Below are 57671 nucleotides of genomic sequence, written 5' to 3'. Positions count from 1 at the left end.
CTAAGTTAGCTGGGGTTTGTTGTTTGGGTTCAGGTTGAGAAAAAACACACAACTAGGGCACTTCCCCGTTGTTTTAAGGAGGTGAGATTGGAATGGGTAGAACACTAGAAAATAAAAAAGAAATAGTAGCTGACCTCAAAGAAACTTTGAGTGCGTCAACTCTGGCACTGGTAATTGACTATCAGGGGCTAACAGTTTCGGAAATCACAGACTTACGGCGGCGGTTACGTCCCAGTGGCACTGTTTGTAAGGTGACGAAGAACACCTTAATGGGCATTGCCATCAAAGACGATGAAAAATGGCAGCCTTTGTCGGAATTGCTCAATGGTTCTTCCGCCTTTTTGCTGGTAAAAGAAGATTTTTCATCGGCAATTAAGGCATACCAAGAATTCCAAAAAGTTACCAAGAAGACAGAACTTCGCGGTGGTGTACTGGAAGGTCGCCTACTCAAAGAACCTGATGTCAAGGTACTAGGAGACTTGCCATCTAAGGAACAACTCATTGCACAAATTGCTGGGGCTATCAACGCTTTGGCTACCAAGATTGCTGTGGGTATCAACGAAGTTCCTGGTTCGCTGGCTCGCGCTTTGCAGGCTGTGGCCGACCAAGAGCAAAGTGGTGGTAGCACCGAAACCGCTGCTGTCCAAGATAGCGGCACCGAAAGCACTGCTGAAGGTGATAGTAGCACTGAAACTGCTGCTGAATAGACTTCGTGGTTCATCAGTCAAAAGTCAAAAGTCTATAGTTAAAGACTAATGACCCATGACAAATAAATAATCAAAATTACAGGAGTTATATCAATGTCTGCTGCAACCGATCAAATTTTAGAACAACTAAAAACTCTTTCTTTGCTGGAAGCTTCTGAGTTAGTCAAGCAAATTGAAGAAGCTTTTGGTGTAAGTGCTGCTGCACCTGTTGGTGGCATGATGATGATGCCTGGTGCTGGTGGTGCTGCTCCTGCTGAAGAAGCTGTTGAGCAAACCGAGTTTGAAGTGATTCTCGAATCAGTTCCAGCTGATAAAAAGATTGCCGTACTGAAGATTGTCCGGGAATTGACGGGTTTGGGTCTGAAAGAAGCTAAAGACTTGGTGGAAGCTGCGCCCAAGGCAGTTAAAGAAGGTATTGCTAAGGATGCCGCTGAAGATGCTAAGAAGCGCATCGAAGAAGCTGGCGGTAAGGTGACTGTTAAGTAATCACAATTCTATTACCAGTTTTTTATTAAGGAGCCTAACTTAGGCTCCTTTTTTTATCGTTCACACATTGAAACAGTTGACAAAATGACGGATCATCAAATTGCGGCAAAGATTCGACAGCAATTTGCCGAGTCGCGTTAGGCAGCCAAAAGATTTACCGCAAATCAAACCAATGAATCCCCAACTGTCCACGTTTTGGAGCTTATCCACGGATCGGGTGCTTCAGCAGATGCACTCTACAACCGCAGGGTTAAGCCGTCAAGATGCCAAACAACGCCTGAGTGAGTTCGGCGCAAACAGCCTCAAACAAAAACACAAATCAAGCGCATGGATGCTGTTACTCAATCAGTTCAAGAGTCCGATTATCTTGATTCTGATTTTTGCGGCGGTGCTATCGATTATTCTGAAAGATGCGGCAGATGCCATAATCATTTTGACGATCGTTTTCATTAGTGGGCTATTAGGATTTTGGCAAGAGCGAGGAGCCTCAAACGCCGTCGAAAAATTATTGGCATTGGTGAAAGTTAAAGCAACTGTTTTGAGAGATGGTCAATTTCAAGAAATCCCCAACGAGGAAGTGGTGAGGGGTGACATTGTATTGCTGAGTGCAGGTAAAAATATTCCGGGCGACTGTCTAGTTTTAGAGTCAAAAGACCTATCGGTGAATGAAGCAGCACTCACAGGAGAAACCTATCCAGTTGACAAGTTAAGTGGCATATTACCAGCTGAAACTGGACTAGGCCAACGTACCAATTCCCTGTATCTGGGAACTAATGTTATTAGTGGAACGGCAAAAGCTGTAGTCGTTCATACTGGAAAAGAAACTGAATTCGGCAAAGTATCGGAACGCCTGAAACTCAGACCTCTCGAAACCGAATTTGAAAGGGGACTGAGCAAGTTTGGCTACTTTCTGATGGAAGTAACGCTAATTTTGGTAGTGCTAATTTTTGTCGCTAATGTCTACCTCCATCGCCCAGTACTGGAATCCTTTCTATTTTCTCTGGCGCTGGCGGTAGGTTTGACTCCCCAACTGCTACCTGCGATCGTTAGCGTGAACCTGGCTCGTGGTGCCAAGAAAATGGCAAAAAAACAGGTGATCGTGAAGCGCTTACCTGCGATCGAAAACTTTGGCAGCATGAATGTGTTTTGCACCGATAAGACGGGGACGCTGACGGAAGGAGAGGTAAAAATTCACTCTGCGGTTAATGTCGACGGAAAAGAAAGCGATCGCGTAGACTCCCCGCAGGCCAATCGCGTTCTACTTTACGCTTATTTGAATGCCGCATCTGAGTCAGGTTATGTCAATCCCATTGATGCAGCGATTCGTGAATACAAAACATTCGATATTTCTGACTATCAAAAGCTAGATGAAGTGCCTTATGACTTTAACCGCAAACGTCTAAGCATCCTGTTTAAGACAGAAAGTACGCATCTGATTATCACTAAAGGCGCACTGAAAAATATTCTAGATGTTTGCTCAACCGTTGAGACTGCTGAGGGAAAAACAATTCCCATTGCAGATCAGCGACAAAAACTCCACCAACAGGCTGAAGATTTGGGCAGTAAGGGATTTAGAGCCTTGGGTGTGGCTTATCGTGATTTTAATCAAGATTCCTTCACCAAAGACGATGAAACGAACATGACATTTCTCGGCTACCTCGCTCTCTTCGATCCGCCAAAAGCTGGCATCGCTGACACTCTCAAAGAGTTGCAACTGCTAGGAATCACCCCGAAGATGATTACCGGAGACAGCAAGGCGGTTGCGATGAGTATCATTCAGCAGGTAGGACTGCCCGAACCCAAGGCGTTGACAGGCTCCGAACTAGAAAAGCTCAGTGATGAAGCCTTGATGCATCGAGTACAAAATACAAATGTCTTTGCTGAGGTAGAGCCAAACCAAAAAGAGCGCATCATCATCGCCCTTAAAAAAGCGGGGAATGTAGTTGGATATCTGGGAGACGGTATTAACGATGCCTCTGCGCTTCATGCTGCCGATGTTGGCATCTCGGTTGAGAGCGCAGTTGATGTCGCTAAGGAAGCTGCTGATATTGTGTTGATGGCAAAGGATTTGAATGTCCTCATTGAAGGCGTAAAGGAAGGACGGGTGACATTTGCCAACACTTTAAAGTATGTATTTATGGCAACTAGCGCCAATTTTGGCAATATGTTTAGTATGGCGGGAATTTCTCTGTTTCTGCCCTTTTTGCCGCTGCTACCCAGTCAGATTTTGCTGACGAACCTACTCACCGATTTCCCGGAATTGACGATCGCAACAGATCGGGTAGATAAGGAGTTAGTCAACAAACCTCGCCAAATGGATATCAAATTTATCCGCAACTTCATGATTGTGTTTGGTTTGTTGAGCTCAGTATTTGATTATCTCACCTTTGGGGCGCTGCTATTACTGCTACACGCTCAACCAGAACAGTTTAGAACAGGCTGGTTTCTGGAGTCTGCGATCTCTGCATCGCTGGTTGTGCTAGTCGTTCGTACCCGCCAATCCATTCTCAGCAGTAAGCCAGGAAAATACTTGTTAATGGCAACCCTGGCGACTATTGGAGTGACAATTATCATTCCCTGGACACCGTTGGCAACCCTGCTCGGATTTCAACCGTTGCCGTTGAGTTTTGTGCTGGTTCTGGGAGCAATCGTGCTGTTCTACGTGACTGCCGCTGAGAATGTCAAACGAGTGTTTTACAGCCACGTAAAATTTTAATCTCTCAGTTGATGGGGAAGCATAGCGGAAATAAGCCACCCATTTGAAAGCTTTTTAGTATGCCGCAAACGCGATCGCAACGCCGAACAAGCTTGGTGGGATGACGTGCGAATTGACGACTGGAACTATTCCCCTACTATCGATTATAGTATTTACATTGGAATAGTCTTATCAGCTTTACCTTACCGTTCTAAATGAAAGGTATCGCCTAGACTAAAACTAATATTGAATTAAGTAAAAATGCTTGATTACTTATGCAAAAGCTGCTTTTACTTTCTCAAAAGCAGCTTTTACTTTCGCATTTTAGTGTTTTCCACAAGCAAAAGCAGTTTTTACTTCTTCAAAAGCAGCTTTTAATCTTGCATTTTAGTGTTTTCCACAAACAAAAGCAGCTTTTAATCTCGCATTTTAGTGTTTTCCGCAAGCAAAAGCAGCTTTTAATCTTGCATTTTAGTGTTTTCCGCAAGCAAAAGCAGCTTTTACTTTCTTAAACCCCAGTTTGCTTACTCATTAGAGTAATTTACGCATTCATTTTGGTATATCATTGAGCCGAAAGCTGGCGTAGGCGTAGCCCGCACTTCTCTGCGTTCGCGCAGCGTGTCGCAGGCAAGTGGTACGACATGGTTCGACTGCGCTCACCAGCCGCTCAGTGACCATCGGAGACATTGCTCTAGAAAATAAGTGTAAATCGACAAGCATCGCTTAGTTTAAAAATGAGCATTACTCAAATAAATCAAATCCCTTTTCGTTTCTCAGCTTTCTGTCAAAAGTTGCTGTCCTCCTGCCTCATCCCAACTACAAATATTTACGCCGTTTTACTTAAAACACGCTTTATATCTCAATACAGTTCAGAATCAGCAACAAAACCCTCATGTAGAGACGCGATTTATCGCGTCTTAAAAGTGTAATGCCGGTCACGATTCTTCAAATAAACGATCGCCCTGATGTAAACGTTCCGCAATTTGATAAGTTTGTCCTTGAGATCGCATTGTCGGAGAATGAGCGGCTAAATACCGAGATGCGGCCACTAGTATATGAATTCCAGCCGAAGTTTGACCGAGGAAAGAATACTGACGAAAAGCGGCTTCCATTTCTTGAATGACATGAAAATCACGGTTTTCTCGCAGCATCAATTTCCCTAGTTTTGCCATCAGTCTTTCTGCGCTACCACCACTGTATAAATAATTAGCAACTAATTGCCCTGTCTGGTTTACTTGCTGCTGACGGTTTAATAAATCTGGTAGCTGCTGGAGTAATTGTTCGGGATTTTCCTTGATGTCTTTGGGTTCTGGCAGCCGTGCTGGTGGAACATTCAAAAAACGATTTAAATATACACTCATCGCCGCATCAAACACACCTCTTAATAGTTCGACTGTTGGTACTCTTCGTAAAGCTTGATGTACGGCATTTGCAAACGTAAATGGATGGTGGGCTGAATTCCAATCTCCAAAGTCATTATTAGTGTGGAAACGAGCTACTCGTAATGCTGCTGTATAAGTAACTACGCCAGCTAATTGTTCTTCAGTACAACCTGCTTTCAGTGCATTCAATAGCGAGTCTGCGATCGCTTGTGGGTCTTCACCTAATAAAATTGGTATTAGTTCATCTGCTTGTAACCAACTTCCTTGTCGAGATTTTCCCACACTTAATACAGTTGGTAATTGCTCAAAAGCCGACTCTAATATTGCCACCAAATCTACAGGGTAACGCCAAGAGTTGGATTCTTCCATCCGAGAGGCATTGGCTAAACCCGAAACTAGGCTAGCTAGAATTGATTCTGCTCCTTGCCAAGCTATAGTATCAAGTGCTTCTAATGCTTTATTGATAAAATCAACTGTATGCCCAATATCAAGATAGCGACGATCCGTGGCAGCACAGAAAAGGATATCTGCTATTTGCTTTGAATTAGCTCCGGAACGAACAGCAGATACTAAACATCTTTGTGCCGCTTCAGCATCCCGCACCTGAATAAATTGGCGAAACCAGCTTTTAAGAGTCGCCAAATCTACTTTCGAGTTGGGTAATGGGTGAACGACAAACTCCGGTGGCGCTCCCGCACTATCATTAGCTACTGCCGACAGTCCATGAAATAAAGCACGAGGTTTGTCTTCTACATCGAGATAAGGTAGTAGATTCATCATACAGGTGTGGATAGTCAAACCTGTACTCCAACCTGCTTTGTTATAACGAGTGCCAAATTCTAGCCCCATGAGAAATGGTTCTGTCGGGTTCACTCCTATATCTAAAAGTGCCAGCGTTGATTTTGCAATCACTAAAGAAATATTCTGCTCTAAACCATCTTGCAGACGTTGGCGGTGGTGAGTATGAGGGTTAACTGGTGGTGCTAAATTTACCCAAACTTCACCATCACGGATTTCTACCGGGAAACAAGGAACATCATCTGCCCACGAGTCAAAGGTTCCACCACTAGCAAGGTCAAAGCGGGCATAATGCCAAGGACAGGTAACAATACCATCTTTGCAAGTGCTTCCTTGTAAAGGAAAGCCCATGTGAGGACAACGGTTATCAATTGCGTAAACTGTATTATTTGAGTAAAACAAAGCAATCGTATGTTTTTCCTTATGGACTAACAAACTGCCTGCTGCCTGAACTTCTGCAAGTTGAGCAACACGGATATAATCGTCTGTTTTCTTCGCACCTTCAAATATTTGAGTCATTTAATTGCACGTAGGTAAATGTCAAAACCCTTATTTCTACTCTGGCAAAGTTTTTCAAATTTGAGCATTTATGCATTCTAATTTTTGTTAACTTATACCAATTCAAAAAATGTTTATTTTTTGCATTGGTATAAGTTGCTATTCCTCAGAGAATATCTGAGAAGTATCAAATATTTCTTGATCCCCCCTAACCCCCCTTAAAAAAGGGGGGAATAAGAGTCTTAAAGTCCCCCTTTTTAAGGGGGATTTAGGGGTATCTCCAAGGGTTAGATGTATACAAAAAAACTTTTCAGACATCCTCTCAAAGGTTTTCGGCACATTTCTTATAATAAAATGCCTTCAGTCGGTGAATACCCTAAAATTTGGTGTGTTACTCATGCTCAGACGCTTACGCAGCCGAAAAATTTCCTCAGTAGCTATGCTTGTGCTTGTTATATGCTTTACTCTGGTAGGTGTGCGTTCCTTTGGGCAAACAATTATGACATCAGCACCCCAACTACTCACCGACCCCTTTTTGCAATTGCCAACTGCAACTTCAGTACGAGTAGTCTGGTTTACTGAATTTGCTGGTGTTAATCACACAGTAACCTATGGGGAAAATCTCAAACAAACTGCTAGGGCAAGTACTACCAAACTCAGTCGCACGCGTGAAGACCAACAATCAAGAGTTGCAAACCAAACCCAAGACGGACAAGTTTATCAAAAACCCGTCCAACGCGACATTTGGCGACATGAGGCTGAGGTAACTGGGTTAACTCCTGGTATGCGGGTTAACTATCGTGTCACGAGCGTACAAGAAGACGGCAAAAGTGTTGACAGTGATGTTTTCAGCCTTGCAGCTACTCCCAAATCAGATACACCACTAAAAATTCTACTGACCTCAGATCATCAATTAAAGCCGATGACAGCGGCAAATCTGCAAAAGGTGGTAGAAACAGTGGGGCGAGTTGATGGCGTGTGGTTTGCCGGCGATTTGGTCAATGTTAGCGATCGCGCCTCAGAATGGTTTGATGATAATATCGGTGGTGCATTGTTTCCCGGTTTGCAAGGTCGTGCTAAATATGAAATGACCCACGACGGTGTTAAAACAACCTACACTGGTGGACAAATAATTCAACACGCACCCATGTTTACTTGCATTGGCAATCATGAGGTAATGGGGCGCTTTGCCAGAATGGGAAGTTTAAATGATGAATTTGATGATACAATTCCCCGTGTCGTTGCTCAAAAAATCTACCCAGATAAATCTTTAATCGATAATTCTTTTAATACTAATACCTACGAAGAGATTTTCTCTTTACCAAAAAGTAAAGAGGGTGGAAAAAGATATTATGCAGTTAGTTTTGGTGATACGCGTTTGGTGGTACTGTACGCTACGAATATGTGGCGGACTCCCAAGTTAAATGGAAAGCATAAGGGTAGATATCGAGAAGCTGAAAAGGATTTAAATAATCCTGAAAATTGGGGTTATGGACAAGTGATTTATGAGCCAATTGCTAAAGGCAGCAAGCAATATAATTGGCTAGAGTCGGAACTTAACAGCCCTGAGTTTCAACAAGCAAAATACAAAGTTGTGATGTTCCATCACCCACCCCATACTTTGGGTGATAATATAGTTCCTGCTTATACAGAACCAGTACAGATAATTGAACGGGATAGCGGCAATATCAAAGCAGTGCGTTACGAGTATCCCAAAGACGCAGATTATATTATCCGCGATGTTGTCCCAATACTTGAAGCAGCTAATGTGCAATTGGTATTTTATGGGCATTCCCATTTGTGGAACCGCTTTATTAGTCCCAGTGGAATGCACTTTCTAGAAACATCTAATGTAGGTAATACTTACGGTGCTGCTTGGGGTGATAGAAAGCGAGAAGTACCAATTGGATATCAAGAGGATTATGTTAAGCTTGGCGATCCCAATGGGTTAGAACCGATAGTGCCAACAATTGCCCCCTTGCTGGGTGAAGATGGAAAGCCGATGCCTTATATTGCGAGTAATGATATTACAGTTTTCAGTATCTTCGATACGGGGACGGGTACGATCAGTAGTTATCGTTTTGATACTCGCAAACCTGATTCGGAAGTTTTGAAGTTTGACGAATTTAAGTTGAAATAATGGGGTAAGACATCTGTCATTGGTGTCAACTTAACGTAAAAGTCATCATAGAAACAGCTTTTAGATTGTCTCGTTCTCAGTCTCCGACTGGGAATGCCGTCCTAGAGGCTTCGCCTCTCTTGCTGGCGGCAGAGCCGCAATTGAAGTGCATTTCCAGCCCAGAGGCTGGAAACGAGGTTTTAAAGGGATTTGGGCTTAAGTTGATACCAATGTACATCTGTGCGTCCCTACCGCGTTTTATATCCAAAAAAGATGGATAAGGAGAGTAAATCATAGACTAGCGATCGCTTCGGCAACTCGCCCTGAAACAAAAGGCAAAATATCCCGACTCTTAGCTTGGGCTTTTCCTTCAGTAAATACCACTAAAAGATAAGGGCGTTGTTCTGGTAACTCAATATATGCTGCATCATGGCGAACTTGACTTGTCCAACCTGCCTTTGACCAAATTTGGGCATTTTCAGGGAGTCCACCGCCTAAAAAACCTGCTACCTGATCTTCCTCTCTGTCAGTGGGCAAATCGTTGAGAGGACGTTTCAGTAAACCCATCATGGCTTGCGATCGCGCACTTGAAACCGCCACCCCACCTACAATACTATGCAGTAACCTAGCGATCGCATTTGTGGTCAACATATTGCGATTTTCTAGTAACTCCCCGACAAACGCCCGCTCCCGTCCATAAGGGCCCTCACTCCAAGTTTTTTGACAGACGTTAATTGTCTCCATTTCTTCCCAACCCAAAGATTGGTAATAACGGTTAACAATATTACGCTGATATTTCCAGGTTTCAAAAGGGCCGATTGGTAATTCTGGCCCTGATGTGGTACCACTCAAAATATCCACAACCAAGCTGGTAGCATCGTTACTAGAATCGACAATCATATCTTGCAAAGCTCGCTCCAACTCCTTGGAGGTTTGACTCATGCCTTTTTCTAGCCATTCGTTTACCGCCACCAAGTAAAATAGCTTGACTATACTAGCAGGATAAATCCGCTCAACACCGCGATAAGTGAAACCACGAACTGGGTGATCCCAAAAAGCGTTGGGAGTCAGCGCCCCACCAGTATTTACTCGCACTGGTGGATCGTAAACAACCCAAGTCAAGGCAATTTGGTTACGTGCTAAGGTCGGAAATGCTGCCCAAGTTGCATCTAAAATGCCATTACCAAGATTTTCGAGTTGTTCGTCTTTATTAAAAAAAATCATTCTCTGATAATGTCCTTTAATCTAAAATCCAAAATCCAAAATCCACAATCAGGGGAGTATCAGTGTTTAGCTAACCTGAATTTATATGATTCTCCTGAATGTACGCGTTTAGCAACTCAAGCTGCATCTGGGAGACATTTGTCGGTAACATCAAATCATCAAAATTCGGCGGTTGAGGTGTATTTATGTGAAGATGACTATCCGGGATGGCTATCTGTTTCAGATTTTGATTCATTACAATCTGCTACTGTACCTTATCAGGCTGCAACATTTTCTGAATCGGAGATTAAAAAACTCTTAGCAGAGATTATCGCCTTTACCCAAAAAGCGATGCAACAATCAAATTATTACCTTTGGGGTGGTACGGTTGGGCCAAATTATGACTGTTCTGGGTTAATGCAGGCGGCGTTTGCTGCGGTGGGTATTTGGCTACCTAGAGATGCCTATCAACAGGAAGGATTCACTCAACCAATTACAATTGCAGAATTAGCAGCTGGGGATCTGGTATTTTTTGGAACTAGCCAAAAAGCCACCCATGTCGGGCTTTATTTGGCGGATGGTTATTATATCCATAGTTCTGGGAAAGAACAGGGGCGAAATGGGATTGGAATTGATATTCTCTCGGAACAGGGAGATGCGGTTAGTCAGTCGTACTATCAGCAGCTGCGAGGTGCTGGTAGAGTTTTTAAGAGTTACGAACCACAGAGACGCTGAGGGCGCTGAGACTTATGAGGAGTGGGTTGATTTCCGAAAGGAGTAGTGAGGAAAATGGGGCGATTTCAGCAATTGTTCCAGATGTTTCGGTGGTAGTACCAATACATGACGAGGTGGAGAGTTTGCCACTTTTACTAGAAGCGATCGCCTCTACTTTATCTTCTAGTCAGGTAAATTATGAAATCATTTGTGTGGATGATGGTTCTACAGATGGTTCTGGGGATTTTCTCAAAGAACAGGCGCAAATCCGCACTGATTTAAAGGCGGTGATTTTGCGTCGCAATTACGGACAAACTGCGGCGATGGCTGCTGGATTTTATTATGCAGTCGGTAAAGCGATCGTTACTTTAGATGCCGATCTCCAGAACGATCCGGCTGATATCCCCATGTTATTGGCAAAGCTGGATGATGGTTACGATTTGGTGAGTGGTTGGCGGCAAAAACGCCAAGATGGGGCTGTAAACCGATTACTTCCTTCCAAAATTGCCAATTGGCTAATTCGCCGCACCACTAGCGTGAATATTCATGACTATGGCTGTTCGCTGAAAGCCTATCGTGCAGAACTTTTGGCAGATATGAATCTCTACGGAGAATTACACCGATTTTTACCCGCTTTGGCGTACATCGAAGGAGCTAGAATTACCGAAATACCTGTACGTCATCACGCCCGTCGCTTTGGTCGTAGTAAATATGGAATTTGGCGGACATTCCGGGTATTGATGGATTTGTTAACCATTCTGTTTATGAAAAAATTCCTCACCCGCCCCATGCACGTTTTTGGGCTGTTGGGCTTGATTTCAATGTTTTCGGGCACTGCGATCGGAATTTACTTGACTTTCGTCAAATTGGCTTTAGGTGAGATGATTGGCAATCGCCCCCTGCTGATTTTAGCAGTTCTGCTGCTACTAACGGGAGTCCAGCTGTTTTGCTTCGGACTTTTAGCAGAATTGCTCATGCGTACATACCATGAATCCCAAGGACGGCCTATCTATCGCGTGCGAGAAATAGTAGCAAAAAATGTTAAGTAACGTAACAATAGTAGTCATTGGTCATTAGTCATTGGTCATTGGTCAAGAGTAAATATTAGTTAACTCTAGACAAAGGACAAATGACAAATGACAAAAAACTAGTTAAATTGCATCTACCTTGAAAGCATTTAATACCTTTGACGCCCAACTGCGGCGCAACCTGCTGATTTTATTTACAGCAGGTTTATTATTCTGGTCGAGCCTGTCTTCGCTCTTGCCAACTCTACCGCTTTACATCGATCGTGTGGGCGCAAGCAAGCAAGAAATTGGCCTTGTGATGGGCAGTTTCGCCATTGGGTTATTGCTATCTCGCCCAATGCTGGGACGATTAGCCGATGAACGCGGTCGCAAAATTGTTTTATTGATTGGTACGATCGTAGCTGCGATCGCACCCTTTGGTTACTTGGCAACCCAATCTCTTGGGCTATTAATCTTGGTGCGGATTTTTCACGGCATTAGTGTTGCCGCTTTTACCACTGGCTACAGTGCCTTAGTCGCAGATTTAGCGCCCGCCCAAACTCGTGGCGAAATCATTGGGTACATGACCCTAGCAACTCCTATTGGTTTAGCAATTGGCCCTGCCTTGGGTGGGTATTTAGAAGCTACAAGTGGTTACGGCATATTATTTCTGTTATCTGCCGAATTAGGTTTTGTTGCCTTCTTAGGGATTTTACAAGTCATGAATCCGCCAGTGCAAACGCAGGAGCAGACAGAGGGAGAAGCTCGCAAATTTTGGCAAATTTTGGGCAGTCCACGGGTGAGAGTTCCAACTATAGTTATGTTGCTGGTTGGTTTGTCTCTTGGTGCTGTACATACCTTTGTGTCGTTGTTCCTCAAATCCACTGAAGTAGACTTCAATGGCGGACTGTTTTTTACGGCTGCGGCAATTTCTAGTTTTAGTATCAGGATATTTGCTGGCAAGGCAAGCGATCGCTTCGGGCGGGGTTTGTTTATTACCTTTGGGATTTTTTGCTACGTTTTGGCATTAATACTGCTGTGGCAGGCTTACAGCCCGATGGTTTTCTTACTGGCTGCGATCGCTGAAGGTGCTGGTGGTGGTACACTGATCTCGATGATGATTACCATGATGGCAGACCGTTCGCTGCCGCAAGAACGGGGGAAAATTTTTGCTATCTGCATAGCTGGACTCGATCTGGGAATTGCGATCGCTGCTCCTCTTTTGGGTATTATCGCAGAACTTGTAGGCTACCGCGATATGTTTGGCTACGGTGCTGCGATGACTTCTCTAGCACTTATCCTCTTCCTCACCCATTCGAGCAAAAACTTATCCAACTCACTGCGCTTTGCACTAGGTCTAGCTCCAGATGCCTACGCCTTGAAAAACTTAAAAGTTAGGAGTGATGAAATTTAACTCATCACTCCTAACTTTCAACTCTTAACTTTTTAAAACGGGCGAGGAGGGATTCGAACCCCCGACACCGTGGTCCGTAGCCACGTGCTCTAGTCCACTGAGCTACACGCCCTCACCGACAATCTATATTAACACGTTCTAACCAAATGGCGCAAGATAATTTTCCAGCTAATTTTGCCAACTTAACCCATCTAGATCCTCAAGGACAGGCACAGATGGTTGATGTGTCTGATAAAGCACCCACCATTCGTCAAGCAGTAGCAGCTGCCAATGTGCGAATGCTGCCAGCCACCTTCGCTGCCATTCAAGCCGGAAATGTCCCAAAAGGCGATGTCTTGGCAACTGCAAGATTGGCTGGAATTATGGCAGCCAAGCAAACAGCCAGTTTAATTCCTCTGTGTCACCCGTTGCCTTTGCAAAAAATCGCAGTCGAAATCACACCAGATCCCCAACTACCGGGTTATCAAATTCAAGCCACAGTCAAAACTAAAGCTGAAACGGGTGTAGAGATGGAAGCCTTAACTGCCGTTTCTGTCGCTGCTTTGACTTTATACGATATGGCAAAAGCTTTAGAAAAGTCGATTCAAATTGAATCAATTCGTTTAATAAGTAAGAGTGGCGGGAAATCAGGAGATTATTTACCAGTAGAGCAATAAGCTAGCTATTGGGCATATTAGGTGACAGGTGATAGGGAATAATCTGTACCCTGTAACCTGTACCCTATTTCCTTCTTCATCTCCCCAATTACGGAAGATTATCAGGATCGATGCCGAGATTACGCAAATATGCTGCTAACTGTTCAGCGCGTTGACGTTCTTGTTCGGCGCGTTGGCGTTCTTGTTCAGCGCGTTGGCGTTCTTGTTCTACCAATAACTCAGCCTGTTCTGCCCGTTGATTGAGTTCTAGAGAATTCAAAAATCTCTGTCCATCTGGACGGTAAATTACTAATTCTCCCTGCCCAGTTTGAAATCTAATTCCCAAACGGGGACTGATCCAACTATCTATTTGCCATAGCTTATTCAAATGGTTGTTTTGCCGCAACCAGCCATCTAGTTGAAAACTTTCAGGGTCGTATAAATAGTATTCTTCAACACCATAGGTATCGTAAAACTCCAGCTTGCGCTCCATCTCCTTGGTATCATTACTGTAAGAAAGAATCTCAAAGACTACTTGCGGTGGAATATTATCTTCTTGCCACTGACGATAAGAACGACGTTTTCCCTTTGATCTACCGAAGACAACCATCACATCAGGTGCAGTCGGTGTAATCAGCCGAGAACGGACAGGATACCACAGCAAATCTCCTGCAATCAAAACATTGTCATTATTAGCAAATAGAATCTCTAAATTCTCCTTAATCAGGACAATCCAACGATATTGCTCTGTATTGTCTGCCATTGGTTTGCCGTCACTATCTGGATAGAGGAGATCGGGGTCTATTTGCTCAAAGATCGTCATAGAATTTAACCCAGCGGCTCTTGACTTCCAATTCAATTATGACTGGTTCTAGAAGTCTAATCGCAACGACTGCACTAAAAACCTTAGAATGAATAAGGTGTATTTAAATCTGTAACAAATATTTATGCCTCCTCGTTGGCCTCGCAAACCCGATCGCAAAGACCCTGATTACCGCAAGATAGATGACCGGATGAATTTTGCCATCCATGTGGCGATCGCTGCTTGTATTAATTCCGGGTTGTGGTTTTTCCACATTTTGAAAGACACTACCTGGGAGTGGCTGCCTTTGGTAACGTTAAGTTGGACGGGAATAGTGTTAGCACATCTGATTTATATTAGTGCGATCGCTAATTACAGCGAAACTCCACCTAAATCCACCTGAAGACGGACTGCTGATGCTGGGGCGATTGTAACCTGTGGTAGTAGAATTAGCCTATTAATTGAGCGATAATGTAAAAAAGCCGAGATTTCGCACTCTTTCTTAACGTAGGGTTATTTTTATGGCAAAGACTAACACCACAGAACTACTGGAAGCCCTAGCAGCTGAAATTGGCGAAAATGTCTACATAGACATTGCTAAATGGCATCTTTATTTATCTAATGCCAAACTGCACACCCTTGTTGCTGAACAGTTGTATCCCTTAATTACTTCCAACAATGTAAGTGAAGATCGAGTTTTAAAAGTCTTGAAATCAATTACAGTCAAAATTGGCGGCGGTAGAAGCGAACTCCCTTTAAGTGATTTATTGCCACTGCAATGCCAAGTAACATTAGTTGATATTTTAGAAAAATATCAACGCGAAATCTAATCTCTACAACCAAGATTATTTGAATCAGACAATTTTCTCGGTCAGTATTTCTTGATTTAAAATGCTGAATTGAGGATTAATTTGTCGTGTCAATTTTATAAAAATAAAAACCATAGAGACACATAGATAAATTTTGTGTAATTTATTTATGCGTATCTGGTAAAAATTTCCTTTAACAATTAAGGAATCTCGACCTTCTAAATTGGTTGAGACGAGAATGAGTTTATCTTAAACTTGCTCTTAACTTTCATGCAAATCTATTGAGGCAATTTCTATGCTTTTACAAGTCAAAGATAGTGGCGAATTGGTAAAAATTGTTGAAATTCAGGAATTAATTGACCCGAATACTGATGTTGTTCAGGCAAAAGATCAAGAAGGTCAAGAAGAACAACAACCTGAAACTTTTAAAAAACAAAATCTTGTTTTTCCTTCAGGTGAAGTTCTACCACGCTGCTGGATAGATGCTGACTATAGACACGGCAACGGTTAATAATTTTAAAATGAGATAATTGGTAATGGCAGTAAACTATTAGCAATTATCATTAGTAGGGGCGCACAAATGTGTGCCCCTATTGCTATGTGCCAGTTGATGGTACTTCTTGTTCTGCTAATGTCGCCTTTTCATTCTGCTGAAACTTTGGGAAAAATCTCTTAGTAATCCAGTCAGTTAAAATGTGAGACAGTAATCCCAACGGGCCAGCGAACAAAGATAAAGCCAGAGAGTGAATTGTCCAAACACCTGTTTTCTGCCCTTCCCAATAAATCCAGCGACCGACAAATAAATCCATCACTAAAAAATGAATCCAACCTGTTGCCGCAGCTGTTTCGTCTGTAAAAAATCGCGCAATATCAGCTAATTGAGGATTCGATAAAGCTTGGGCGTTTTCTGGAGTAATGCTGCTAATAAACAAATATAAATATGTTCCTGCTAACAGCACAAAGGGTAAATATGATGACATTATCCACCGTGTGACTTTCCAGTTCGGCAATAAAATCATCAACGCCCAAAATGGCAAGACAAAAAGGTTGGCAACATTAAATAGTTGAGAAATCGTCATATATTTGTAAAGTGAAGAATTTTTGTTTTGAATTAACTAATTATTCATAACTAGTAACTCTCAGGACAAAGATCCCCGACTTCTTTAAGAATTCGGGGATCTGGGTATAATTATAAAGCTACAAGTTGTGATTCGATTTCTGAAGAATTCAAATCACGACCGATGAAAACTAAGCGTGTTTGCCTAGCTTCTTCTGGTTTCCAGGGGCGATCGTAAAATTTATCAAATCGAGTTCCCACACCTTGCATCACTAAGCGCATGGATTTATTAGGCACTGCCACAAAGCCTTTAATCCGGTAAATTTCTTGTTGTTGTACTAATGTTTGCAACTGCTGTTGCAGCTTTTCGGGGTCAAAGGTACGATCCAAAATTAAATTAGCTGAAGTAATTTCTTCGTCGTGATTGTGGTCTTCTTCTGTATCGTGATGACTAGGACGAGAATCTAAATTGTCTTCAACTGCGGCTTGGAATCCTAACAATATAGATGCGTCTAGTTGAGAACGATCGCTCTCGACAATTTTCACGACTCTAGGCAACTCTTGCTTAATCAATTCCTCAACTCTGGCTTTTGTCTCGGCATCTACCAAGTCAATTTTATTTAACACCACCAAGTCTGCACAAGCAAGTTGGTCTTCAAACAGTTCTTGCAAAGGTGTTTCGTGTTCTAGATTATCATCTGCTTGGCGCTGGGCTGCGATCGCTTCTGGATCGCTAGCAAATGTCCCGGCTGCAACCGCCGCACAATCTACCACGGTAATCACCGCGTCAACAGTGGCGGCGTTGCGAATTTCTTGCCAGCGAAAAGCTTTTACCAGTGGTTTTGGTAAAGCTAAACCAGAGGTTTCAATCAAAATGCAGTCGATGCTATCTCGCCGCTTAATTAACTCTTGCATCGTCGGGTAAAACTCTTCCTGCACGGTGCAGCATAAGCAGCCGTTGGTTAATTCAAAGATATTAGTGTCACCCTCACCATCTTCGGGGCAAATTTGACAGGATTTCAATAATTCGCCATCAATACCGAGTTCGCCAAATTCATTGACTAAAACAGCAATGCGCCGTCCTTCGTTATTTTGTAGCAGGTGGCGAATTAGGCTGGTTTTTCCACTACCCAAGAAGCCTGTGATTACTGTGACAGGAATTTTCGTAGCCATATTTTTGCCTGATTTACCCAGTATGGTAAGTTTTACGGGTTACAAACTTAAATACTGAGATTAAGCTTGGTTTGAAGATTGACTTAGTTATTTTAAGCTGAAAGTCTATGGTAAACCTGAAAATATTGCCGTTATTGTTGAGTTTAGGTTTGGCTTTAATTCCTCAAATCAGTGCGGCACAAACGGTAGAGGAGTTGGAACAAAAAGCAACATCTGCCGAAGAAGTGAAAAATTATGAAGAAGCCGCTAATATTTGGCGGAGTTTGATTGAGCGCGATGTCTACGACGGGCTACGCCTACGCAAAAACAGCTCTGCTCACGCCAAGCTGGCAGATATCCTATCTAACCAAGGCAAGATTGCAGAGACGATCGCTGCTTATCGCCAAGCGTTGCAATTAAATCCCAGTGCTGATATTTATGTCAATTTAGGTAATTTTCTCGCAAAAAAGGGACGACCCACAGAAGCGATCGCCGCTTTTCGTCAAGCTATCAAACTTGAGCCTGACAATAGCACGTATTACTATTACACTTTAGCTTCACAGCTGATGGAAATTGGTAATACACAGGAAGCACTCTTAGCTTACCGTCAAGCGCTGAAACTTCAGCCTGATGCAGATAATTACAACAACTTAGGTAATATCTTGCGTAAGTTAGGCAAACGAGAAGAAGCGATCGCTGCTCACCGCGAGGCCTTGAAAATTGATCCCAAGAGTTATCTGGCTTACTACTATCTGGGTGACATGCTGGAATATAAAGAAGCCGTTGATATCTATCGTCAAGCAAATAAAAATGACTCCACAAATGAAGTCTATTATGAGCGTTTGGCATCACTTTCATTAGAGCGTGGCTTCGTCAATGAAGCGATCGCTGCTTACCGCCAAGTAATTAAAATCAAACCTGAGCCTTCAACATATATAGAACTGGCCGATGTCTTGATGAAACAAGAAAAACCAGAAGAAGCGATCGCTCTTTACCGCCAAGCTGCTGCCAAAGAACCTACGGATTATTATTACAGTAAATTGAGTGAAGCACTCGCTCAACAGGAAAATCTAGATGAAGCTCTGGGAATTTGCCAAAAGGTGGTAAAAACTGGTGAAGGCAGTTATGACACTTGCTCCAATATAAATTTGCCACTTTACAAGCAAAAAGGCTTTACTGCTGTCATGGCTTTTTATCAGCCGCTAGCGAATATGATTCCGCGTCGCAAAATGGCTGAACTTTATATCAAACTTGGCCAAGAGATTTCCTATGATGAAGGTGATAGCTCAAAACAAGAGGCCACAGCAGTTTTTCAGCAAGCATTAAAAATAGATCCAGAAAACGCTGATGCTCAAGAAGCTCTCAAGAACTTAATTGCTTCTTAAGCATACATAATTGAGGGGCAATCTCCCCATGCTTGCTTTCACATCTCAAAAGCAGTCACAAGGCTATTGCCCCTAAATATTTTGAGCGTCGATCGCTCTTTCGCCAGAAACACCTATGAATTACCTTTCATCAGGCTATCTGGACTTATGACTCCACACACCATACTCCGCAATCTCAACAGAGTTACTTACTCAGCTGTGACGAGTTCAGTACTACCACGTGTACGACGCCGTGTGAGACTATTATACAGCATCACACCGATCGCCTTGATCAAATTACCTTCCAATTCCTGGAACAGCTTCATGTTCGTGCCAAAGGCGGCGTTAGCTTCATCAACGATGCGATCGGTTGCCGCCTCGTCAAGGGGTAATTCATCCAAAGTTTGCCGATATTTGGCTTTGAATGCCTTCTCATCGGGAATTTCTGGAAACTCATAAAAGGCTGTTCCTTGTCCATCAGACAAATTCATCGCTGTTACAGCAATATTTTTGAGAATTTGTCCCCCGGATAAGTCACCTATGTAACGAGTGTATGAATGGGCGATTAACAATTCCGGTTCTGTAGCAGATATTTCTCGGATGCGCTGTACATAAGCTTCACCTGCGGGAGATAATTTGATTTGCTCTCTCCAGTTTGCACCAAAGTAATAACTTAGGTCTTCTTCTAAGCTATGCTTGCGGTTTAGCTGAGAAAAGTTAATTTTAGAAACTATTGGGTGCTGGCGGTGCTTTTCTATTTCCTCTTCCATCGCTGAGTAGACGAAGTAGAAGTTAGCAACTAGTTTCCGGTAAGAGTTTTTTTCCACTACTCCTTTTAAAAAGCACTTGACAAAACCTACATTTTCTGCCATTGTGTGGGCTTTCTTAGTGCCTACACGTAATTTGGTTGCTAAATTGCTGCTCATGCTAAATTTCTCAACTTTAAAAAGTTAACTGCCGGAGTTTTGATTCACTAACGGCTAAAAAAGCCATTAAAACGTTACCTTAAAACTATTTGATGAGAATTTATATTAAAATTTTTTAAGCTGCAATGATTCTGTCGTTTTTTACACAGCAACAAGGCTAAGAGAACAGAATTTTAGATTTCAGGATTTTGATTTTTTGTTGTTATTAGCTGAATCTTGCTTTCATTCTCAACTTGGGTGAAAATCTTTGTGATGCGCTGAAAGTAATATTTATTACATTATTACTTAGTTATAGCATTGTCAAGTGTGAACTAATACAGATAAAAATCAAAACGAAAGTTGTCGGCATAAAAGGAATAATTAGCTAAGATGTGGAGACTTTACTAATAACGTAAAAACCAATACTGACTTTATCAAAGATTTACAATCCCAGAAAGAAAAATTCAGTATTATTACGTAAAATAGCTCGATCTAGAATGAATTTCTAAAGAGAAAAAGCATGTCAAAATTGCTGAATAAAGTCTTAAGTGCTATTTATTTTTCAGTGTGATTGTGTGGAGTGTTTAAAAATATGGTTTCATCTATAACTCGGACATCGGGCATTTCTGGGGGTTCTAATTCTGAAGTTGAGGGATTGGGCAAAGGGATTGAGAGCAGTTTTGGACTGAATTTAATCCCACTACCAGCAAATCCCTTATTTGGCACAGATGGGATTCGCGGACGAGTGGGAGAATTACTGAGTGCGCCCCTAGCATTGCAAGTTGGTTTTTGGACGGGGATTGTTTTACGTAACCATGCTACTCAAGTAGGGCCAGTCATTCTCGGACAGGATTCTAGAAACTCCAGCGATATGCTGGCAATGGCTTTGAGTGCAGGGTTAACAGCAGCGGGGTTAGAGGTTTGGTATTTGGGATTATGTCCCACTCCTTGCGTTGCCTATCTCACTAGTATCAGTGATGCCATTGGCGGAGTGATGATTTCTGCCAGCCACAATCCTCCAGAAGACAATGGGATTAAGGTTTTTGGTGCTAATGGTGGGAAGTTGCCGCAAATATTGCAGACAGAAATTGAAGCGGGACTGCGTGGCAAGATATCACCGATCGCTAGAGTCAGTCATTGCGGACGGCATTACTCACGTTTCGAGTTAGTGGAAGATTATAGCTCGGCGTTGAAAAAACCCTTAAACGGTGCTTTGAATCTTCAGGGAATGAAGATTGTTTTAGACTTGGCGTGGGGAGCCGCAGTTGGGTTAGCACCATCAGTATTTACACAAATGGGGGCGGAGGTAATCTGCTTGCATAACGAAGCAGATGGCGATCGCATTAATGTTAACTGCGGTTCCACCCACCTAGATATTCTGGCAGCAACGGTACAAGAACACAACGCCGATATCGGCTTTGGCTTCGATGGCGATGCCGATCGCGTCTTAGCAGTAGACAATACAGGCAGGCAAGTTAACGGCGATTACATTCTCTACCTGTGGGGACGGCACTTACAACAAAACCAACAATTGCCAGACAACCTGATTGTATCTACAGTCATGGCTAACTTAGGCTTTGAGAAAGCTTGGCAGCAAATTGGTGGTAACTTAATTCGTACCGCAGTTGGCGATCAATACGTGCAAGCCGAAATGCAGCGCACTGGGGGAATGTTAGGTGGCGAACAATCAGGGCATATTCTTTGCCGTCACTATGCCGTAACTGGAGATGGCTTGTTAACAGCATTACACATCGCATCTTTGGTGAGAGAGGCGGGTGTTCCCTTGAGCGAATTAGTAGATCGAAGCTTCCAAACCTATCCACAATTGTTGCGGAATGTGCGCGTTGTCGATCGCGATCGCCGTTTGGGATGGCAAGATTGTCAACCTATACAAAAAGCGATCGCTCTTGCTGAAGCTGCAATGGGCGATTCCGGTAGAATTTTGGTTCGCGCCTCTGGCACAGAACCAGTCATTAGAGTAATGGTGGAAGCAGCCAATGCCGAACTCACCAACTACTGGACAAATGAACTAGTTTCACAAGTACAGCAGCATCTAATGGACTAAATTAGCTAATATCTCATCTGAATTATAGTATCGCTAAAGATCCGATAAATCATCACAAAGACGCGATAAATCGCCGTCTCTACAAAAGACTAATTATTGTAGAGACGGCGTTTTTATCGCGTCTCTTGCCTTAACAAAGATTTAGCTAGTACAACACGGCGACTTCTTTTTTAGAGTAATAGGTATCTATGAAAAGTCAAAATTATGACTGGTAAATGCGGACTCACACTAGGTAAATACGCGCCTCTCCATAAAGGGCATCAATTGGTAATTGAAACAGCCTTAGCAGAGATGGATGAGGTACTTGTGATGATTTATGAGTGTCCAGAAGTGACTGCTATTCCTTTAACAGTTCGAGCGAATTGGCTGCGTCAAATTTATCCACAAATTCAGGTGATTGAAGCGTGGGATGGCCCAACTGAGATTGGTGATACTCCTGAGATTAAGCAAAAGCACGAAGATTACATCCTGAAACAATTAAAATCCAAAAAAATTACCCACTTTTACTGTAGTGAATTTTACGGTGAACACGTCAGTCAGGCGCTGGGGGCAGTTAATCGGCTCGTAGATTGCGATCGCCAAACTTTTCCAATTTCTGGAACGCAAGTAAGGAGCGATGCTTACAAATTTCGGGAGTATTTACATCCTGATGTGTACCGCGATCTGATCGCCAATATTGTTTTTCTGGGCGCTCCTTCGACTGGTAAAACCACTATTGCATCACAATTAGCTAAAGAGTTTAACACAGTATGGATGCCAGAGTATGGGCGCGAGTATTGGGAAAAATATCAAATTAATAGGCAACTTTCGCTCTCTCAACTTGTGGAGATTGCCAAAGGACATTTAGAACGTGAAGAAGCCTTATTATTGCAAGCAAACCAGTATTTATTTACAGATACTAATGCATTGACAACCTATCAATTCTCTTTGTATTACCATAAAATTGTTGCCCCAGAGTTAGCAAAACTTGCCCATCAAGCCATGTCGCGCTACGATTTAGTATTTATTTGTGATTCAGATATCCCTTACGATGATACCTGGGATCGTTCTGGAGAGGCAAATCGTAATATATTTCAAAAACAGATTCAGAGCGACTTAATTATTAGAAAAATTCCATTTTTTTCCTTGAGTGGCGACCTCAATACACGCATTAGTACTGTTAAAAGAGTATTGTCTATTTACTACAAGTATGGCAACCTGGGAGAGTTATTTTTCCATAAACTTGTTTTATAAAGTGCATTGAAATGATTAATTTTTGGAGTATCAATACTATCGCCTTCAATCTTATGGGATATCCCATGAGTTATGTAGAATTCTTGGGAACGATTTTTTCTCTATGGTCGGTGTGGCTAATTTCTCAGAGGAAGATTCTGACTTGGCCTGTTGGGATAGTCAGCGTCTTGCTATACATGGTACTTTTTTATCAAATCCGTTTGTATGCGGATATGTTAGAACAAGTCTATTACTTAGTTATTAGTGTGTATGGTTGGTGGAGATGGATTACACCTGAATCTGATACTGGTAAAGTTTTACAGGTTAGATATAGTCCACCGCGTAAAATTGTTTTGATTGCAGCAATTACAATAGCAGTTTCATTCGCAACGGGAGCTTTGATGAGTCAAATTCATCTGTTACTCCCGGCAATATTTCTAGAGAAAGCTTCTTTTCCTTATTTAGATGCACTTACAACAATCATGAGTTTTACTGCTATGTGGCTCATGGTACAAAAAAGGATTGAAAGTTGGTATTACTGGATTATTGTTGATGTTATTGGTATTTGGTTGTATTACGTTAAAGAAGTTAAATTTGTTGCTTTTCTTTATGTAATTTTTTTGTTCATCGCAATTAACGGTTCAATATCTTGGCTCAAGACAGCTAAAATAGTGCATTAGATTTAGGTTGCGTTGAGCAACAGGAAACCCCAACATCGATCGGATCGGGTTAAGAGGTTGTTTGAAAAGTGCTTAGGTGTGATTTTAGGCACTTATTGATCCCCCCTAGCCCCCCTTCAAAAGGCTACGGTGTACACACATCTTTGTATAAAACCAAAATCGTTGAAGATCCCCCTAAATCCCCCTTCAAAAGGGGGACTTTGACTCTGGTTCCCCCTTTTTTAAGGCTACCGTGTATACACAAGTCCTAAAAACCTAGCTTGATAGGACTTTCCTCGTTCCCAGGCTCCGCCTGGGAACGCATTCATTGAGTCAAAGACTCAATGTCTGACAGGAAGCAGCAGCCCCTAAATCAGGCATTCCCATGCAGAGCTTGTGTTCGAGATAAACGAAAAAACAATGGAAAATCAAGCTTTTTTCGACTTGTGTATACACGGTAGCTTTTTTAAGGGGGGTTAGGGGGGATCTAAACGCTGGGAGGCAACTCTCAAAGACTTGTGTATACACCGTAGCTTCAAAAGGGGGGAAAACTTCTTAAAGTCCCCCTTTTGAAGGGGGATTTAGGGGTATCTAAAACTTTTTGCTACCAACAACAAGACTTTTCAAACATCCTCTAAGCTCGACTTTATCCAAAATTCAGAGCTTGGTTCTCTTGATACGGCAAAAATCCTAGCTTTTTAGCAAAAGCTTTTTCGATGTCACTTATTCTCGGTGAAATCAAAAAAGTAAAACTACCGCCCCACAAAGATTTCAGCGTCAGCTTGAGTGTTGCCAAAAAATGGATAAAGTCGAGCTAAGGCAAGAGACGCGATGAATCGCCATCTCTACAAAAGACTGATTATTGTAGAGACGGCGATTTATCGCGTCTTTGTGATGATTTATCCCATTTTTATGATTTAGAATTTTCATCAAAAAACCTCAACCCAACCTACAAATTTGTTTGCAACAATTTAGCCTCGCCACGCCACAAAAGTGTTCTTAAACAGCGTTTATTCTTTGTAAACCAGTGTAAATATTGAACCGTTCTCCGCGCAGGAATCCAATTAAGGTAATCCCAAATTCCTTGGCGACGGATACCGCCAAACTACTAGGAGCAGAAACAGAACAGACAATAGGAACCCCAGCAGTTGTAGACTTTTGCAAAATCTCAAAACTAGAGCGCCCGCTAACCAGAATAATACAATTATTTAAAGGCAACTCGTTACTGAGCAAAGCTGTACCAATCAATTTATCCAAAGCATTGTGTCGCCCAACATCCTCCCACAGATTTAACAATTGTCCTTGAGCATCGAAGATAGCCGCAGCGTGCAAACCCCCTGTAGCAGTGAAAATACCTTGAGCAGCCCGGAGTTTATCTGGTAGGCTGTATACGATCGCAGGTGTTACCGTTGGCCCAGAAGGAATCACTGGACATCCCCGTAGACGTAAAGCTTCAAGGCTAGCTTTACCACACACCCCACAGGCGCTACTAGTGTAGAAATGGCGCTCCAAAGGCTGTAAATCTGGAATCAACCCATCCCGCAGTTCTACATTTACAATATTATGGCGCTGCTCACCATCGACTAATTCATCTACGCAGTAACTAATACGTCGAATATCTTCCCTGCGGCTAACGACTCCTTCACTGTAGAGGAAACCAGCAGCTAGTTCAAAATCTGCCCCTGGTGTTCGCATAGTAACAGCTACCGTCTTCTGGAAAGGGAGAAGACGAATTTCTAAAGGTTCTTCGGTGGTGAGTTGGTCTAAACGCGATCGCATTTTACCATTTTCCACAACCCAGACAGTGGCTTTGGTTTTGCTTTTAGTTGGCATTTTCATATTTATGAGAGTTGATGACTTTAAATTTTGATCCTAATCTGGGAACAAAGTAATGCTATTTGTATATCAGATGTCAGGTTGATGCTCACCAACTACTTTGTGCAGTTGAGCTAGATTGCCTCGGTTTCTGTTTAGTAAGTAAAATGAACCTAAAACTTTTGGCTTTCAGCAAAATTTTATTTGCAATAGTCTTTGTGATTTCCCTTGGTTTTACAGGATATTTAGTAGCTAATAACATTAGTCAGAGAGTAATTGAAAAATCTCTTGCTAAACAAGTGATTTCTACCTCCACCGTAGGAAAAAGCTCTCAATTACAAAAACTTTTAAATGAGATAGTTGTAGAAGAGAAAATCCCTGGTGCGGTAATGTATATTACTACACTTAAAGGTTCTTGGCTGGGAGCATCTGGTGTCAATAACTTGTCAACTAAAACCAGGATGAAACCCACAGATGGCTTTTCTATTGCCAGTATGAGTAAAACTTTTATGGCGGTGGTTGTGCTGAAGTTAGTGGAGCAAGGGAAGATAGAATTAGATCGGGCGATCGCAACCTACTTACCAAGAGACATCAGTCCTCATATTGTCAACAGCGACAAAATTACAGTTCGTCAACTCCTCAACCACACCAGTGGTGTTGCTGAATACCTAGATACAAAAGAGTTTATTCAAGCTACAGCGAAAAGAAGTCGCTCAGAGCCTTGGACAGCCAGAGAAGCTATTCAGTATATGTATCAAGAGGAACCGAAGGCAAATCCCGGAGAAAAATTTATTTATACTGATTGCAACTACATTCTTTTGGAACTGATTGTTGAAAATATCACTAGGGGAACTCTCGCCCAAGCAATCCGCAGTCAAATTTTAAAACCATTGGGATTAAAACATACCTTCACAGAATTGCGCGAACCGACAATTGGCGAAGTCGCTACAGGTTATGGCGATCGCAATAAAGATGGTAAGCTAGATAGCTACGCCCAAGTCAATGATGGTAATGGTTTGGGTGATGGTGGATTGGTTTCAACAGCAGAGGATTTGGCCAAGTTCGCCAAAGCGTTATTTGTCAAAAAAACTTTACTTTCATCAAAGATGATGAAAGAAATGCTGAAATTTAAAGATAATGGCGCAAGCTATAGCTATGCTTTGGGTGTAGAACGATTTTCATCTCCTTTAGCAAAAGCAATTGGGCATAGTGGTATAGCTTATGGCTTCGCAACATTGCTTGCATATTTACCCAGTGAAAATACCACTATAGTAGTGTTGCTAAACAATCAGAATGTCGATCTTAAATCAGTAGCTAGGACGGGTCTAGAAGTTGTTGAGAATAAATGATATTAATTTGTAATTATACTTGTAGGGCTGACATCCTCATGTTCACCCTACTGCTCTGATAAAATTCAGAGCTTATGGAATACATAAAAAAAGAGCTAAAAGTTTATGAATAAGGCTTTCAGTTTACCTTAACTGTTACTGCTAAATGCAACCCTAATGCATCCAGCAAAGCATTCAGGCAATAAAATTCTATTTCTTCTTTCTCGGATAATATCTGTTCGAGTTGGTCATAAACTTGCTTAAATTGCACAGAAAATTGCTCAATTCCACCTTTTGCCTCAATTACATTTCTCAGCGCCTTACTTAACATTTTCGGGTCGCCTTCTTCTAAGACAACTTCGATATAAGCCGCTGCTTCTAATGGGTTAGGACTTACGCACGGGTAACGGAAAACGAACCACAGAGGGCGCAGAGTTCACGGAGGAATGAGAGTTTGAGAGGGTTTTTGCGTAAGTCCTATGGGTTTTTGAGGTCTTCAATCAGTTTTTCGTGATAGCTTGCACTTTTAGGCATTATCTCTACTCCTATAATCTTCCCAATATTCTTTTGCTTTATCAATATCTTTTTCTTGAGTACTTTTATCACCACCGCACAAAAGAATAATAATTGCTGACCCTTCTTGCCCAAAGTAAACGCGATAACCATAACTGTAGTCTATTCTCAGTTCAAAAACCCCATCTCCTACTGATTTACAATCAACGAAATTACCTGCTTCTACTCGGTCAAACCTTGCTCTGGTTTTAGCCTTTGCTTTTCTATCTCGCAAAGAGTCAAACCACTCAAAAAAAGGATTTATGCCGTTATGTGTTAAATAATTCCTAATCTCCTTTGGTTGAGCTTTCATGATTTTTAGAGCAAGTCTACATACTTTAAATCGTATCTGGGTCAACACCCAATTCTCGCAGTTTTGCTGCTAGGCGTTCAGCACGTTGTATTTCTTGTTCCGCACGTTGCTTTTCTTGTTCAGCACGTTGTCTTTCTTGTTCGGCGTGTTCTGCTTCCCACTGGGCAATTTCTTCAGGTGTAGGAATTACCTGTCCTTCGGCATTGAAATAGCGTAATTGATTTTCATGAACGCCCAAGTACAAACTTAGCTGCTGACTCCACAACAATCCTTGTGGGTTGGGTTCTATAGGTTGATATGTACCTCCCAGCAAAATAAACCCAGCAAATTCTAGACTTTTGGGGTCAAACCAGAAATATTCAGGAGTGCGAAAGATATCTTGATAAATTTGTTTTTTTAAGCCCTTGTCAATCGCTGCGGTTGATTTTGAAAGCAGTTCTATAATCAAATTCGGATATTTGCCGTCTTCTTCCCAAACAACCCAACTATCACGGGGTTTGCGTTCAGTATTTAAAACGACAAAGAAATCTGGCCCCCGAAAGTCTTCGGATTTACGCTGGCGTGGACTGTAATGAATGCTAATATTCCCCGCAGCAAAGTAGTCATTAAAGCGATTGTGGTCTCGCCACCACCAATCAATACATTTTATTAATAGCAGCATTTGCTGCAAATGTAGGTATGTTTCCAATGGTGGTTCGTTACTTTCTAAATCCCCTGGTGGAAATATAACATCTTCTGGGGTTTCAAAATCTTTGGCGACAGACATGGCTGCAAGTTTGGAGTGATGTTAAGTTGAGCGTAGCATTCGGAAAGCATTAATATTAGGTTTGCTTTTCTAAGCGTACTACTGCATTATAATCAGGTACACCTTCGAGCGATCGCTTACTTTTATCTAGTAGCACATTCCCTTCTGGCCAATGTACTTGCAAGTTTCCTGACTGAATTGGCGCAATATAGATTTGACATAACAACTCGCCTAAATCATTCTTGAGAATAACTTTATCCCCATCTTTTAAACCCAACTGTACAGCATCAGCAGCATTCATTAGCACCGCCTCTCGCATCGCCCCAGTAATTGCATCCTTGCGTTCCTGCACCATACTATTAAATTGTTTGCCTCGACGGGTTGCTAATAAAAAATAACCTTCTGGTAATTCTCTTTGGCGTGGCAATAATACCCCAAAGTGTGCCTTACCATCGGCTGTCGGGAAATTCCAACCAAAGCACAAATGTGAGCCACCATATTGAAATTGATCGCCAGCTTGCTGTAAGTGTTGAATACCGGCATATTGCGGGACAACTTGAGCAATTTCTTGACGGATAGCAGATGTGTCAGCAAAAGCCAGCTTATCTGCCAAATCTGGTTTTACCCGCCTTGCCAATTCTAAAAACACTTCCCACTCTGGACGCGCTTCTCCAATGCGCGGCCCCGGAATCTCTGGACTGAAAATTACTCGGCGTTCGGTATTAGTTTCTGTGACTCCTCCTGGGATTTCGTAGCGAGTCGTCGCAGGTAACAGCACTACAGTATCAGCAGGTTCTACCAACATTTGGCTGGAGAGAACAATATCTATATGTACCCGCAGCGGTATTTTCTTCAACGCTGCTTCTACATAATCTGGTTCTGGCAGCACTTCTAAAAAATTCCCGCCCACAGAAACCAACACATCTATTTCTCCTTGATGTGCGGCGTTAATCATTTCTGGAGCAATTAAACCTTTACTTGCCGGCACTTCAAAGCCCCAATGCTGACTCAATTGGGCAGCATTTTCTGGGATAATAGGTTTACCACCAGGAAAAACTGTCGCGTAACATCCCATCTCTGCACCACCCTGCACCCCAGAGTGACCGCGAATTGGCATTAAACCGCAGCCTTCCCGACCGACAAAACCTTTGGTAAGAGCTAAGTTGATGATACTTCGCACGTTATCTTCACCGCATTCATGCTGAGTAATGCCCATACTCCAAACAAATACGGCTTTATTCGCTTCTTTGACCATTTTGGCAAAACCGTACATTGACTCGCGGGATGTTCCAGAAAGCCGCTCTAATTCTTCCCAAGATTGGCTTTCTAACGATGCTTTGAGTTCGGCAAAGCCATCTGTGTATAAATCTATAAATGACTGGTCTACCCAGTTGTTAGCAATTATATGTTTAATAGTGCCATTTAAAAATGCGATATCCCCGCCCATGTTGATTAAGAAGAAGTCTTCGGCAAACTTTGTACCAAAAACGGCACTTTCTACAATTGAGGGAACCCAGTAGCGCTCCATTCCTGGTTCGCGGTAAGTATTAATAACTACAATCTTTGTGCCAGCTTTTTTAGCATAATGGAGATACTTAACGGTAACAGGCTGATTATTGGCAACATTTGAGCCAATGAAGACTAATAAATCAGTCCCAATCCAGTCTTTATAAGAACAAGTGGTAGCCCCAGCACCCAAAGCAGCTTTCAGTCCTGCTGTACTGGGAGAATGGCAAATGCGGGCAGCGTTATCAATATTATTGCTTCCCATTGCCCGCACAGCTTTTTGAGTAGTATAATAAGTTTCGTTGACAGTACCGCGACTGGTAACATAGAAACTGAGGCGGTCTGGTGTAGTGGAGCGGATGCGATCGCTAATTACCCCTAAAGCTTCATCCCAACTAACACGGCGAAAGCCTTTCTCCCCTCGTTGACGAATCATCGGGTACGGAAGTCTTCCCAAGTCTCGTAATTGGGCACTTTTTTGCTTTTGCAACTGCGAGACATCTGCCAATAGTACAGGGTCAAAAGCTGGCATAGTATTCATCTGCAACAACCGCAACCGAACATTGCAAAGATGAATCCCATCTAATGTCCAATCCTTCATCCCGGTTGTTCCGAGAGCGCAACCATCGCAAACACCTTTATTTAGGATATTCCACGTGTATGGTAGTTTGTCACGAGACAGCCAGATTGCCCGAAATACCTCCCAAAAATTGTTAGGGTACTGTTCGCCAATGCCGAAAGGCTTCCAACTTGCCCAGTGCTGGGGTGTCCAGTGTTTTTTGGGTTTGGGTAACATGAGGTAATATGTGTAAGTTCCTGGATTCTCTTAGGCTATCGTTTTGATTACGAAATGAGTAGCAGACAGTTAAAAATCGTTCGGCTTTCCTGAATATGCCAAAAGGAGAAAGTCAAAGCTGTTTTTGAGAAATAAAAAGCTGTTTTTGCTTGCTGAATATACTGAAATGAGAAATAAAAAGCTGCTTTTGAGACAGTAAAAGCAGCTTTTGAGAAAGCAATTGCAGATTTTGCTTATTGAATTTAGTCAAAAGATGAAGTTCAGGTAAGTTATTGAAAGCATTCCTTGAAAAAAAGAAAGGCGATCGCTCTTTGCTAAGAACCTGCGTAAGCGCAGTCCGGCGCAGACATCGCCCTTCAGTCCACCTTCAATCAATCTTCTGAAAATTTATGCCTTAACAAGTGTTGGTGTTACTTTTGATACGCCCAATAAACTGAAAATTCTTGCAATCACGTCTGGGTGTCGTAGAATTGCGTTATGGCTTAAATCAATCCCTTTTTCTACTAATCCTGGAGCTTCAGTCCCTTGAGGTTTAGCAAATGGATGTGGGGTTATTGTTTGGCCTGGTACATCTGGGTTTGGCTGCCATGTCCTAAAGTATGCCAAGCTTCCGTATGCAACTACTCCATCTCCTGAATTAGTGAGTCCATCATCTGATATCAGTTGTTGTGTTCTATCCGCTTTTTCTAATCTTACTCCGTTTATGACAATGAAGTTTCCGTCCTCCACAGGCTCTTCGGGTGTACCCAAGTAACTCGCTACTTTGAGTTCTCTTTTTTCTTGATAGTAGTATGCTCCTACTGGTGACTCAAAACCAGTTGAATAAATGACATCTACGTTCTTGACGGGTGGGCTTGTTACCGCTTTACTCCCGAATTCTCCATCACTGAAATTCGGATCTTGTTCATAATAATCCTTGATATATTTCAGCGTCGTACTTTCGGCTCCTCCAAGTTGTAATATCTTTTCGGTTGTTTCCGCTCTAAAGTCACCGGAAGCGATTGTCTGTGATTCAGCAACACCTTCATTTCTGATAAACGAAAAATCTGTTGTGTTGAAATACTCGTACTGCGCTTTTGTGACTGGCAGTAGCGAAGGAATGCTAGAAAAGGATTGTAATGCCTTTTTAATGCCCGATAAACTTGCTCCTCCTAAATTAAATCCATCATCTGTTGACAGCAGACGAATTGCTAGTGGCGCACCTATCCACGGTGGGCTAACTGCTACGTATCGTTCTATATGTTTATCTATCCAGGCTTGTCCTGCGGAGGGATCGTTTTTGATCCACTCTAAGAAATATTGCGTCACCCTATTTCCCATACTGTGGGCTATTATGACCACAGGTGTAGCTGGCTTAAGTATGAGTGGTTTGGCTTTGTATAATTCCTCTATGGTACTCTTGAGTTTAGAGAAATATTGATATCGCTGTTCCAAACCTGCTGGGCTTATTCGCCAATCATAAGGAAGGGCTACCAAATTTGCGGGCAACGCAGCTGCTTCGCCTCGGTACTCATCAGTGTCTAATAACGCAGTTACTAGTTCTGAAAAGTAATTCACTTTTTGCAAACCTGCGTACAATTCCTCCAATTTTTTACGATTCTCTCCAAAAGAGATCGCTATTAATGCTTTTATATCGTTTAGCTCCTTTTGAGAAACAGCTAAATTTTTAATCCCCTGTATTCCATCTACAAATCGATTAAATTGAATGTCTGGGTCATCTTCTGTTAGCGGCGGATTTTGGTCTGTTTCTACTTCTGGGGTTATGCCATTACTATCCTTTAATTTCAGGTTCTTTTTCCAATTTGTTACAACAGGATTTTCGGGAGGTTGATCTGTTTTGACAGGATATACTGGTGCATTAAGTCCGACTATATTTGATGGCGGATATTCCACGTCTGTCTGTTCATCTACTTTCTGAATTGTTTGACCTGGTGGTGGTGGTGCCATATCTTGACCGACCCAAAGTTTACCGCCTGTCACGCCTTCTTCTGACTGATTTTTATTATGTGTTTTTAGCCTCGATCCTGCTAGTCCTGGAATCAATATTACGGGATTAACCATTTGTCTTTTCCTTTCTTACCTGAATTTACACAGATTCAAACTTGAAAACTGATATGTTTCTTTTTGCTATTGGACAGGAATACTATTTGATATTTGATGTATAGGGCTTTGAATTTTGTTCTTGACCCACTATGCCGACTAACTAATATCATGTACGGTGGAAAACTTCTTATTAGAATTGACGCATAGATACAAAGACGCATAAATGCTCAGGTATTTTAATAACCAGTAATTACCGTACTTGATATGACAAGAGCCACATTAAACTTCACTATCTATTAGATAGCTATCAAGCTAACCAATTCCTATAAATTGGTCGTTAACTTGATAAAAGCATGCTTTTCTATAACTTGCAAGCAGATAAAAGACGAAAGAAGATTCCTAAAACTTTAAGAAACTAAATAACAGTAACTTTAGCAGTTAGCTATAAATTTTACTTTGAAACTACGTAATAATTCTTTTTTCATATTCCCAAGCTGCACAGCTGATTTTAGCCTGTAGACCATACCTAAAGGGCATAAATAGTGTCTAAAGTGATTACTATATATTGTTGCTTTTTTTGCTAGTCTATAAATTTAAGTATTTTTTTATACTAATTTTTTCGAGATATAAAAAAGTTCAGCAGACAGTTAAATAACTACATTAAGAGACAGTTAAGACAGTTAAGACAGTTAAGAGAATTAAAATAGTTAAAAAAATTAATAAAAGAAGAGATTAATTGTTTATTTTTTTACTTTCAACAGATAATATTTTATAAATCTTTAAAGCAGTAGTTTAAATAAAAATCCCTGCCACAGATAGTTGACAGGGATAGCAGTTTTTAGCTATGGCTTGTCTCTTAGCTAACAAAATCTTTGTGAGCAGCGACAAGCATTTGAGCCTGCCTTAAAACGTTTCCAAATAAATAAAAAGGAATCTGCCAAGCTGCAACGGTAACTTCTTTGACTATATCCTGTACGCTAATTGCGATTAATTCATGCTCTGGCGGCTCTCCCTCAACAGTACCAGACCAAGTAAAAGCTAATAAAAAATCATCGTCTCCAGGCAAGGATGCAATCAAACATTCTTCTGGTGTTGGTTCGCAAATAATTCCATAATCATTTGCAAGTTCTACTAACCTTTGAAATTTGTTTCCGTTTGTCATTTGTTCTTAGGATGTAATTGAATCTCAGTTTTAGAAGAAATCATATTTTTAACTCCAGAACTCAAGTGAGTTGCTACATAGCAGAAATTACGAATTATTAATTATTCGTTGAAACTTATGAGTTATTGGAGTTATATCTGGCTTAAGTCCAAAATCTTACCGCGATCGCTTGGTTCTATCAGCAACAATTGTTACTGTTTTAGAAAAAGCTAAACTACCTACTTTTTCGGTTTACCCTATTTACATACACCTCCATTTGTTACCATTTCAAGATTGATGCCTGAATCTCACCCAGCCTGACGCAGTGCATTGAGAATTGCGTCAGCTTTTGGAGGAACTGCTGTAAACCGAAGCAGAAAAAGATGCTCGTCAACATTAGACTGTTCGATCACCTTGGCATAGATATCTTCTTCTGTAGCCATTTCTGCTTCAATCAATAACTTGAGTTTGAGATTACTTAAGAGTTCTAAAGAATGTAGCGAAAGCAGCTGCGCTCCTTTTTCTGAGAGGCTAATCAATTCCCCCATAAATACTGTTCCTACTGCATGTTTCCCCTGCAAAATGGAGTATTCTACAGGCACTTTTTGAGTGAGAACGATCCTTTCTTCATCATATTTAGGCAAGAATAAATTATATTTACCGCCAATGCCACGAATTTCACAAATTGTCACAGGGTATTTTATTCCCTTTGGTTCTATTTGTAGTTGCCCAGCAATTTGAAGGTCAATATTGGCATCCTTACAGGTATTTTCGGAAATTAAAATTTGTCCTCCCACGGTATAAGACTCAATTCGAGCAGCCAAATTAACATGACTGCCAATGACTGTATATTGAGCGCGTTTTTGAGAACCAACATTCCCCGCCACAGCGTCGCCTGTATTAATTCCGATTCCCATTTCGAGGATTGGGAAATTCATTTGCTGATTTTGTTTGTTCACTTGCTCCATTGCCAATTGCATGGCAATAGCACAAGCGATTGCTCGTTCAGAATCATCTTTGCGACTAATTGGCGCACCAAAAATCACAAAAATACCATCACCCATAAACTCATTAATCGTGCCTTTATACTGGTTAATTACATCTGTCATTTTTCCTAAATAAAGATTCAAAATCTTTACTACTTCTTCCGGGGGCAATTGTTCGGAAATAGCCGAAAATCCTCTTAAATCAGACACGAGAACCGTAACTTTTCGGCGTTCTCCTCCTAGCTTTAACCCGGAAGGAGTTTCGAGGATATTGGCGACGATTTCATCAGTTAGATAGCGGCCGAGGGTTTTTCGCATCTCGGTAGCACTTTGAGCAATATACTGAGTAAGTGCGATCGCAGAACCGACAAAAGCCAGCATTGAAGGGATAACGGGAATCCACCAACCAGCTAAAAACGCCAAAAAGCTGCCACCAATTAAACCGCCACCTGCCAACAAAACACTAATAGCCATGAGGATTTTCTGGTTGCTACTGTGGCGTTGCAGCCAACACAAGCTAGCACCAATAATTGACCAAATCAAAATTGATAGCCATTCTAACGGCTCAGGTAAACACTTAATCGGTGGACGACCTTCCATTGCCGCACTTAAAATTTGACTAATCAAATTAGCATGAATTGTTACACCCGCCATTCGTTCCGGGTCAGTCAAGACATTACTGCTATAAGGCGTATAGAATAAATCTTTCAAACTCTCAGCGGTAGCACCAATTAATACCACCTTATCTCGCATTAAATCTCGTGGGATGCGGTTCTCTTGCACTTCGGTAAGAGAGACTTTAGTAAACTGCTGTATCCGTCCTCGGTAATTCAACAGCACTTGATAACTCCCCGCATCGGCTCGAACATAACCTCCATCATTAGCTTCAAAAATTGGGAAAACACCCCGATTTAACTGCAAGTAATTAGAGTTAGTTGCTGATGGCTTGGCAGTAATACCTTCAGGTTTTAAGTACAACAATGCCAGTTTTAAGCCAAAGCTTTCCAGAATCTCATCATTATTTAAATTTACGTACAATAATGCTCGCCGAATTTTGCCATCTCCATCTATGGGTAAATCATTCGACCCAATTTGATTAAGTTTCTTCAGTTCTGGAGATGAATCAACCGCCGAACTATCAATCGTATCAGAGACTTTTTGGACTCCAATCAAATTAGGAGTAGATTTGAAAACCTTAAGTAAATCTTGATAACCGGGATTGACGGGTAAATCACGATAAATATCTAAACCAATCGCTCTAGGTTTTTGCTGTTTGATTTTCTCTAACAAACTAGCAAGTTTTCCATCAGGCATAGGCCATTGTCCCTGCTTGCGGACATCTGCCTCATTAATCTCAACTATGACAATGCGGGTATCAGCCGGCTCTTGTGGACGGAGGAGAAAAAATTGATCTAGTGCTGCCAATTCCAACAATTGCAGTAATCCAGTCAAGCGTATTGCAATCACCAGAGCTGTAATATTGGGAACAGCAAGTAAAACACCCCGCCATTGCCAGATGTGCGGTTTCAGCTTTGCCCACATAATATTTAGTGCTGAGTGCTGAGTGCTGAGTGCTGAGTTAGGAGTTAGGAGTTAGGAGTTGGGAGTTGGGAGTTGGGAGTTGGGAGTTGGAAGTTGGGAGTTGGGAGTTTTCCCAATGTCCAATACCCTTTTTTAATTTTGTGGTTAATTCTTAGATGTGCAACAATCAATCAATGGTTCGGAAGCGATCGCATTCAAACCTACAGACTTGAAAAATTGTCTCCAATCCAGCCTTGCTTTGAAATTATTTGGCTCAGTCTGGCGTAGCTGCACCAAACTAGTCAGTGCTTCATGCCAAATCCCAGCTTCTGCATAGATAGTGGGCAACTTGTACAAATTTGCCTTTGCTAACGCTTGCGACAAGGTTGCTCCTGGCTGAGTGCGTTCCACCCAACCATCTACAGTTGGATTTCCACTAGAGTCTTGAGTATTACAAACAATTGTTAGATACCAGTGATAAGTTTTACCTACAGCAAGTGCAGGGGCATTGTCAGGAAGTTTAAAGCTAATAATTCCTGGTTTATTTGGAAGTGTAAAAGAGGTTTCATAAAATATATTCTGGTCTTCAGTCAAGAGCAAAAACTTGGCTGTTTTGAGTTGAGATGGAGGTATATACCAGAAAAATGTTGGATGTTGAGCAAATGTCAGCCCTAATTTATCTGGGGGTATTAAGGGAATTATCAGTTTTTTGCCTGTTAGGCAAGAGCTACCACGGGTAGAACCACCAGCACTTGCGGGAGGTTTTCCCCGCTGTGGTGGCTTAAATGTTTGACTAATTTGCCAAGTTTTATTGGCATGGTACGACTGAGCTTGTACCTGTGCTGTTAAACCAGAAAGTAAATACAAAGGTAAGGAAAAGGGTACAAAATATAGAGATGGTTTAATCCCTTTCATATTGATGATGCCTGAGTTCTAGATTAGTCAGGTGAATAAATCAAGTATTCCCAAAAGCAGAGTCAGATTTTTCACTCAACTACAGAACTATTTATTGGGCATTGGGGATAAGAGGCAGGGGGCGGAGGGGCGGAGGGGCAGAGGGGCAGAGGGGAAAAAAAACTTACTGCAACTTATCCTCGGTAACAGAGCGCAGCCTCTCGTAGAGAAGTGCTGCTCCCATGCTCCCATGCTCCCCTGCTCCCCTGCTCCTCTGCTCCCCCACTCCCTACTCAAATATATGGCGATACATCTTCACCGCATTTATCTGCTAAATAGGAGAGGGCACGAAAACGTAAGCCTACCAGTTGTTCATATAACGGGTTAATTTTACACATCGGTGGTATATGCACAATCTTGCGTCCAAATAGGGTGATATCCCGTTCAAAGGGACACTGAGCGGGAATCATTTTACACAAAAAGCGGGCTACTCTTGGGTCTTGGATATCTAGCCCATCGAGCCAGTCTTGCAGGGGGTGTAGGGCATTAATTTGACGCTTTGTTAGCCCAGGGCTGGCAATAGTGGGGGTAATTTGCTGTGGGTATTCCAGAGTTTGGCGAAGGGCTTCGAGTAACTCTTCTGGCTGTTCTAAGGCTTGGCAGAACTGTTGCAGAACCTCGTCTTCGCTGGGAGAATAAGTACCATCTGCGATCGCTACCATGATCGCTGTCCTTAAGAAATTTTCGGCGGCTGGCGTACCTTTACCCAATGCTGCGGCTAATTCCTCTGCGGTAATTACCTCTAGTGAATCGAATTTAATCTTAGGAGCTAATTCATTTTCGGTGATGCTGGCAATTAATTCCTGTTCTTGGTCATCAAAATTACCATCAGCCCAAGCAATAGTAAGCAGTCCACGCAACCAAGCGGCAATCTGTTCGCTGCTGTAGGGGGATTGAACGGTACTTGTCATAAACTCACGTCTCAAGCTTTCCTCAGTCACTACTACGCTACCCTACCCAGTAGACTTCTTGCATAAGTCGGGTAAAGGGTAAGGGTTAAAGGGAAAAGGGATAGAATTAACATTCCCCTTTAACCTTTCCCCCTTTCCCGACCTCTTGCAAAAGGCACTTTTGCAAGAGGTCTAGTGACTATGAAGATAGTAGAAGCAACACAGAAAAATAAATCAGAGAAGTTTTCAAATCGCAACAGTCGGTCTTAAGGTAAAATCCATTTGTACCGTTATTGAGAATTTTTCTACTTAAAGTGAATTCGATTGGAGTATCTCAAATATTTATAAGGTTCAAGACTGTAATTTGCGCTACAGAGTGATGGAGTTTTCTAAGTATGCGAACCTGCCAGCTAAATATCGCCGACGCTTTTCTCTAATGAATCGTTTACTGATGTTACTTGCTTCTCTATAGGATTGCGATCGCTTGGCATTAGTTAAATTAGGTTAACTCTAAAAAATTAAGGTATATATTAATGTTTTTCTTTGGCATTGAACATGAAGTCGCTTTCCTAAACAAAGAAGGAAAGTTTGCTGATTTTTCTCACACAAAATTTGCTGATTTCAATCAAATTATTGCAAGGCTACCTACATACCCCAGTGACTATCCTCAACTCCGCGTCGGCGATGCGGGTATTAAGATGAAGAGATGGTACATTGAGGGATTTGAAAGATTTGCAGATTCTGATGAAGTGATAGATTGTCATGTTAAAGGTATTGAAATTAGAACAACTATCCATTCTAATATTCAAGGTGCTATTACTGAATTATCAGAAAGTTTTGACTTGCTACGTAAGGTTGCCGCTGACTTTGGTTTATCACCAGTTTTAGTTAGTTTCAATCCTTACAATCCAGCTTTTGAGCCTCAACCCCCATTAAACAACTATGAAATCAAACAATTAGAAGCTTATCCTGACGAACAAACTGCTAATATTCACATGGTATCTTATGGGCCAGATTTAAATATTTCAGTGGCAAATTTGTCAACTGAAGATGTGATTGATATTGGCAGAAAGTTAACTTATTACAGTCCCTATATAGTTCCTTTTAGTTATAGCTCTCCCTTTTATAATGGAGGTTTATGGGATGGACTATCGGTACGAACATTTATCAGAACTGGAAAAAGACCAGCTACTCTGGTTTTTGTTCAAAAAGAAGAACAACTGATTAATAGCATACCTGCCTTAACAAAAATCGCCCGCATTCCGGCGGAAGTGGGACGCATCGAATTTAAGGCTTGTGATAGCTGTGATGATTTTTTAATCTATGCAGCTTTGCTGATATTATTGAAAGGTTTGGTATTAGATAAAACCTTGCCAGGTAGAGCAACTGTACCCGATGCAGCCTTACACCAACTTTCCGCAAAAGAAGCATTTGACAACGAAGATATTTTTGAGAATGCCACAAAAGTCTTGCAAGCAGCCGAAGTTGCTTTGGGAGACGATCCAGATGTTCATTATTTGACACCATTAAAAGGGCTACTGGCGAAGCGAAAAACAAGATCCCATGAATTAATAAAAATGTTCCATCGGGTAAGTTCAATAGAAGAGGTAATAAGGCAGACTTATCAAGTTTAAAGAAAAGATTTATTTTTCTCCTTTTATGAAAGGAGATTAAGGAGAATCTTTATATAAATTGATACTTTACAAATTGACTCTCAAGTGCATAATCATTAAAATTCTTGGAATTGGATAAAGTCAAGCTAACCGAACATAAATAGTAGAGCCATTACTCTGCCAAAACTAGATTAAGTCGATATACCTAGAGGATGATTTTATTGCAACTAAAGATGCAGTAAACTTCATTCTAGAGATTGATGCAGACGTTAGCTTTTTCAAAGTAAAAGTGTAAACAGGGAACCTGAAACGAAGAATTTCAATTATGAAATCTAATGATTTTGTGAAATCTAATGATTTTGCTAAAGAATTAAGGTGGTATTTGCTTATTATCCCTTACTAATCCGATGCAGAAAGACAAAAGAAATTTCTTCGTCAGGTTCGTTTTTCAAGAACTTCTAAATTGAAGCGGAGCTTGCCAGTTTTATTATTGCTTAAAATTGTTAAGTAAAGGTATATGCTTCGCTCTTTCAGTGTAAAGTTCTGCGTTGTTAAAGCTGTTATCGAGGATTTCAAATGAAGACAATTGCTTCTGTTTTATCTACTTTCCGTCCAGTACGTTTTCTAGTAGTGGCTTTTACTTGCGCCATAGTATTATTCTCTAATGCTTTTCCTGCTTTTGCAATTGATAGTTACCAAAGTAACCCCACCGAAGGTACTACACAACTGCTTGACATTCAGCGCAAAACTGACGAAGCTGCTAAAGAACCACCACAAGGATTGAAACAGGTTCAAAAAGAGTCTAATAAAGGACTCAATGAGGTTCAAGGAGCAGCTGATATTGACAAGCAAAAGCGTCCTGAAAATTCTCAGGGTGCAAAATCTGTAGAAGAAAAAGCAAATAATTTGTTAGACAAAATTACAGGTAAGTAACAGAGTTAATACCTTAGTAATTTTTCATTAATAATGGGTGATTGCGTAAAAGCAATCACCCATTATTATTTATTATAGTAATATAGGACTCCTATTTAATTTTTGAACAAGACTCAGTACGGATCTATACCTTCATTTCCTGTTCCCTATTCCCTATTCCCTATTCCCTGTTCCCTGCCCACGCAAGTAAATTCAGGAATCAAATCGGATTCCTATATCTCTATTTTTTTTAGCTGATAAAAAGCAAGGATATATAGCTAATTGATATTGATAAATTATCTATCGACCGAATAGTACTACCTATTAAGGCATAGGTATAACTATGTAATGTAAGAACTAATCTAAACTCATAATGTTTCCTTTGGTTGATGTGGATGATGTGGAAAATTTGGCAAATTAATAAATAAGTTTGCTTAGGGATGGAAAATAATGCGTGCGATAAACATTGGTTTGACCGAAGAACAGCGTCAAGGTGTAATTAATCTGTTGAATCAAGATTTGGCAGATGCCTATTTACTGTTGGTGAAAACCAAAAAGTACCACTGGGATGTCGTTGGCCCTCAGTTCCGCTCTTTGCACCAGCTTTGGGAAGAACACTATCAAAAGCTGACTCTAAATATTGATGCTTTGGCAGAGCGGGTTCGTGCTTTGGGTGGTTATCCAGTTGGCTCATTGGAGGGATTTCTCAAAATTGCTACCCTCAAGGAACACGCTGGTAATGTTCCCACTGCAACAGGAATGGTAGCTAATTTAGTGGACGATCACGAGCAGGTTATTCGTAATTTGAGAGACCATGTGGATCAGTCTGGTGAAAAGTTCCACGATCAGGGAACTGCTGACTTTTTAACTGGACTACTCGAACAGCATGAAGAGATAGCTTGGATGCTCCGTTCATTTATTGAAGGCGAGGCAATAGACGCAGATGGTAGAAAGCCAGCAGCAGGGGCTAAGACTCCCGTAGGTGTATAGCTACATCTGAGTTAAGGATGGCTGCATCTGACATCAGTTGAGGGAGGATTAATTCTTCCCTCAATTGATGTGAAAGAATTAATCTGCCTGCATCTACCTCTTCACGATGCCGATTTTGGAATTGAAAATTGGTTCGTGCGACAACACAACTTGACGCTAGTTGTCTCGAGTTGAGAGACGCATCCATACGACTAGTTCCTTTATGTCGGGGAATCCATCCACTGTATGGTTCCCCGTTATGAGTGCAGTCAATCTAAAATCCAAAATTGATTGGTCATCTTTATTGCAAAAACAACATAATACAGGGAGTTTTTAAGTGCCAGAAGTATATAAAGCAGAACGTACCATTTCTGCTGTATTCAAAGAGCAGAAGCAAATTGATGATGTAATTCGACGTTTATTAGACAGGGGTGTGCCTAGAGATCATATTTCGGTCATGGGCAGAAACTTCCAGTCGGAAACGAGAATCGCTGGCTTCATTAGTAAGAAAGATGTGATTCTCGGAGGCTTGAGAACAGGAGCAGTTTTTGGTTCCTTGTTTGGTTCCTTTCTCAGCTTACTTACGGGTGTAGGCGTACTGTTTATTCCCTTTGTTGGGCCAATTGTGGCAGCAGGGCCTATTGGTGCAGTGCTATTGGGGGCTGCTAGTGGAGCGATCGCAGGTAGTGCAGGTGCCGGTCTAGTATCGGTTCTGACTACTTTGGGAATGCCAGAAGATAAAGCGGCTATCTACCAAACTCGCTTACAAGCTGGCGAATTTTTCGTCATGGCAGAAGTTCCGAGCGATCGCACTGGCGAATTTCAATTGCTGCTCGAAAGTGCTGGTGGCGAAGAAATTAACACGATTGAGAAAACTCTGGCTCGTTCTTGTTCTGGACAGTGCAACAGTCCAGCAGACTTGTCGCCTGAAGTTCGCGCTCATCTTTCTGATGAAGCCCAGAGTACATTTATTGAGCGCTATAATGCTGTACTCAATGAAAGAAGTGACGAGTTCACAGCCGAACAAGCTGCTTGGGAGACTATTCACCAGCAATATGATGAAGATGAAAATGGTGTCTGGTCTAAAGCTAAGGTTAAAGCGTGAAGAAGGGAGGAGGCAGAAGTCGAAACACTACTTCTGCCTATCCTGTTAAACTACTGTGCAAGACTAGATATCAGGAATTTATAACAAATAAATTATCCAATATTGTGGGGTGGGCTTTATGGCTTACCCCACAAAAAGTAAGTATATTGGCAATAATATTGGAATATTTGTAGATATTTATACGTATTATGGCAAGCGATCGCACTTAGATATAAATTACCTACTTTGGGACTAGTTCGCATAACTTTGGGTACATTACCGCAAATGCGCTGATACTTAAATTTCCCCTCTTCATAAATTCCGCAAAAACACCGTTACGCTATTTCTGCTTGTGATCAAAACTTAGAGCATCCAGTTTATGAGGGCGGATTTATGACCAACCCTGTAAAGACGGTTATCCAAGTCAATCTGGAGATGGCTCTAGAAGTAGCTCAAGAATTGGAGCAAGCTCCATACACTCAACTCGGTGCTTATTGTTTGGAAATTTTACGGGAAATCGGATGTGCTGGTACTGAACTCCCTGTTAACTTACAAACTCGCGATCAGCAGCTAAACTTCATTACAGGCTTTGCATCTTATGCTTTTGGGGAGGTACAAAGTGTATAAAGCATTAATCGATGATATATTTTCTGATTCCGAAGATACAGAAGAAATTACTTTTCCTGCTACAGATGAAGATTTATTAATCTTAACAGAAAAGTTTTTAGGGTTTGAAATCCCCTCAAAGGTTTTCTTACAAGCTATAGCCATTGCTGATTACGACGGTGCAGCTGCTTTTCGCTACGTTGATAATTATTTGATTACTCTCAAGAATAAAAATAAGCGTAAGCAGAAGAAATTACTTGTGTTAGGTTGTTCGACTAGATTTGAAAATAATTGACGTGCTTATTTCCCAGCTAACTAAAAACCAATACGATTTAGATAAGATAATTTGCACAACCGATATAGAGACGTTGTATTGCAACGTCTCTACACATATTTGTCCCCCAGAGACAAGAAAGAAGAATTAGAAATTATCTAGAGTTAGTGGTGAGAGATTTTTGAAGACAAGCATTTTTAATGTGTGCTAATTACGAATTACGAATTACGAATTACGAATTACAAATTAGTATTACTCTCTCCCAAGACAAACTTGTTCATAGCTTTTACCAGCAATATCCCAAGTGAATTCTGTTTCTACCAGTTCTCTGCCATTGTGAGACAATTCTGAACGCAGATGTGGACGATCGAATAGTTGACTAATAGCGGTGACGTACTCTGCTGGTTTATTGGCTCGTAATGCCCGTAATGGATGACTAGCAACATCTACAGCTAATCCCTCTAAGCCGCGATCGCTGGCTACTACAGGTATACCAGCTGCCATTGCCTCTAAAGTTTTATTTTTAATACCAAACCCAGTCCGCATCGGTACAACGCAGATGGTGGCTTGATGTAAATATTCTGCCATCGAAGGTACACGTCCCAGCACATTAATTCCTGGTTTTTTATCAAGTGCTAAAACTTCTGCCACTGGGTGAGAACCGACAATATCGAAAGTTGTATCGGGATAGAATTTTTGGATTTCTGGCAAGACTTCGTTGCTGAAAAAGCAGACAGCATCAATATTTGCTAAATTATCCATTGCACCAATAAAAATTAGGCGATGTCCTCCGGGATCGGTGGTACGCCTAGGAAAAGAAACTAAATCTACGCCATTGGGAATAACTGTAATTTCACTATTGGGGTTAAATTCTTGTAGTTGAATTTTATCTTCTTGTGTTGTCGCCACAATTGCCGAAAATTTAGCGCAGTAGGTCTGCTCATAACGCCATAAAAGTGGCAGATTGATTTTGTCTCGTAGTGAATTTTCGGAAATGCCTGTTGCTAATTGGTTCTGACAGGTAGCGTAAACAGAACTATGAACATTAACTATAGTTTTTAGCTGTTTCTGAAAATGTGGCTGCACATAAATCTCATTGACGCTATGTTCGCAGGTAATGACATCACATTTTCCCGCTTCCACCCAGTTATTAACCCATGTTTGCATCTCAACTGAGTAGCGGTCAAGTACGCTTGGCGGTGTTCCCTGCTGCAAAAATCTCCCAAATCGCTGTATTTTCTTGAATATTCCGGTGTTTCTAGAATCTGGCCGACGTTCAAAAATAACTAGACGATCTACACAATCGCGTAATCCTGCTACTTCTGCGTCTGTAACATCGCTCTCGCGTTGAGTCGCGAGGGTGACAGCATGGCGTTGACTCAAGTACTTGAGTAAATTAAACGTCCTAACTTGGGTTCCTCCGCGCGTTGGTGGGTAGGGAAAGGTGGAAGATAGCATTAAAATGTTCATACAAGCGATCGCTTTGTAACTAAAGTGTTTTTACGTTCGTTTTCAAAAGTTTTTGGTTTATGCAAAATATGACGGTGCAGCCACAGTCAATTCTAAAGGGTGCGATCGCATCGGAATTTTAATCATAAACTCTGTTCCCTGACCGGGTGCTGAAATGCACGTTATTTGACCACCATGTTTAGAAACAATAATTTCCTGGCTAATCGACAAGCCTAAACCCGTGCCTCTACCTACGGGTTTTGTCGTAAAGAAGGGGTCGAATAGGCGATCGCGTACTTCCTCTGTTATACCGGGGCCAGTATCGCCAATCCAAATAGTCACAAACTCATTGTCAGTTACTTCGGTGCGAATCCGAATCGTACTGCGGCAAAAGTAAATTTCCTGGGGCGATCGCTCTTTATCGTACTCCTCTAAAGCATCAATTGCATTCGCCAGTAGATTCATAAACACTTGGTTGAGTTGTCCTGCATAACACTCCACAAGCGGTAGGTCGCCATACTCTTTTACAAGTTGAATACCTAGTTGGTTAGAACTGGCTTTAAACCGATTGTGCAAAATCAGCAGCGTGCTATCTAGCCCAGCATGAATATCCATCGGCTTCATTTGGGCTTCATCCACGCGGGAAAAAATCCGTAACGACTGAATGATTTCGCGGATGCGGTCAGCCCCAACCTTCATCGAACTCAGCAATTTGGGTAGGTCGTCACTCAGAAATTCTAAATCTATCGCCTCAGCCAGTTGTTGAATTTCAGGTAGCGGTGAGGGAGTGTACTTGGCATAGAGGTTTAAGAGATCGAGTAAGCCTTGGGTATATTCATAGGCATGAGTCAGATTCCCATAGATGAAGTTGACGGGATTGTTAATTTCATGGGCGACACCCGCCACCAATTGTCCCAAACTGGACATTTTCTCACTATGAACCAGTTGGCTTTGAGTTTCTTGAAGTTGGCGAAAGGCAAGTTCTAGCTGATTAGCTTGTTCTCGATAGCGTGCTTCTGATTTCTGCAATGCTTGCTCTGTACAAATGCGCTCTTGGATTTCTTGTTGCAACAGCTGATTGGATTGTCCAAGTGCAGCCGTTCTTTCTTCCACCCGTTCTTCTAACTCAGACGTGAGTTTTAAAAGGGCGTTCTCTGCCTTAGCCCGCTCTTGAATCTCCTGCTCTAGATGCACATTTTGCTCTTGCAGTCTTTTGGTCAGATTTCGGATGCTTAAATGGATTTTGACACGGGCTAAAACTTCTTCATGCTGAAGCGGCTTAGTGATGTAATCCACCGCCCCAAGATTCAACCCTCTAACTTTATCCACCGTCTCAGAAAGCGCCGTCATAAAAATTACGGGGATGTCTTTAGTTGATTCTTGAGCTTTCAAGTGCTGGCAAGTTTCAAACCCATCCATTCCGGGCATGAGTACATCTAACAAAATTAGATCGGGGAGAGCATATTTGACCTGTTCAATTGCATCCTCACCATCCTGCGCTACTAAAACCTGGAAGCCAGAATCAGCCAAGAAATCGAATAACACCCCTAAGTTTGTCGGGTTGTCATCAACGATTAAGATAATGCCATTTTCGATATTGGAAATACTCATTAATTTACTCCTACATTTTTTAGAATTTCACGAATTTTTTTAACTTGAAAACCTTTAGCTAATTGACGTAACTCTAGAGAAAAAGATGCATATTTAACATCCAATTTTTCCAATTGATTAACTCGTTCTACAATACCTTTGAGATCGCCTTTCATTGCTAAATTCAATAGAATCGCAATTTCGTCTGCCGAGGGAGCTACCAATGATTGCTCAGAATTTTCTGCTTGATTACCTTTAGATACTTGAGTTTCCCCATCTTCATAAATCCATTCCAGGTCTAAGTGATACCGTAACTTTTCTAAAAGTTCTGTTATGCGGATGGGCTTAGGTAGAAAATCATTGCAACCCGCCTCTCTACTTTTGTTGAGATCGAAATCAAAAACGCTGGCAGAAGTGCCAATTATTATTACATTCTTTAGTTCAGGCGATCGCCTAATGCGACGTGTAGTTTCAAAGCCATTCATTTGAGGCATCATCAAGTCCATTAAGATACAATCTGGATTTAATTCAAATGCCTTATTGAGACAATCTTGACCATCTACTGCTTCTATCATTTCAAACCCTAAAGGCAATAGCATCTTGACCAAAATTGCCCGATTTTCTGGTCTGTCATCTGCCACGATAACTTTCCGCATCTCGCCTTTAAAACTTTGGATATTTCGTTGCTCTTTTTTGATCGCATCAGCGTATTTAGAAACTTCGGGCAAATCTAAATCAAAGAAGAAAACGCTCCCTTTTCCTAAGTTACTCTTTACCTGGATTTCGCCACCCATCATCTGAACTAATTGGCGGGTAATTGCCAGTCCCAATCCTGTTCCTTCTGCTTTGCGATTGTGATCTCCTACCTGCTGGAACGGCAAAAATATCTCTTCTAATTGTTCTGGTGCCATACCAATTCCTGTATCTTCCACCTGAAACCGAATTTTACCTTCTTGATAGCCGACTTTGAAAGCCACGCCTCCAGTTTCAGTAAACTTAACGGCATTACCTAGTAAGTTAATCAAAGCTTGCCGCAACCGTTTTTCATCAGCCTTGACACCTATAGGAAGTTGAGTAATCTGTTCAAAAATTAAGCAAATACCTTTTTGTTCGGCGCGGATACGGCAGATTTCGGCAATGCCTTCGAGAAATTCTGGAAAATGAAAATCCGTTAGGTGGAGTTCCATTTTTCTCGCTTCAATTTTAGAAAGGTCTAAAATATCATTGATCAAGTTTAAGAGATGGTCGCCACACTGATGAATAGTGCCTATACTATCTTTTTGTGAGTTAGTTAAACTTTTGTCTCGTTTGAGGATTTGGGCGTAACCCAAAATGCCATTAAGTGGTGTTCTCAGTTCATGGCTCATGTTGGCGAGGAAATCGCTTTTAGCACGGTTGGCTGATTGTGCAGTTTCTTCTGCTTTTTGCAGATGCACATTTTTTTCCTGTAATTCTAAAGTTCGCTCTTGTACTTTGGCTTCTAAACTGGTGTTGGCTAATTTCAAGTCTTTATAAAGACGAGCATTTTCAATGGAAATTGCCGCTTGAGAGGATAACAGTTGTAATACTTCTAAGCGGTCTGATGTGAATGCACCAATAGTGAGATTATTTTCTAAATAAAGGATGCCACTAAGTTTTCCTTGATGGATAAGCGGTGTACATAAAACCGATTTGGGTTGATGGGTGGCGATATATATATCTGTTGTAAATGTTCCTTCATGAGTTGCATTACTGAGGACAACATTTTCTTTAGTTCGGGCTACATAGTTAATCAGTGAAATTGGTAGCTGCTGACTGGTTGATACTGAAATTCCTTGTAGCACAGTTACATCGTTTTTGTCTACTGCTCCTGATGCTTCTATTAGCAGTTCTCCTGATTTTTCTAAAATTAAGTAGCCTGTTTGAGCGCCAGCATTCTCTAGTACAATTGTCATTAATTTAGCGAGCAACTTGCCCAAAACTATTTCACCAGAAAGGGCTTGAGATGCTTTCATAACTGTGGCTAAATCCAGCGAGTCTGAAGCATTTTCACTCGTAGAGCTAATTATCCGAGTCACGTTCGTACTGACGGTTTCTCGTTTTGATATCCGAAATAGTTGGGGATATCTTTTTTCCAAGTCTTTGACTTTTGCCTTCGCTCCCCAGCAACCATATCCATAGTAGGCATCGTTGAGATAGGTATTAGCAACTTTCTCTCTGCCACAAGCGAAATAGAACTCTGCTGCTAGTTCCGAGGCTAGGGCTTCTTCTTGAATATATCCATGTTCTCTGGCTCCAGTTATAGCTCGGTCATAAAACGCGATCGCTTTGGCATCTTGTTGCAATACTCGTGCCTTTTCTGCTTCCACTAGATCGTACTTATGCTGATAGTTGGCAGGAGAATGCAACGCCCATTGCTTCATTTTTTTCTGCTGCGCTATCACTTGACTGAAATATTGTTGGCGACCACTTTTTGATGCACTGGGATACAAAGCTAGGAGAGTCAGAGAGGAGTAAAACTTGTGTTCGGCTTTATACATCAACCCTCGTCCACCTTGTTCGTATTTTTCTGCTAGCAAGGCATCCTCAGCAGCGCGATCGTAATTTTTAAATAAATAACCTAGAATCAGTTTAGAAACATAGATAGGATAAATAGCCATGAAATTATTGCTATTTATCAGAATTGGCAACATTTTATTTTCATCAAAACTTTCGCCAATTAATCGATATGGCTCCGCCGTTTTTTTAATTAAATTTAAACCTGTTTGTCGGACTATCTGAGCATAGAGAATTTGAAATTCTTGTTTGGTTCTTTGCATTAAAGCAATATAACGCGCCTGTTTCTGGAGAGCTATTTCTAGATTTTCACCGATAAAAAACAAATGCGTACAATAAAAACAAGCCGAATAAGAAGCATATTCTAAATCTCCTGTTTCTAGCCCTCTTTGGACACCCTCAATTAACGGTTCTATAGTATTAATAGCTGGCTCTTTCCAATGCCTGATAAAATAATTAAATGTTTCATAGATTTTCGCCGTCATCTCCTTAGCATTAAATTGATTTAACAGCTTTAAGCCTAGCTGACCGAATTGATAACCAGAATCCATGTCTTCAAAAGCGCCACATAGGAACATTCCATAAAGTACATACGTATAAGCTGACAGAGGAGAGTTCCCATATTTGAGACAGAGATTGGTCATTTTAAAAACGACCTGGGGATAAAGTTCGGGAGCTGCAATATAAACCGGAGGAATCAGATTGATCAAGACTCGCAGTGCAGCTAATTTATAAACATCAGTCATTTCTGGCAATTCTGTTAAATCCTCAATTCGTTTCCCTCCTAAATTCAATCTAGTCAGTCTCGTTGGGGGGTTTTCTGATAAAGGCAACCCTAGCATTTTTAGCACTTGCATTCCGGTATTTAACGCAGCTTGCATTTGGTTTTTAGCAATATAAAACTGCATTTTTGTCTCGTACACCTGGACTCGATCGAGTAGGTTTTTTGCCCGTGCTAAAACTACATCAGAAAGTATTTCTGCTCGCTCGAAATTAGTGTTGAGGAATTCTACTGCTGCTGTTTCTACATAGAGATTGAGTGTCATGTCATACTGACACTGCCAACTATCTGCTGCAAGTAGTTCCAAACCTACATTCAAATATTTAACAGATGATTCATACGCTGTTGCTGCTTTTGCTTTCTGTCCAGCTATAAGATTGAGTTGAGCTAGCCTATCTTTTTGAGGCTGTTGGGTGATGAATTCAGCACCAACATTAAGTTGGTTGACAATTTCAAAAATGTTTTCTTCAATATCTTTTTCTGAGGTATGTATTAGTAGCAATTCACCAATTTTTAGGTGAGTCTGTTTTTTCTGGTCATCTGGAATGAGAGAATAAGACGCTTGCTGTACCCGGTCGTGTAAGAACTTATAGGTAATGGGTGATGGGGGCTGGTTAATGTGCGATCGCTTGTTCTCAGTCTCCATTTGTTCTGAGTCGAAAACGAGCGGTGTTTTGTAGGAATTGTTGAGGGGTAAAACCAAACCTGATTGCAGAGCTTCCCACAAATCGGCTGCTGTTTCTGACTGAGATGTTTTATTAATAATCGCCAACATATCTAAAGTAAATTTGTCTCCAATACAGGCGGCAAACTTTAACACGTTCTGTGTTTTCTCAGATAGTTTTTGAATTTGGCTGACCATTAATTCAACGACATTATCAGTGATATTAACTCCCTGAATAAACTCAATATTCCATTGCCAAAAACCGCCTTCAAAGTCAAAATATAATAAATTATCCTGATAAAGAGATTTGAGTAACTGAGTTAAGAAAAAGGGGTTGCCTTGGGTTTTTGTAAAAACTAACTCAGCTAGCGGCTTTACCTTTAAAATCTCACTACGAAGAGTATCGGCTACTAACTGATTGACGTGAGCGATATCCAAAAGCTGGAGGATAATGTTATTGACGATCGCACCAGTCTGTTGAATCTCCTCCAAGGTCTGAATCAAAGGATGAGTGGCATTTACTTCGTTATCTCGATATGCACCAATTAGCAATAGATATTGGCTATCTGGGTCGGTCATAATTAACTGGATAAGCTTGAGGGAAGCTGAATCTGCCCACTGCAAGTCATCCAGAAACAAAACTAGCGGATGTTCGGGTTGACTAAATACATGAATGAATTGTTGAAATACCCGATTAAATCGATTTTGTGATTCTGACGCTCCTAATTGAGGAACTGCTAGCTGCGGGCCAATAATCCCTTCTAATTCGGGAATAACGTCTATAATCACTTGAGCATTCGAGCCAAGGGCATCTATTAGTTTTGATTTCCAAACGGCTATTTGCTCATCGGTTTCTGTTAGCAATTGCCGCATCAAATCTTGAAATGCTTGAATTAGGGAAGCAAAAGGAATATTCCGCTTAAACTGGTCAAATTTACCGGAGATAAAATAACCGCGCTGGCGGACAATCGGTTTGTGAACTTCGGAAACTAGGCACGATTTCCCGATGCCTGAGTAACCAGAAACTAGCATCATTTCCGTAGTACCAGAACTGACGCGATCGAATGCTTCTAACAAAGTAGCAACTTCTATTTCCCGTCCGTAGAGTTTTTGTGGGATGGAAAATTGGCTGTATGAATCTAGTTGACCGACAATAAAGTGGGAAATCTCGCCATCTCTCTGCAACTGAGTTAGACAGGTTTCTAAATCGGCTTTTAGTCCGAGAGAGCTTTGATATCTATCTTCAGCAGTTTTAGCTAACAATTTCATGACAATATCAGAAACCGCTGAAGGAATTTTGGGATTGAACTCTTGAGGCGTTATTGGTGTTTTGGCAATATGGCAATGAACAAATTCCAGAGGGTCGGCTGCATTAAAGGGCAGCGAACCTGTCAGCATTTCATAAAAAGTAACGCCTAAAGAATAGAAGTCGGTACGGTAATCAATTGACCGATTCATTCGTCCGGTTTGCTCCGGTGACATATAGGCGAGAGTGCCTTCTAATAAATTGGGATTGCTGATGCTTTGATTTTCTTTTTCTAACCGCGATGCAATACTGAAGTCGATAATTTTAACTTGCCCGGTTTTTGGGTTAATAACGATATTGTCAGGTTTAATATCTTTATGAATAATTTTGGCTTGATGCAGTTGAGTGAGAGTGGATGCTAGCTGAATCGCTATTGTGAGAAATTCGGTTAATGATAATTGGCGATCGCTAATATACTTTTTCAGAGATTCTGCACCAAAGTCTGCCAAAATTAGGGCTAGACCGTTATGATGATTTTCTAAAGCTAAAGACTTAACAATTCCTTCTATATCTACTAATGTCTGTGAGATTTTATATTCATGTCTGAGTCGGGTTAGTTCTTCGAGGCTGGGATACTCGGCTTTCAGGGCTTTAACGATCGCAAGGCTTTTGTCTAAATCCTTGGAAGCGCGATAAATAACGCTATTCACACCTTCATGCAGAGCTTCAATAAAGTTGTAACCGGGAAGGACAGGTATCATTTTTCTAAGCTTGAGTAGTGCTTTATTTAGGATTCCCAGCCAACCCAAAATTTCTCTAAGGCTAAATAAAGCTCAACATTTGGAAATATACTCTGAATTCTGTATTAGACCTCTTGCACAAATGCAAAATTCGCCCTCATCCCCCAACCCCTTCTCCCAATTTTGGGAGAAGGGGAGCCAATTTCAAAGTCCCTCTCCCAAGCTTGGGAGAGGGATTTAGGGTGAGGGCTTTTGATTCTTACAAGAAAGAAGTCTAAAGATTAAAGCATAATCAAACCCAGTCGCACACCCATAGCAACAGCCTCAGTGCGGCTAGAGACACTGAGCTTCTGAAAAATGGATGAGAGATGAAATTTGACGGTATGCTCAGAAATATGCAGGTGTTTCGCGATCGCTTTATTTCCCAACCCCGATCCAAGCATTCCTAAAACCTCTATCTCCCGTGGTGTCAAGCTTTGTACGGGATTCGTTACCACTTTTTCGCGGATAGACAGTAATTCTACAGCATCGGGGTGCAGCACCAGTAAACCAAAAGCGATCGCTTCCACAGCCGCGACAATTTCTGACTCTGTACTAGTACTGGGCAATATCCCGCGAATACCAGAACGTAACGCCGTCTCTAAGTCGATGCTGTCGAGTTCTTCAACAATGACGATCGTTGCAAATGGATATTGCTGTTCTTGAATAACCAGCAATTTTTCCCACACCGCTTGTTGAAAATTCCCGCTCAAATCTACCAGCACCACATCTGGCTGTAATTGCCCAACTTCAATCGCCAAGACATCCAAATCGGATGCACTCCCCACAACCGTCAGCCGAGGATTGGTTGTCACCACAGTTGATAACCCTGCTCGCACCACAGGGGAAGTAGCAACCACCATCACTCGGATCATGTCGCCTCCACAGCAGTTTTATCGGACTGCACGGCAACATAAATCACGAATTGCTGTCTACCGCGTAAGAGTTGTAGCGGCACAGATCCTTTACTTTCATGGAGATATTTGGTTAAGTCATTCATGCTAGTGAATAATCGCCCCGAAACTCCAATTAAAACATCGCCGATTTGTACACCAGCATTTTCTGCCGCACTGTTAGGTAAAATTGACAGCACCAATAAACCCAAGCTACGCCTATTTAAAAGCACAGGTTGCAGTGTAACTCCCAACTGCGGACGACTATTTCCCTGTAAAAAATGCTCAACGGTGTTGCTGGGAACTGCCACAGCCAAACCATTAACAATCATCGTATTAATTCCCACAACTCGACCGAGACAATCGGCAAGTGGCCCCCCAGAATTACCAGGATACAGCCGCAAATCGGCCATAACTGCTCGTGGATTATTTGCATGGATAATTCCAGTTGTCACAGCGCCACTGTCAGCAAAGGGATTACCCACCGCCAAGACTAATTCACCCACTCGTAGCGCTTCAGAATTACCAATAGTTGCAGCAGTTAAATCAGTGGCGACAATTTTCAGGGCTGCTAAATCTTGCTGCGGATCGAATTGTGTGCGCACCGCATCAAATACCCTTCCATCTGCCAATTCCACAGTTGCGCGATTGCTGGTTGCCACATGGGCATTAGTGATAATTAGTCCGTCAGGTTGCCAAATTACACCAGAACCGACTCCCAGAGAGCCGCTTTTTACTTTGACAGTGCGATCGCGCAATTTAGTAGCTACCTCTGTCAATTCAGCAGCGATGTTAGTTAATGTTGTGTTTGCCATGTTATACAGTTTTTGAGCGTGTCAAAGTAAAATCAGTAAAACGTTCCAGCAAAAAGGTGCAAGTTCCGAGTTCAGAAGCTCAACGTTCCAGTAAAAAGGTGCAAGTTCCGAGTTCAGAAGCTCAACGTTCGAGCAAAAAAGTGGAAGTTTCGAGTTCAGAGGCTCAACGTCCGAGTAAAAAGGTGGAAGTTCCGAGTTCAAAGGCTCAACGTTCGAGTAAAAAGGTGGAAGTTCCGAGTTCAAAGGCTCAACGTTCGAGTTCCAAATTACGAATTACGAATTACGAATTACGAATTACACAGGCCGTTCGCCAACTGCGATCGCTAACTCAATTAACACTCCACCCCGGACAACTTGGACGTTGACAGCTTTACCAATGCGATCGCTACTATTGAGCAGCGCCAACACATCACCTGTATCGCCCACAGTTACGCCATCGAATGTTACCAAAACATCGCCAAGCAATACACCTGCATTGTCAGCAGGCCCCGCAGCCTCAACATTGACAACAATTACCCCAGTTGCCGAACTTAAATTGAGAGCAGTTTTTAAATTCTTTGGTAAACGTACAGGTTGCATTCCCACACCCAAGTACCCTTTAGAAATGCGTCCTTTTGCTACTAATTGCTCAACCACGCGATCGACTGTAGCAGTGGGAATTGTCAGAGCAGTACCACGCCGCCCCGATGTATTCATCCCTACCACAAAACCCGCCGCATCTACGAGCGGCCCACCCGCAAACCCAGAGTAAAGGGTGATGTCTGGGCGGATAAATTGGTCAATATTCCCGCCATTCATACTCCGCCAAGCACCGCTAATCACACTCACTGCACCCATCGCCGCCCTTAAGTCACCTTCGCCACCTCTTGCCAGTCCCAGTACCAGATGACCAACTTTCAGCGTTTTAGCATCGCCAACTTTGGCCACAGGTATTTCTGCATTTTCTAATTTAAAAACAGCTATATCGGTGCTAGAGTCATGACCAACGAGTGTTACTGGTGCAGTACTACCATTTGATAAGGTAATGGTGATATCGTCATAGCGCTGGAGACACTCATCAGAGGTAACAATAATGCCATTACGCCAGTGAATGCCACTTGGGGAAACACGTGTACCGCCATTTACCGCAACCACAGCACTTCCAGCTTGTTCTACGGTGTCAGCTAAACTGTTGGACAAAGCCAGTAATGAAGACATAAGATTTTTGTGCAAACGTTTTTAGATATTCAGATCGTGCCGTTTGATCGACACAGATGACATCGGAAAAATGGGGAGAATTCACCCTAGAAAAATGGCTAGGATTTACATCAGCTTTTTGGTGTTGCTGAATAGACATAGGAGTGAAATTAAATATGCGTTATCCAGAACCCTTGTAGAGACGTAGTAATGCTACGTCTCTAGATTCTTTTTCTGATTTGAAGCGATGTACATATTCGGTGAAAGGGAAAATTTCAAGCGTATTGCGTTCTAAGGTGGAATAGCAATGAAATGGGAGATGAAACAATGCACACCGAATCAAGAGAAATCAACCTGTTGACTCCATCTAGAAACTTACCTCTCTATGGCAAGAGAATTTTAGTAACAGCACCGAGAAATTATGCTTATAGGTTATCCGAACAAATCATCAAAAAAGGTGGTTTACCTGTTTTCATGCCTACTATCGAAACCTGCTATTTATCAAACTACACTCAGTTAGATGCCGCTTTAGCCGATATAAACGAATTTGATTGGATTATCTTCACAAGTCGAAACGGAATCACAGCATTTTTTCAGCGTATAAATGATTTGAATATTCCTATATCTTTAGTACAAAAATGCAACTTATGTGCATTAGGAAAAGATGCAGAAAGCTTATTGTCTTTTTGTGGCAAGGTGGATTTAATCCCAACAGAATCTAGCCCAACCGGAATTGTGGCTGAATTAGCGAAACTTCCACAAATTCATGAGAAAAAAGTGCTGATCCCGGCTCCAGAAGTTGTTGGTTTACCTGAGCCTGATGTTGTACCCAATTTAATTACAGATTTGCAACAATTGGGCATAGAAGTCACTCGCATACCCACATATATTACGCAAGGCTTAGATAAAACTATCTACGGTATGGAATTAAATTTGATGCGTGAAGGAATTATTGATGTAATTGCCTTTAGTAGCACGGCGGAAGTAGAAAGCTTTTTGACAATGGTCAACTCACAAAGCGATTACGAACATTGTGTTATTGCATGTTTTGGCCCTTATACAACTGCTAATGCCCAAAAGTTGGGTATGAATGTCTCTATCGTGGCTAGAAATTATAGTTCATTTGAGGGATTTGCTGAAGCGATCGCAGCATTTTTTACTCTTACTTCCGATTAAAACTAAGCGTCTCAAGATGTAAAATAATCAACCAGATTTCACTCTAGACTAGCTGCACATAAACCCGTAGTATCAAAAATGGAGTTTATATTGAGTTAGGAATTTTTATATGGCAACTTACAAGGTTACATTACGTATCCCAGAAGGCGATCACGCAGGTGAACACGTAATTGAAGTCCCTGATGATGAGTACATCCTAGAGGTCGCTAACGAGGAATATCATCTGGACTTGCCTTATTCCTGTAACGCTGGTTCTTGCTCTACCTGCACCGGCAAGCTGATTTCAGGTACAGTTAACCAAGACGATCAGAATTTCCTAGACAACGATCAAATTGACGAAGGATGGGTTCTCACCTGCGTTGCCTACGCTACTTCTGATTGCGTTATCGAAACCCATCAAGAAGAAGCGCTTAACGCTTAAGAACGGGTAAGGGTTAAGGGGATTAGTGTCATACTTAAGCCCCAACCCTTTTCAAATCTTGTTTCTCCGGCTGAAAATGCTGCTCATTGGGTTACGGCCTCCGTTGCTGGCGGTAGAAGCCGTCCATCGTATACGTTACCTTAAAAAAGGTGTGGAAATTAAGTTGCGATCGCAAATGGGTTTAGATGTGCAGCAACTTTTTGGTAATTTGCATTCTCTGAAAGATTAACCAAAACTTACAACCGCTCTAAGTCTGGATAAAAAAGGGGAAAGATAAGGAGACAGATGAGTTTGTTGTAGGCGCAGAATTATGGAATATCAGCGCTCACCCCAACCCTCTCCCGGAGGGCTACGGTGTATACACATCTTTGTATAAAACCAAAATCGTTGAAGATCCCCCTAAATCCCCCGATAA

At 41.7% G+C, this 57671-nt stretch carries 48 protein-coding genes, 1 tRNA gene and 1 other annotated feature (1 of these 50 running past the window's edge); of the genes, 26 read left to right on the top strand and 23 right to left on the bottom strand.

Annotation, left to right across the window (positions count from 1 at the left end):
- Window positions 1–30 (top strand) — a sequence feature (ribosomal protein L10 leader region) (it extends 138 nt beyond the left edge of the window).
- A gap of 62 nt (window positions 31–92) precedes the next feature.
- The 3 genes from rplJ (at window position 93) to mgtA (ending at window position 3909) form a co-directional block, all read left to right on the top strand.
- On the top strand, window positions 93–707 hold the full coding sequence (gene rplJ / locus ACM0OX_RS15270; protein ID WP_334900145.1) for a 50S ribosomal protein L10: 615 nt from the start codon (window positions 93–95) through the stop codon (window positions 705–707).
- Window positions 708–800: 93 nt separating this feature from the next.
- A complete protein-coding gene (gene rplL / locus ACM0OX_RS15265; RefSeq protein WP_334840076.1) occupies window positions 801–1193 on the top strand; it encodes a 50S ribosomal protein L7/L12 in 393 nt (130 codons plus the stop codon).
- 100 nt (window positions 1194–1293) lie between these two features.
- Complete coding sequence (mgtA, locus tag ACM0OX_RS15260; protein ID WP_414515828.1) at window positions 1294–3909, top strand: magnesium-translocating P-type ATPase; 2616 nt, start codon at window positions 1294–1296, stop codon at window positions 3907–3909.
- Window positions 3910–4823: 914 nt separating this feature from the next.
- Here the strand turns inward: mgtA and ACM0OX_RS15255 are convergent.
- Window positions 4824–6587 (bottom strand): Rieske (2Fe-2S) protein, encoded by a 1764-nt coding sequence (locus ACM0OX_RS15255; RefSeq protein WP_414515826.1) that lies wholly within the window; start codon window positions 6585–6587, stop codon window positions 4824–4826.
- A gap of 478 nt (window positions 6588–7065) precedes the next feature.
- Here ACM0OX_RS15255 and ACM0OX_RS15250 point away from each other — a divergent pair, with 478 nt between their 5' ends.
- Complete coding sequence (locus ACM0OX_RS15250) at window positions 7066–8706, top strand: metallophosphoesterase (RefSeq protein WP_414515825.1); 1641 nt, start codon at window positions 7066–7068, stop codon at window positions 8704–8706.
- Between the two features lie 270 nt (window positions 8707–8976).
- Here the strand turns inward: ACM0OX_RS15250 and ACM0OX_RS15245 are convergent, their stop codons facing one another.
- Complete coding sequence (locus ACM0OX_RS15245) at window positions 8977–9909, bottom strand: serine hydrolase (RefSeq protein ID WP_414515823.1); 933 nt, start codon at window positions 9907–9909, stop codon at window positions 8977–8979.
- A gap of 9 nt (window positions 9910–9918) precedes the next feature.
- On the opposite strand from ACM0OX_RS15245, the gene ACM0OX_RS15240 reads away from it, so the two are divergent.
- The 3 genes from ACM0OX_RS15240 to ACM0OX_RS15230 all read left to right on the top strand — a co-directional run bounded on the left by ACM0OX_RS15240 (window position 9919) and on the right by ACM0OX_RS15230 (window position 13023).
- Entirely contained in the window at window positions 9919–10623 is a 705-nt protein-coding gene (locus ACM0OX_RS15240; protein ID WP_414515822.1) for an NlpC/P60 family protein, read from the top strand.
- A 14-nt stretch (window positions 10624–10637) separates the two neighbouring features.
- The gene (locus tag ACM0OX_RS15235; protein WP_414515820.1) at window positions 10638–11651 is read left to right on the top strand and encodes a glycosyltransferase family 2 protein; all 1014 of its coding nucleotides are present in this window, start codon (window positions 10638–10640) and stop codon (window positions 11649–11651) included.
- 118 nt (window positions 11652–11769) lie between these two features.
- The gene (locus ACM0OX_RS15230; RefSeq protein ID WP_414515818.1) at window positions 11770–13023 is read left to right on the top strand and encodes an MFS transporter; all 1254 of its coding nucleotides are present in this window, start codon (window positions 11770–11772) and stop codon (window positions 13021–13023) included.
- Window positions 13024–13061: 38 nt separating this feature from the next.
- Here the strand turns inward: ACM0OX_RS15230 and ACM0OX_RS15225 are convergent.
- Window positions 13062–13135: transfer RNA gene (locus ACM0OX_RS15225), tRNA-Arg, on the bottom strand.
- A 34-nt stretch (window positions 13136–13169) separates the two neighbouring features.
- Between ACM0OX_RS15225 and moaC the strand changes: the two genes are divergently transcribed.
- On the top strand, window positions 13170–13679 hold the full coding sequence (moaC, locus tag ACM0OX_RS15220) for a cyclic pyranopterin monophosphate synthase MoaC (RefSeq protein WP_414515816.1): 510 nt from the start codon (window positions 13170–13172) through the stop codon (window positions 13677–13679).
- A gap of 88 nt (window positions 13680–13767) precedes the next feature.
- Here moaC and ACM0OX_RS15215 read toward each other — a convergent pair whose 3' ends face one another.
- Complete coding sequence (locus ACM0OX_RS15215) at window positions 13768–14481, bottom strand: Uma2 family endonuclease (RefSeq protein ID WP_414515814.1); 714 nt, start codon at window positions 14479–14481, stop codon at window positions 13768–13770.
- Between the two features lie 124 nt (window positions 14482–14605).
- Between ACM0OX_RS15215 and ACM0OX_RS15210 the strand changes: the two genes are divergently transcribed.
- From ACM0OX_RS15210 to ACM0OX_RS15200, 3 genes are all read left to right on the top strand, one after another.
- On the top strand, window positions 14606–14863 hold the full coding sequence (locus ACM0OX_RS15210) for a hypothetical protein (RefSeq protein WP_334837331.1): 258 nt from the start codon (window positions 14606–14608) through the stop codon (window positions 14861–14863).
- Window positions 14864–14981: 118 nt separating this feature from the next.
- Window positions 14982–15290: a DUF3181 family protein gene (locus tag ACM0OX_RS15205; RefSeq protein WP_335201082.1), complete on the top strand. Its 309-nt coding sequence runs from the start codon at window positions 14982–14984 to the stop codon at window positions 15288–15290.
- A gap of 274 nt (window positions 15291–15564) precedes the next feature.
- Window positions 15565–15780, top strand: coding sequence for an acetyltransferase (locus tag ACM0OX_RS15200; protein WP_292731719.1), 216 nt, complete (start codon window positions 15565–15567; stop codon window positions 15778–15780).
- Window positions 15781–15865: 85 nt separating this feature from the next.
- Here ACM0OX_RS15200 and ACM0OX_RS15195 read toward each other — a convergent pair whose 3' ends face one another.
- On the bottom strand, window positions 15866–16348 hold the full coding sequence (locus tag ACM0OX_RS15195) for an ABA4-like family protein (protein WP_414515811.1): 483 nt from the start codon (window positions 16346–16348) through the stop codon (window positions 15866–15868).
- Between the two features lie 110 nt (window positions 16349–16458).
- Window positions 16459–17499: a cobalamin biosynthesis protein CobW gene (gene cobW / locus ACM0OX_RS15190; protein ID WP_292809685.1), complete on the bottom strand. Its 1041-nt coding sequence runs from the start codon at window positions 17497–17499 to the stop codon at window positions 16459–16461.
- 107 nt (window positions 17500–17606) lie between these two features.
- Between cobW and ACM0OX_RS15185 the strand changes: the two genes are divergently transcribed.
- Window positions 17607–18863 carry a tetratricopeptide repeat protein gene (locus ACM0OX_RS15185; protein ID WP_414515810.1) on the top strand — a complete coding sequence of 419 codons (1257 nt, stop codon included), beginning with the start codon at window positions 17607–17609 and terminating at the stop codon, window positions 18861–18863.
- A 188-nt stretch (window positions 18864–19051) separates the two neighbouring features.
- Here ACM0OX_RS15185 and ACM0OX_RS15180 read toward each other — a convergent pair whose 3' ends face one another.
- A complete protein-coding gene (locus ACM0OX_RS15180; RefSeq protein ID WP_414515809.1) occupies window positions 19052–19768 on the bottom strand; it encodes a heme oxygenase (biliverdin-producing) in 717 nt (238 codons plus the stop codon).
- 571 nt (window positions 19769–20339) lie between these two features.
- Here ACM0OX_RS15180 and glmM point away from each other — a divergent pair.
- From glmM to pnuC, 3 genes are all read left to right on the top strand, one after another.
- Window positions 20340–21812, top strand: a complete 1473-nt coding sequence (gene glmM / locus ACM0OX_RS15175) for a phosphoglucosamine mutase (protein WP_414515808.1) — start codon at window positions 20340–20342, stop codon at window positions 21810–21812.
- A gap of 204 nt (window positions 21813–22016) precedes the next feature.
- Complete coding sequence (locus ACM0OX_RS15170; protein WP_414515806.1) at window positions 22017–23045, top strand: AAA family ATPase; 1029 nt, start codon at window positions 22017–22019, stop codon at window positions 23043–23045.
- Between the two features lie 65 nt (window positions 23046–23110).
- Window positions 23111–23704, top strand: a complete 594-nt coding sequence (gene pnuC / locus ACM0OX_RS15165) for a nicotinamide riboside transporter PnuC (protein ID WP_414515805.1) — start codon at window positions 23111–23113, stop codon at window positions 23702–23704.
- Between the two features lie 978 nt (window positions 23705–24682).
- On the opposite strand, the gene fdhD is transcribed toward pnuC, so the two are convergent.
- Complete coding sequence (fdhD, locus tag ACM0OX_RS15160; protein ID WP_414515803.1) at window positions 24683–25522, bottom strand: formate dehydrogenase accessory sulfurtransferase FdhD; 840 nt, start codon at window positions 25520–25522, stop codon at window positions 24683–24685.
- A gap of 143 nt (window positions 25523–25665) precedes the next feature.
- Here fdhD and ACM0OX_RS15155 point away from each other — a divergent pair, with 143 nt between their 5' ends.
- Window positions 25666–26847, top strand: coding sequence for a serine hydrolase domain-containing protein (locus ACM0OX_RS15155; RefSeq protein ID WP_414515801.1), 1182 nt, complete (start codon window positions 25666–25668; stop codon window positions 26845–26847).
- 118 nt (window positions 26848–26965) lie between these two features.
- On the opposite strand, the gene ACM0OX_RS15150 is transcribed toward ACM0OX_RS15155, so the two are convergent.
- From ACM0OX_RS15150 to ACM0OX_RS15110, 9 genes are all read right to left on the bottom strand, one after another.
- Window positions 26966–27157: a hypothetical protein gene (locus ACM0OX_RS15150; protein WP_414515800.1), complete on the bottom strand. Its 192-nt coding sequence runs from the start codon at window positions 27155–27157 to the stop codon at window positions 26966–26968.
- A 195-nt stretch (window positions 27158–27352) separates the two neighbouring features.
- The gene (locus ACM0OX_RS15145; RefSeq protein WP_414515799.1) at window positions 27353–27691 is read right to left on the bottom strand and encodes a type II toxin-antitoxin system RelE/ParE family toxin; all 339 of its coding nucleotides are present in this window, start codon (window positions 27689–27691) and stop codon (window positions 27353–27355) included.
- 25 nt (window positions 27692–27716) lie between these two features.
- A complete protein-coding gene (locus ACM0OX_RS15140; RefSeq protein WP_414515797.1) occupies window positions 27717–28457 on the bottom strand; it encodes a Uma2 family endonuclease in 741 nt (246 codons plus the stop codon).
- Window positions 28458–28512: 55 nt separating this feature from the next.
- Entirely contained in the window at window positions 28513–30738 is a 2226-nt protein-coding gene (locus ACM0OX_RS15135; protein ID WP_414515796.1) for an FdhF/YdeP family oxidoreductase, read from the bottom strand.
- A gap of 387 nt (window positions 30739–31125) precedes the next feature.
- The gene (locus tag ACM0OX_RS15130; protein ID WP_414515795.1) at window positions 31126–32799 is read right to left on the bottom strand and encodes a lipase/acyltransferase domain-containing protein; all 1674 of its coding nucleotides are present in this window, start codon (window positions 32797–32799) and stop codon (window positions 31126–31128) included.
- 838 nt (window positions 32800–33637) lie between these two features.
- Window positions 33638–33943, bottom strand: a complete 306-nt coding sequence (locus tag ACM0OX_RS15125; protein WP_094352832.1) for a hypothetical protein — start codon at window positions 33941–33943, stop codon at window positions 33638–33640.
- A 287-nt stretch (window positions 33944–34230) separates the two neighbouring features.
- On the bottom strand, window positions 34231–36450 hold the full coding sequence (locus tag ACM0OX_RS15120; protein ID WP_414515794.1) for a CHASE2 domain-containing protein: 2220 nt from the start codon (window positions 36448–36450) through the stop codon (window positions 34231–34233).
- Window positions 36451–36594: 144 nt separating this feature from the next.
- Window positions 36595–37344, bottom strand: a complete 750-nt coding sequence (locus ACM0OX_RS15115) for a DUF928 domain-containing protein (RefSeq protein ID WP_414515792.1) — start codon at window positions 37342–37344, stop codon at window positions 36595–36597.
- A 272-nt stretch (window positions 37345–37616) separates the two neighbouring features.
- Entirely contained in the window at window positions 37617–38294 is a 678-nt protein-coding gene (locus ACM0OX_RS15110) for a Mo-dependent nitrogenase C-terminal domain-containing protein (protein WP_414515791.1), read from the bottom strand.
- A 512-nt stretch (window positions 38295–38806) separates the two neighbouring features.
- On the opposite strand from ACM0OX_RS15110, the gene ACM0OX_RS15105 reads away from it, so the two are divergent.
- The 6 genes from ACM0OX_RS15105 to ACM0OX_RS15080 all read left to right on the top strand — a co-directional run bounded on the left by ACM0OX_RS15105 (window position 38807) and on the right by ACM0OX_RS15080 (window position 43752).
- On the top strand, window positions 38807–39907 hold the full coding sequence (locus ACM0OX_RS15105; protein WP_414515789.1) for a glutamate-cysteine ligase family protein: 1101 nt from the start codon (window positions 38807–38809) through the stop codon (window positions 39905–39907).
- A gap of 555 nt (window positions 39908–40462) precedes the next feature.
- Window positions 40463–40819 carry a hypothetical protein gene (locus ACM0OX_RS15100; RefSeq protein ID WP_414515787.1) on the top strand — a complete coding sequence of 119 codons (357 nt, stop codon included), beginning with the start codon at window positions 40463–40465 and terminating at the stop codon, window positions 40817–40819.
- A 429-nt stretch (window positions 40820–41248) separates the two neighbouring features.
- Window positions 41249–41788 (top strand): Dps family protein, encoded by a 540-nt coding sequence (locus ACM0OX_RS15095; RefSeq protein ID WP_414515786.1) that lies wholly within the window; start codon window positions 41249–41251, stop codon window positions 41786–41788.
- A gap of 316 nt (window positions 41789–42104) precedes the next feature.
- A complete protein-coding gene (locus ACM0OX_RS15090) occupies window positions 42105–42872 on the top strand; it encodes a ChaB family protein (protein WP_322638300.1) in 768 nt (255 codons plus the stop codon).
- A 372-nt stretch (window positions 42873–43244) separates the two neighbouring features.
- Complete coding sequence (locus ACM0OX_RS15085; protein WP_094352841.1) at window positions 43245–43478, top strand: hypothetical protein; 234 nt, start codon at window positions 43245–43247, stop codon at window positions 43476–43478.
- Entirely contained in the window at window positions 43471–43752 is a 282-nt protein-coding gene (locus ACM0OX_RS15080; RefSeq protein WP_414515784.1) for a hypothetical protein, read from the top strand. Before ACM0OX_RS15085 ends, ACM0OX_RS15080 begins: the two co-directional genes overlap by 8 nt.
- 231 nt (window positions 43753–43983) lie before the next feature.
- On the opposite strand, the gene ACM0OX_RS15075 is transcribed toward ACM0OX_RS15080, so the two are convergent.
- The 5 genes from ACM0OX_RS15075 to ACM0OX_RS15055 form a co-directional block, all read right to left on the bottom strand.
- A complete protein-coding gene (locus ACM0OX_RS15075; RefSeq protein ID WP_414515782.1) occupies window positions 43984–45201 on the bottom strand; it encodes a glycosyltransferase family 4 protein in 1218 nt (405 codons plus the stop codon).
- Between the two features lie 57 nt (window positions 45202–45258).
- A complete protein-coding gene (locus ACM0OX_RS15070) occupies window positions 45259–46791 on the bottom strand; it encodes a response regulator (RefSeq protein WP_414515781.1) in 1533 nt (510 codons plus the stop codon).
- Complete coding sequence (locus tag ACM0OX_RS15065) at window positions 46791–52757, bottom strand: AAA family ATPase (protein ID WP_414515780.1); 5967 nt, start codon at window positions 52755–52757, stop codon at window positions 46791–46793. The genes ACM0OX_RS15070 and ACM0OX_RS15065 overlap by 1 nt, the downstream gene beginning before the upstream one ends.
- Before the next feature lie 260 nt (window positions 52758–53017).
- Window positions 53018–53650, bottom strand: coding sequence for a response regulator transcription factor (locus ACM0OX_RS15060; RefSeq protein WP_414515779.1), 633 nt, complete (start codon window positions 53648–53650; stop codon window positions 53018–53020).
- The gene (locus ACM0OX_RS15055; RefSeq protein WP_414515777.1) at window positions 53647–54483 is read right to left on the bottom strand and encodes a S1C family serine protease; all 837 of its coding nucleotides are present in this window, start codon (window positions 54481–54483) and stop codon (window positions 53647–53649) included. The genes ACM0OX_RS15060 and ACM0OX_RS15055 overlap by 4 nt, the downstream gene beginning before the upstream one ends.
- 56 nt (window positions 54484–54539) lie before the next feature.
- Here ACM0OX_RS15055 and ACM0OX_RS15050 point away from each other — a divergent pair, with 56 nt between their 5' ends.
- Entirely contained in the window at window positions 54540–54848 is a 309-nt protein-coding gene (locus ACM0OX_RS15050) for a hypothetical protein (RefSeq protein WP_414515776.1), read from the top strand.
- Here ACM0OX_RS15050 and ACM0OX_RS15045 read toward each other — a convergent pair.
- The gene (locus ACM0OX_RS15045; RefSeq protein WP_414515774.1) at window positions 54778–55680 is read right to left on the bottom strand and encodes a S1C family serine protease; all 903 of its coding nucleotides are present in this window, start codon (window positions 55678–55680) and stop codon (window positions 54778–54780) included. The two genes, ACM0OX_RS15050 and ACM0OX_RS15045, sit on opposite strands and share 71 nt — an antisense overlap.
- A gap of 306 nt (window positions 55681–55986) precedes the next feature.
- Here ACM0OX_RS15045 and ACM0OX_RS15040 point away from each other — a divergent pair, with 306 nt between their 5' ends.
- The 3 genes from ACM0OX_RS15040 to ACM0OX_RS15030 all read left to right on the top strand — a co-directional run bounded on the left by ACM0OX_RS15040 (window position 55987) and on the right by ACM0OX_RS15030 (window position 57485).
- Window positions 55987–56835 carry a uroporphyrinogen-III synthase gene (locus ACM0OX_RS15040; RefSeq protein WP_414515772.1) on the top strand — a complete coding sequence of 283 codons (849 nt, stop codon included), beginning with the start codon at window positions 55987–55989 and terminating at the stop codon, window positions 56833–56835.
- A gap of 109 nt (window positions 56836–56944) precedes the next feature.
- Window positions 56945–57256, top strand: coding sequence for a ferredoxin (locus ACM0OX_RS15035; protein ID WP_334695450.1), 312 nt, complete (start codon window positions 56945–56947; stop codon window positions 57254–57256).
- A 25-nt stretch (window positions 57257–57281) separates the two neighbouring features.
- The gene (locus ACM0OX_RS15030; protein WP_414515770.1) at window positions 57282–57485 is read left to right on the top strand and encodes a hypothetical protein; all 204 of its coding nucleotides are present in this window, start codon (window positions 57282–57284) and stop codon (window positions 57483–57485) included.
- Window positions 57486–57671 lie beyond the last annotated feature (186 nt).

Source organism: Nostoc sp. PCC 9305, assembly GCF_963920915.1.
In the GTDB taxonomy this organism is placed as follows: Bacteria; Cyanobacteriota; Cyanobacteriia; order Cyanobacteriales; family Nostocaceae; genus Nostoc.
This window is presented reverse-complemented; position numbering and strand designations above follow the sequence as displayed.

Bases quoted from the DNA above. Each gene is read 5' to 3' on its own strand.
- ACM0OX_RS15120 (WP_414515794.1), bottom strand. From the start codon at position 36,450: ATGTGGGCAAAGCTGAAACCGCACATCTGGCAATGGCGGGGTGTTTTA.
- ACM0OX_RS15130 (WP_414515795.1), bottom strand. From the start codon at position 32,799: ATGGTTAATCCCGTAATATTGATTCCAGGACTAGCAGGATCGAGGCTA.
- ACM0OX_RS15200 (WP_292731719.1), top strand. From the start codon at position 15,565: ATGCTTTTACAAGTCAAAGATAGTGGCGAATTGGTAAAAATTGTTGAA.
- ACM0OX_RS15145 (WP_414515799.1), bottom strand. From the start codon at position 27,691: ATGAAAGCTCAACCAAAGGAGATTAGGAATTATTTAACACATAACGGC.
- glmM (WP_414515808.1), top strand. From the start codon at position 20,340: ATGGTTTCATCTATAACTCGGACATCGGGCATTTCTGGGGGTTCTAAT.
- pnuC (WP_414515805.1), top strand. From the start codon at position 23,111: ATGAGTTATGTAGAATTCTTGGGAACGATTTTTTCTCTATGGTCGGTG.
- ACM0OX_RS15055 (WP_414515777.1), bottom strand. From the start codon at position 54,483: ATGGCAAACACAACATTAACTAACATCGCTGCTGAATTGACAGAGGTA.
- ACM0OX_RS15235 (WP_414515820.1), top strand. From the start codon at position 10,638: ATGAGGAGTGGGTTGATTTCCGAAAGGAGTAGTGAGGAAAATGGGGCG.
- ACM0OX_RS15255 (WP_414515826.1), bottom strand. From the start codon at position 6,587: ATGACTCAAATATTTGAAGGTGCGAAGAAAACAGACGATTATATCCGT.
- rplJ (WP_334900145.1), top strand. From the start codon at position 93: ATGGGTAGAACACTAGAAAATAAAAAAGAAATAGTAGCTGACCTCAAA.
- cobW (WP_292809685.1), bottom strand. From the start codon at position 17,499: ATGGCTACGAAAATTCCTGTCACAGTAATCACAGGCTTCTTGGGTAGT.
- ACM0OX_RS15195 (WP_414515811.1), bottom strand. From the start codon at position 16,348: ATGACGATTTCTCAACTATTTAATGTTGCCAACCTTTTTGTCTTGCCA.
- ACM0OX_RS15215 (WP_414515814.1), bottom strand. From the start codon at position 14,481: ATGACGATCTTTGAGCAAATAGACCCCGATCTCCTCTATCCAGATAGT.
- ACM0OX_RS15210 (WP_334837331.1), top strand. From the start codon at position 14,606: ATGCCTCCTCGTTGGCCTCGCAAACCCGATCGCAAAGACCCTGATTAC.
- ACM0OX_RS15155 (WP_414515801.1), top strand. From the start codon at position 25,666: ATGAACCTAAAACTTTTGGCTTTCAGCAAAATTTTATTTGCAATAGTC.
- ACM0OX_RS15095 (WP_414515786.1), top strand. From the start codon at position 41,249: ATGCGTGCGATAAACATTGGTTTGACCGAAGAACAGCGTCAAGGTGTA.
- ACM0OX_RS15045 (WP_414515774.1), bottom strand. From the start codon at position 55,680: ATGTCTTCATTACTGGCTTTGTCCAACAGTTTAGCTGACACCGTAGAA.
- ACM0OX_RS15105 (WP_414515789.1), top strand. From the start codon at position 38,807: ATGTTTTTCTTTGGCATTGAACATGAAGTCGCTTTCCTAAACAAAGAA.
- ACM0OX_RS15115 (WP_414515792.1), bottom strand. From the start codon at position 37,344: ATGAAAGGGATTAAACCATCTCTATATTTTGTACCCTTTTCCTTACCT.
- moaC (WP_414515816.1), top strand. From the start codon at position 13,170: ATGGCGCAAGATAATTTTCCAGCTAATTTTGCCAACTTAACCCATCTA.
- ACM0OX_RS15205 (WP_335201082.1), top strand. From the start codon at position 14,982: ATGGCAAAGACTAACACCACAGAACTACTGGAAGCCCTAGCAGCTGAA.
- ACM0OX_RS15140 (WP_414515797.1), bottom strand. From the start codon at position 28,457: ATGTCTGTCGCCAAAGATTTTGAAACCCCAGAAGATGTTATATTTCCA.
- ACM0OX_RS15170 (WP_414515806.1), top strand. From the start codon at position 22,017: ATGACTGGTAAATGCGGACTCACACTAGGTAAATACGCGCCTCTCCAT.
- ACM0OX_RS15040 (WP_414515772.1), top strand. From the start codon at position 55,987: ATGCACACCGAATCAAGAGAAATCAACCTGTTGACTCCATCTAGAAAC.
- ACM0OX_RS15110 (WP_414515791.1), bottom strand. From the start codon at position 38,294: ATGACAAGTACCGTTCAATCCCCCTACAGCAGCGAACAGATTGCCGCT.
- ACM0OX_RS15245 (WP_414515823.1), bottom strand. From the start codon at position 9,909: ATGATTTTTTTTAATAAAGACGAACAACTCGAAAATCTTGGTAATGGC.
- ACM0OX_RS15240 (WP_414515822.1), top strand. From the start codon at position 9,919: ATGTCCTTTAATCTAAAATCCAAAATCCAAAATCCACAATCAGGGGAG.
- fdhD (WP_414515803.1), bottom strand. From the start codon at position 25,522: ATGAAAATGCCAACTAAAAGCAAAACCAAAGCCACTGTCTGGGTTGTG.
- ACM0OX_RS15150 (WP_414515800.1), bottom strand. From the start codon at position 27,157: ATGTTAAGTAAGGCGCTGAGAAATGTAATTGAGGCAAAAGGTGGAATT.
- ACM0OX_RS15100 (WP_414515787.1), top strand. From the start codon at position 40,463: ATGAAGACAATTGCTTCTGTTTTATCTACTTTCCGTCCAGTACGTTTT.
- ACM0OX_RS15180 (WP_414515809.1), bottom strand. From the start codon at position 19,768: ATGAGCAGCAATTTAGCAACCAAATTACGTGTAGGCACTAAGAAAGCC.
- ACM0OX_RS15070 (WP_414515781.1), bottom strand. From the start codon at position 46,791: ATGAGTATTTCCAATATCGAAAATGGCATTATCTTAATCGTTGATGAC.
- ACM0OX_RS15085 (WP_094352841.1), top strand. From the start codon at position 43,245: ATGACCAACCCTGTAAAGACGGTTATCCAAGTCAATCTGGAGATGGCT.
- ACM0OX_RS15250 (WP_414515825.1), top strand. From the start codon at position 7,066: ATGACATCAGCACCCCAACTACTCACCGACCCCTTTTTGCAATTGCCA.
- ACM0OX_RS15060 (WP_414515779.1), bottom strand. From the start codon at position 53,650: ATGATCCGAGTGATGGTGGTTGCTACTTCCCCTGTGGTGCGAGCAGGG.
- rplL (WP_334840076.1), top strand. From the start codon at position 801: ATGTCTGCTGCAACCGATCAAATTTTAGAACAACTAAAAACTCTTTCT.
- ACM0OX_RS15135 (WP_414515796.1), bottom strand. From the start codon at position 30,738: ATGTTACCCAAACCCAAAAAACACTGGACACCCCAGCACTGGGCAAGT.
- ACM0OX_RS15065 (WP_414515780.1), bottom strand. From the start codon at position 52,757: ATGATACCTGTCCTTCCCGGTTACAACTTTATTGAAGCTCTGCATGAA.
- ACM0OX_RS15125 (WP_094352832.1), bottom strand. From the start codon at position 33,943: ATGACAAACGGAAACAAATTTCAAAGGTTAGTAGAACTTGCAAATGAT.
- ACM0OX_RS15075 (WP_414515782.1), bottom strand. From the start codon at position 45,201: ATGAACATTTTAATGCTATCTTCCACCTTTCCCTACCCACCAACGCGC.
- ACM0OX_RS15035 (WP_334695450.1), top strand. From the start codon at position 56,945: ATGGCAACTTACAAGGTTACATTACGTATCCCAGAAGGCGATCACGCA.
- ACM0OX_RS15185 (WP_414515810.1), top strand. From the start codon at position 17,607: ATGGTAAACCTGAAAATATTGCCGTTATTGTTGAGTTTAGGTTTGGCT.